General features: G+C 64.5%; 38 protein-coding genes and 6 pseudogenes. 23 read left to right on the top strand and 21 right to left on the bottom strand.

What is annotated here, in order from left to right:
* A pseudogene (locus FS320_RS10320) lies at nucleotides 1–142 on the top strand (ATP-binding protein); the annotation flags it as partial.
* Between the two features lie 85 nt (nucleotides 143–227).
* On the opposite strand, the pseudogene FS320_RS47730 reads toward FS320_RS10320, so the two are convergent.
* Nucleotides 228–347, bottom strand: a pseudogene (locus FS320_RS47730) (cation transporter); the annotation flags it as partial.
* A gap of 262 nt (nucleotides 348–609) precedes the next feature.
* On the opposite strand from FS320_RS47730, the gene ilvD reads away from it, so the two are divergent.
* The 4 genes from ilvD to FS320_RS10295 all read left to right on the top strand — a co-directional run bounded on the left by ilvD (nucleotide 610) and on the right by FS320_RS10295 (nucleotide 4,926).
* Complete coding sequence (gene ilvD, locus FS320_RS10310; protein ID WP_152711383.1) at nucleotides 610–2,439, top strand: dihydroxy-acid dehydratase; 1,830 nt, start codon at nucleotides 610–612, stop codon at nucleotides 2,437–2,439.
* A 210-nt stretch (nucleotides 2,440–2,649) separates the two neighbouring features.
* Nucleotides 2,650–2,952: a hypothetical protein gene (locus tag FS320_RS10305; protein WP_152711382.1), complete on the top strand. Its 303-nt coding sequence runs from the start codon at nucleotides 2,650–2,652 to the stop codon at nucleotides 2,950–2,952.
* A 138-nt stretch (nucleotides 2,953–3,090) separates the two neighbouring features.
* Entirely contained in the window at nucleotides 3,091–3,408 is a 318-nt protein-coding gene (gene sugE / locus FS320_RS10300) for a quaternary ammonium compound efflux SMR transporter SugE (protein ID WP_152711381.1), read from the top strand.
* A gap of 24 nt (nucleotides 3,409–3,432) precedes the next feature.
* Nucleotides 3,433–4,926: a sensor domain-containing diguanylate cyclase gene (locus FS320_RS10295; protein WP_152711380.1), complete on the top strand. Its 1,494-nt coding sequence runs from the start codon at nucleotides 3,433–3,435 to the stop codon at nucleotides 4,924–4,926.
* 2 nt (nucleotides 4,927–4,928) lie between these two features.
* Here the strand turns inward: FS320_RS10295 and FS320_RS10290 are convergent, their stop codons facing one another.
* From FS320_RS10290 to FS320_RS10275, 4 genes are all read right to left on the bottom strand, one after another.
* Nucleotides 4,929–7,364 (bottom strand): M10 family metallopeptidase C-terminal domain-containing protein, encoded by a 2,436-nt coding sequence (locus FS320_RS10290; protein ID WP_152711379.1) that lies wholly within the window; start codon nucleotides 7,362–7,364, stop codon nucleotides 4,929–4,931.
* A 217-nt stretch (nucleotides 7,365–7,581) separates the two neighbouring features.
* The gene (locus FS320_RS10285) at nucleotides 7,582–8,952 is read right to left on the bottom strand and encodes a glutamate--cysteine ligase (protein ID WP_152711378.1); all 1,371 of its coding nucleotides are present in this window, start codon (nucleotides 8,950–8,952) and stop codon (nucleotides 7,582–7,584) included.
* Nucleotides 8,953–9,210: 258 nt separating this feature from the next.
* On the bottom strand, nucleotides 9,211–10,350 hold the full coding sequence (locus FS320_RS10280; protein ID WP_152711377.1) for a carboxylate-amine ligase: 1,140 nt from the start codon (nucleotides 10,348–10,350) through the stop codon (nucleotides 9,211–9,213).
* 174 nt (nucleotides 10,351–10,524) lie between these two features.
* Nucleotides 10,525–11,271 carry a 16S rRNA (uracil(1498)-N(3))-methyltransferase gene (locus FS320_RS10275; protein WP_152711376.1) on the bottom strand — a complete coding sequence of 249 codons (747 nt, stop codon included), beginning with the start codon at nucleotides 11,269–11,271 and terminating at the stop codon, nucleotides 10,525–10,527.
* Between the two features lie 218 nt (nucleotides 11,272–11,489).
* On the opposite strand from FS320_RS10275, the gene FS320_RS10270 reads away from it, so the two are divergent.
* The 7 genes from FS320_RS10270 to lpxK all read left to right on the top strand — a co-directional run bounded on the left by FS320_RS10270 (nucleotide 11,490) and on the right by lpxK (nucleotide 17,131).
* A complete protein-coding gene (locus FS320_RS10270; RefSeq protein ID WP_152711375.1) occupies nucleotides 11,490–11,960 on the top strand; it encodes a hypothetical protein in 471 nt (156 codons plus the stop codon).
* 17 nt (nucleotides 11,961–11,977) lie between these two features.
* Nucleotides 11,978–12,907, top strand: a complete 930-nt coding sequence (ubiA, locus tag FS320_RS10265) for a 4-hydroxybenzoate octaprenyltransferase (protein ID WP_152711374.1) — start codon at nucleotides 11,978–11,980, stop codon at nucleotides 12,905–12,907.
* A 67-nt stretch (nucleotides 12,908–12,974) separates the two neighbouring features.
* On the top strand, nucleotides 12,975–13,790 hold the full coding sequence (locus FS320_RS10260; protein ID WP_162866274.1) for an inositol monophosphatase family protein: 816 nt from the start codon (nucleotides 12,975–12,977) through the stop codon (nucleotides 13,788–13,790).
* Nucleotides 13,791–13,849: 59 nt separating this feature from the next.
* The gene (locus FS320_RS10255; RefSeq protein WP_152711373.1) at nucleotides 13,850–14,083 is read left to right on the top strand and encodes a DUF4170 domain-containing protein; all 234 of its coding nucleotides are present in this window, start codon (nucleotides 13,850–13,852) and stop codon (nucleotides 14,081–14,083) included.
* 14 nt (nucleotides 14,084–14,097) lie between these two features.
* Nucleotides 14,098–14,832 carry a lysophospholipid acyltransferase family protein gene (locus tag FS320_RS10250; protein ID WP_152711372.1) on the top strand — a complete coding sequence of 245 codons (735 nt, stop codon included), beginning with the start codon at nucleotides 14,098–14,100 and terminating at the stop codon, nucleotides 14,830–14,832.
* Nucleotides 14,829–16,118 (top strand): 3-deoxy-D-manno-octulosonic acid transferase, encoded by a 1,290-nt coding sequence (locus FS320_RS10245; protein WP_152711371.1) that lies wholly within the window; start codon nucleotides 14,829–14,831, stop codon nucleotides 16,116–16,118. The genes FS320_RS10250 and FS320_RS10245 overlap by 4 nt, the downstream gene beginning before the upstream one ends.
* The gene (gene lpxK / locus FS320_RS10240; protein WP_152711370.1) at nucleotides 16,118–17,131 is read left to right on the top strand and encodes a tetraacyldisaccharide 4'-kinase; all 1,014 of its coding nucleotides are present in this window, start codon (nucleotides 16,118–16,120) and stop codon (nucleotides 17,129–17,131) included. Before FS320_RS10245 ends, lpxK begins: the two co-directional genes overlap by 1 nt.
* A 36-nt stretch (nucleotides 17,132–17,167) precedes the next feature.
* Here lpxK and FS320_RS10235 read toward each other — a convergent pair whose 3' ends face one another.
* Nucleotides 17,168–17,389 carry a DUF2093 domain-containing protein gene (locus tag FS320_RS10235; RefSeq protein WP_152711385.1) on the bottom strand — a complete coding sequence of 74 codons (222 nt, stop codon included), beginning with the start codon at nucleotides 17,387–17,389 and terminating at the stop codon, nucleotides 17,168–17,170.
* A 70-nt stretch (nucleotides 17,390–17,459) separates the two neighbouring features.
* Nucleotides 17,460–19,034: an exodeoxyribonuclease VII large subunit gene (gene xseA / locus FS320_RS10230; protein ID WP_152711369.1), complete on the bottom strand. Its 1,575-nt coding sequence runs from the start codon at nucleotides 19,032–19,034 to the stop codon at nucleotides 17,460–17,462.
* A gap of 186 nt (nucleotides 19,035–19,220) precedes the next feature.
* Between xseA and purD the strand changes: the two genes are divergently transcribed.
* The 4 genes from purD to FS320_RS10210 all read left to right on the top strand — a co-directional run bounded on the left by purD (nucleotide 19,221) and on the right by FS320_RS10210 (nucleotide 23,236).
* Nucleotides 19,221–20,498: a phosphoribosylamine--glycine ligase gene (purD, locus tag FS320_RS10225; RefSeq protein ID WP_152711368.1), complete on the top strand. Its 1,278-nt coding sequence runs from the start codon at nucleotides 19,221–19,223 to the stop codon at nucleotides 20,496–20,498.
* A 144-nt stretch (nucleotides 20,499–20,642) separates the two neighbouring features.
* Nucleotides 20,643–21,551: an alpha/beta fold hydrolase gene (locus FS320_RS10220; protein WP_152711367.1), complete on the top strand. Its 909-nt coding sequence runs from the start codon at nucleotides 20,643–20,645 to the stop codon at nucleotides 21,549–21,551.
* A gap of 75 nt (nucleotides 21,552–21,626) precedes the next feature.
* Complete coding sequence (locus FS320_RS10215) at nucleotides 21,627–22,064, top strand: YsnF/AvaK domain-containing protein (RefSeq protein WP_152711366.1); 438 nt, start codon at nucleotides 21,627–21,629, stop codon at nucleotides 22,062–22,064.
* Between the two features lie 170 nt (nucleotides 22,065–22,234).
* Nucleotides 22,235–23,236, top strand: coding sequence for a YsnF/AvaK domain-containing protein (locus tag FS320_RS10210; protein WP_152711365.1), 1,002 nt, complete (start codon nucleotides 22,235–22,237; stop codon nucleotides 23,234–23,236).
* A gap of 63 nt (nucleotides 23,237–23,299) precedes the next feature.
* On the opposite strand, the gene FS320_RS10205 is transcribed toward FS320_RS10210, so the two are convergent.
* On the bottom strand, nucleotides 23,300–23,776 hold the full coding sequence (locus FS320_RS10205; RefSeq protein WP_152711364.1) for a nucleoside deaminase: 477 nt from the start codon (nucleotides 23,774–23,776) through the stop codon (nucleotides 23,300–23,302).
* A gap of 57 nt (nucleotides 23,777–23,833) precedes the next feature.
* Here FS320_RS10205 and FS320_RS10200 point away from each other — a divergent pair, with 57 nt between their 5' ends.
* The 5 genes and pseudogenes from FS320_RS10200 to FS320_RS10180 form a co-directional block, all read left to right on the top strand.
* The gene (locus FS320_RS10200; RefSeq protein WP_152711363.1) at nucleotides 23,834–25,942 is read left to right on the top strand and encodes a pseudouridine synthase; all 2,109 of its coding nucleotides are present in this window, start codon (nucleotides 23,834–23,836) and stop codon (nucleotides 25,940–25,942) included.
* 164 nt (nucleotides 25,943–26,106) lie between these two features.
* Nucleotides 26,107–26,664: a 16S rRNA (guanine(966)-N(2))-methyltransferase RsmD gene (gene rsmD / locus FS320_RS10195; protein WP_152711362.1), complete on the top strand. Its 558-nt coding sequence runs from the start codon at nucleotides 26,107–26,109 to the stop codon at nucleotides 26,662–26,664.
* A gap of 94 nt (nucleotides 26,665–26,758) precedes the next feature.
* Entirely contained in the window at nucleotides 26,759–27,799 is a 1,041-nt protein-coding gene (locus FS320_RS10190; protein WP_152711361.1) for a zinc-dependent alcohol dehydrogenase family protein, read from the top strand.
* A gap of 275 nt (nucleotides 27,800–28,074) precedes the next feature.
* Nucleotides 28,075–28,581 (top strand): annotated as a pseudogene (locus FS320_RS10185) (aldo/keto reductase); the annotation flags it as partial.
* A gap of 113 nt (nucleotides 28,582–28,694) precedes the next feature.
* Nucleotides 28,695–29,675 (top strand): annotated as a pseudogene (locus tag FS320_RS10180) (IS481 family transposase); the annotation flags it as partial.
* A gap of 91 nt (nucleotides 29,676–29,766) precedes the next feature.
* On the opposite strand, the gene FS320_RS10175 reads toward FS320_RS10180, so the two are convergent.
* The 8 genes from FS320_RS10175 to ileS all read right to left on the bottom strand — a co-directional run bounded on the left by FS320_RS10175 (nucleotide 29,767) and on the right by ileS (nucleotide 41,290).
* The gene (locus tag FS320_RS10175) at nucleotides 29,767–30,345 is read right to left on the bottom strand and encodes a transporter substrate-binding domain-containing protein (RefSeq protein ID WP_274597161.1); all 579 of its coding nucleotides are present in this window, start codon (nucleotides 30,343–30,345) and stop codon (nucleotides 29,767–29,769) included.
* Between the two features lie 199 nt (nucleotides 30,346–30,544).
* The gene (gene mutL, locus FS320_RS10170; protein WP_152711360.1) at nucleotides 30,545–32,395 is read right to left on the bottom strand and encodes a DNA mismatch repair endonuclease MutL; all 1,851 of its coding nucleotides are present in this window, start codon (nucleotides 32,393–32,395) and stop codon (nucleotides 30,545–30,547) included.
* A 289-nt stretch (nucleotides 32,396–32,684) separates the two neighbouring features.
* Nucleotides 32,685–34,001, bottom strand: a complete 1,317-nt coding sequence (locus tag FS320_RS10165; protein ID WP_152711359.1) for a glucose-6-phosphate isomerase — start codon at nucleotides 33,999–34,001, stop codon at nucleotides 32,685–32,687.
* 152 nt (nucleotides 34,002–34,153) lie between these two features.
* The gene (locus tag FS320_RS10160) at nucleotides 34,154–35,431 is read right to left on the bottom strand and encodes a M16 family metallopeptidase (protein ID WP_152711358.1); all 1,278 of its coding nucleotides are present in this window, start codon (nucleotides 35,429–35,431) and stop codon (nucleotides 34,154–34,156) included.
* 26 nt (nucleotides 35,432–35,457) lie between these two features.
* Nucleotides 35,458–36,789, bottom strand: coding sequence for a M16 family metallopeptidase (locus FS320_RS10155; RefSeq protein WP_152711357.1), 1,332 nt, complete (start codon nucleotides 36,787–36,789; stop codon nucleotides 35,458–35,460).
* A 215-nt stretch (nucleotides 36,790–37,004) separates the two neighbouring features.
* Entirely contained in the window at nucleotides 37,005–37,643 is a 639-nt protein-coding gene (locus FS320_RS10150) for a hypothetical protein (RefSeq protein ID WP_152711356.1), read from the bottom strand.
* A gap of 87 nt (nucleotides 37,644–37,730) precedes the next feature.
* A complete protein-coding gene (gene lspA, locus FS320_RS10145) occupies nucleotides 37,731–38,198 on the bottom strand; it encodes a signal peptidase II (RefSeq protein WP_338105315.1) in 468 nt (155 codons plus the stop codon).
* Between the two features lie 149 nt (nucleotides 38,199–38,347).
* Nucleotides 38,348–41,290 carry an isoleucine--tRNA ligase gene (ileS, locus tag FS320_RS10140; RefSeq protein ID WP_152711355.1) on the bottom strand — a complete coding sequence of 981 codons (2,943 nt, stop codon included), beginning with the start codon at nucleotides 41,288–41,290 and terminating at the stop codon, nucleotides 38,348–38,350.
* Between the two features lie 293 nt (nucleotides 41,291–41,583).
* Between ileS and msrB the strand changes: the two genes are divergently transcribed.
* Nucleotides 41,584–42,087: a peptide-methionine (R)-S-oxide reductase MsrB gene (gene msrB / locus FS320_RS10135; RefSeq protein ID WP_152711354.1), complete on the top strand. Its 504-nt coding sequence runs from the start codon at nucleotides 41,584–41,586 to the stop codon at nucleotides 42,085–42,087.
* Nucleotides 42,088–42,096: 9 nt separating this feature from the next.
* Complete coding sequence (locus FS320_RS10130; RefSeq protein WP_152711353.1) at nucleotides 42,097–43,266, top strand: DUF3095 domain-containing protein; 1,170 nt, start codon at nucleotides 42,097–42,099, stop codon at nucleotides 43,264–43,266.
* 157 nt (nucleotides 43,267–43,423) lie between these two features.
* On the opposite strand, the gene FS320_RS10125 is transcribed toward FS320_RS10130, so the two are convergent.
* The 5 genes and pseudogenes from FS320_RS10125 to FS320_RS50685 form a co-directional block, all read right to left on the bottom strand.
* A complete protein-coding gene (locus FS320_RS10125; protein ID WP_152711352.1) occupies nucleotides 43,424–44,368 on the bottom strand; it encodes a bifunctional riboflavin kinase/FAD synthetase in 945 nt (314 codons plus the stop codon).
* A gap of 246 nt (nucleotides 44,369–44,614) precedes the next feature.
* Entirely contained in the window at nucleotides 44,615–45,490 is an 876-nt protein-coding gene (locus tag FS320_RS10120) for a TIGR01459 family HAD-type hydrolase (RefSeq protein ID WP_152711351.1), read from the bottom strand.
* Nucleotides 45,491–45,655: 165 nt separating this feature from the next.
* Complete coding sequence (locus FS320_RS49705) at nucleotides 45,656–46,105, bottom strand: EAL domain-containing protein (RefSeq protein WP_274597160.1); 450 nt, start codon at nucleotides 46,103–46,105, stop codon at nucleotides 45,656–45,658.
* A gap of 74 nt (nucleotides 46,106–46,179) precedes the next feature.
* Nucleotides 46,180–46,497: pseudogene (locus tag FS320_RS49700) on the bottom strand (EAL domain-containing protein); the annotation flags it as partial.
* 634 nt (nucleotides 46,498–47,131) lie between these two features.
* Nucleotides 47,132–47,263 (bottom strand): annotated as a pseudogene (locus FS320_RS50685) (IS481 family transposase); the annotation flags it as partial.

Below are 47,263 nucleotides of genomic sequence, written 5' to 3'. Positions count from 1 at the left end.
GAACAAGAGCATCCGGGAGTGGACCGAGCTGCTGGCCGGCGACGAGGTGCTGGCCACGGCCATCCTCGACCGCCTGCTGCACCGAGCGCATGTTCTCAACATCAAGGGGCGCAGCTATCGCCTGCGGGATCTGGAGGAGGCTCTCCAGCGGGCTCACGCTTGAGCCGTCGTAAAACTGGATGTCGCCTTATCTCGTAAATCTCGGTGTCGCTTGACACGTGTCGGCGAAGCGACACCGAGCCGATGGCGAGCGCGACCGCGAACTCGATCCCGAAATAGCCCAGGTTCAGGGCCGCCACGATGGCAACAACCCGGCGCAGGCCTGGGCTGGAACTTGGATCATCCATGGTATTCGCACTCCTATGGCCGCTTCGTCTGCTTCCGGACCGTCGGCAATTCCATTGCGGCAAAGCAGGCGCGACCACAAGGAATGGCAAATTTTCTTGCAAACCGCGCAATTTCAGTCGAACAAGGCGGCAAAGTTCAGCGCATCGTGCGGAAAGGTGGACCCGGTTTTCCGCGAAGAACGATGCGCCACTCAAGGGATCGAGCATCGGATCGATCCCAAAAGTAGAATCCACTTTTGGGTCCGATGCTCTAGGGGAAACCATGCCAGCCTATCGCTCTCGTACCACCACCCACGGCCGCAACATGGCGGGGGCTCGCGGCCTCTGGCGGGCCACGGGCATGAAGGATTCCGATTTCGGCAAGCCGATCATTGCCGTGGTCAACTCCTTCACCCAGTTCGTTCCGGGCCACGTCCACCTCAAGGACCTTGGCCAGTTGGTAGCGCGGGAGATCGAGAAGGCGGGCGGCGTCGCCAAGGAGTTCAACACCATCGCGGTGGATGACGGCATCGCCATGGGCCACGACGGCATGCTCTATTCCCTGCCCTCGCGTGAGCTGATCGCGGATTCCGTGGAATACATGGTCAATGCCCATTGCGCGGACGCCATGGTCTGCATCTCCAATTGCGACAAGATTACCCCCGGCATGCTGATGGCATCCCTTCGCCTCAACATTCCGACGGTCTTCGTCTCCGGCGGACCGATGGAAGCGGGCAAGGTCGTGCTCAACGGCGTGACCAAGAAGCTCGACCTCGTGGACGCGATGGTCGCCGCCGCCGACGACAAGATTGCGGACGAGGACATCAAGGTCATCGAGCGCTCCGCCTGCCCCACCTGCGGCTCGTGCTCCGGCATGTTCACGGCCAATTCCATGAACTGCCTCACCGAGGCGCTGGGCCTCTCGCTCCCCGGCAACGGCTCGACGCTCGCCACCCATGCCGACCGCCGCCGCCTCTTCGTGGAAGCCGGCCACCTGATCGTCGACCTCGCCCGCCGCCATTACGAGCAGGACGACGCGAGCGTGCTGCCGCGCTCCATCGCCTCGTTCGCGGCCTTCGAGAACGCCATGACGCTCGACATCGCCATGGGCGGCTCGAGCAACACGGTGCTGCACCTTCTGGCCGCCGCCCATGAGGCGGAGGTCAATTTCACCATGGACGACATCGACCGCCTGTCGCGCCGCGTGCCGGTGCTCTGCAAGGTCGCGCCTGCCATCGCCAACGTGCACATGGAAGACGTGCATCGCGCCGGCGGCATCATGGGCATCCTGGGCGAGCTCGACCGTGCGGGCTTGCTCGACACCTGCGTGCCGACGGTCCACTCGGAGAGCATGAAAGCCGCCCTCGACCGCTGGGACGTATGCCGCACCAACAGCCATGCTGTGCATGAATTCTTCAGCGCCGCCCCCGGTGGCGTGCCGACGCAGACCGCCTTCAGCCAGGAAAGCCGCTACGACAGCGTGGACATGGACCGGGCGGGCGGCGTCATCCGCGACAAGGACCACGCCTTCTCGAAGGACGGCGGTCTCGCCGTTCTCTCCGGCAATCTCGCCCTCGACGGCTGCATCGTGAAGACGGCGGGTGTCGACGAGAGCATCCTGAAGTTCTCCGGCCCGGCGATCGTCTTCGAGAGCCAGGACGATGCCGTCAGCGGCATCCTCAATGGCAAGGTCGCCGCGGGCGACGTGGTCGTCATCCGCTACGAGGGCCCACGCGGCGGACCCGGCATGCAGGAGATGCTCTATCCCACGAGCTACCTGAAGTCGAAGGGCCTCGGAAAGGCTTGCGCCCTCATCACCGACGGGCGTTTCTCCGGCGGCACCTCGGGCCTCTCCATCGGCCACGCCTCGCCGGAAGCCGCCGAAGGCGGCACCATTGGCCTCGTGCAGGACGGTGATCGGATCGAGATCGACATCCCGAACCGCCGCATTCATCTGGCCGTGGCCGATACCGAGCTGGAGCGGCGGCGCGCCGAGCAGCAGGCCAGGGGCTGGCAGCCGGCTCAGCCGCGCAAGCGCAAGGTCTCGGCGGCCCTCAAGGCCTACGCGATGCTCGCCACCAGCGCCGCCAAGGGCGCCGTACGGCAGATCTGACCCTCATCGGCTGGGTGGGTGACGAATAAGCGCCGCGCCGAACGATGCGCAGGTGAAGAGAATAGGCATCGGACCAAAAAGTGCGCTCCACTTTGGGGTCCGATGTTCTGGCGCTGCCAAAGGTCTCAGTCAGACCTCGAACCTTGACGAGACACTGTCTCCTGGGGTCCAGTTGGTAAAAGCCCAAATCAGCTCGCTGCAGGATCCTGAATGACCCGCTTCGCCTTGACCGTCAGCTTCCTTCTCCTTGCCGGCCCCGGATTCGCCCAGGGAACTCCGGAGAGCGAGGCCCTCCAGCTGACCGTCCGCCCATCCGGCTATGAGGCCGAGGCCAACGAAGCGACGGAGCGACAGCAGAAGCTGCTCAGGCGGCTCGAGCAGAGCAACCACATGATCCGTTCGATCTGCGTCAATTGCGGCGACGGGTGGAAGCACCAGATCTACACTCCCTTCAATCCTCTCGCTTCGCTGGGCCGCTCCAACCCGCCCTCTGAAGAAGAAGGCGGTAACTAAGCCAGCAATCCGATTATTGGCCGCGCTTGCAGCGTATTGAGAACCTTTTCCGATCCCCCTATATTCGAAGGGGTGAGGACGACCTCGCGCCTTCATGACACCGGTAGGGACGGCCCTGCCAATGACGGAGGTCCTGTCATGGCATGGACTTGGCTCGGTCTTGCCGGCCTGTTCGAGATCGGCTGGGCCATCGGCCTGAAATACACCGACGGCTTCACCCGCCCCATTCCTTCCATTCTGACCGCCGTGAGTATGGTCATCAGCGTCGTACTGCTCGGCGTGGCGCTGAAAACCCTTCCCGTGGGAACGGGTTATGCGGTCTGGACCGGGATCGGAACGGTCGGCACGGCGCTGCTGGGAATTTATCTCTTCAGCGAGCCCGCGACAGTGATGCGCCTGGTCTGCATCGGCCTGATCGTGTCCGGAATCCTTGGCCTGAAGTTAGCCTCAGGCTAGCCACGGCAGTTATGGTTAGGGGTCATGACTGCATTTGCTCACATTAGGCCGAGATCTGCGGCACGAGGGCTGAAGGCCTTCGTCGTCGTGGTATGCCTCGTCATTGTCGGCCTTGAGGGCTGGCGCGACTGGAACGAGCGGGAGCAGGAGATCGCCCGGATCAGCGCGGAAACCCTGAACCTCGCGAAATCGCTGGTCCAGCACGCGGAGGACACCTTCGAGGTGGCTGACGCCCTCCTGGTGGACGTGGTGGACCGGGTCGAGGCCGGCGGCCTGCTTCCCAACGCGGTCAAGAGACTGGATACCTTCCTTGTCGAGCGGGTTCAGTCCCTGCAGCGTATCAAGTCCCTGTCGGTCTATGAGGACGATGGATTTCTCCTGACCAGTTCCCTGCCCGGCCATCGGGGCAAGGTGAACGCCAAAGACCAAGTTTTCTTCCAGCATCACAAGGCATCCTCCAGCAGCGACTGGTTTTTCGGCCCCCTGATCCGCGACCCGCTCGGCGGCGACTGGGTTCTCACCCTCTCCCGCCGCTTCGATAGGCCGGACGGCAGCTTCGGCGGCGTCGTTCAGGCCAGCATCCCGCCCCGCTATTTCGCCAATTTCTTCGGCCGCTTCGATATCGGAACGCAGGGCAGCATCACGCTCATTCACAGGGACGGTACGCTCCTCTCGCGCTACCCCTATACCGAACGTGCCATCGGGACCGACCTGTCGAACGAACCTCGCTTCCGGGAAGGAAAAGGTTCGGGTTCCTATGAATATGTCTCCCCGGTCGACGGGGTGACCCGCATGGGCGGCTATTACCGCAACCACATCTTTCCCATCGGCGTTCTCTCATCCGTCGGCCGGGACGAGGCGCTGGCGAGTTGGAATCGTGAATTCGTCTTCCGCACCATCGTCATCAGCCTGCTCGTCACGACGATCGCCACCCTCGGCTGGATCCTGTCTGCGGAATTGCGCCGCCGGGAGGAGGCAGAGGCCGAGCTCTCCGTCCTTGCCGTCACCGATGGCCTGACGGGTCTTGCCAACCGACGCATGTTCGACAAGCAGCTCGAGACGGAGTGGATTCGGGCCTCGCGAGAGAAATCACCGGTTTCCCTGCTTCTCGTCGATGTGGATCAGTTCAAGGCCTACAACGACATCTATGGGCACCAGGCTGGCGACGAATGCCTGCGCATCATCGCCAAGGCGATCGCGGGCGCAGCCCGCAGACCGGGCGACCTGGTGGCGCGCTATGGCGGCGAGGAGCTCGTGGTTCTTCTGCCGGACCTCGACGAGGCCGGCGCGGCGGCCGTGGCCGAGGACATCCGCGCGAAAGTCGAGGCGCTTCACGTGCGGCACGAGGCTAATATCCCGTCGCGCACCCTGACCGTCAGCATCGGCAGCGCGACCCGCGTTCCAAGCCTGGACCGGTCCCGCAACGGCCCAGAGGACCTGATCACGCTCGCCGACGCAGCCCTCTACCGGGCCAAGCAGGATGGCCGCAACCGCGTCGCGACCGCGAAAGCCGCCTGAGATCAGATAATGAGGAAGTCGTTCGAGGCGATGGACTTGTCCTTGCCGATATTGGCGAAGACCAGATGCCCGCCGGCCTTGCTGCCGTTGTGGTCGTACCACAGATTGCCCGTCCTCCCGTCGTACCCGATGTAGTCGTTGCCATCGAGCGCTTTGGCCGCTTTGACGAAATGAGACTTGCTGAGCCCGCCGGTCTTCTTCAGTGCCTTGAAGACAGCGTTCTCAAGCTGGATCGTGTCGTATTTAGCGCTCCAGTCAGTAATCGTGTCCTTGTTGCCGGACTTCGCCGGAGCGGTGTCGAACACGAACATGTCCTTGCCCTTGCCGCCGGTGAGCCTGTCGTTGCCCGCACCGCCGGCGAGCGTGTCGTCGCCGTTGCCCCCGTTGATCTTGTTGGCGGCAGAATTCCCCTTGATCCTGTTGGATAGGGCGTTGCCGGTCAGGCTGATCGCCGCGGAGCCGCTGGCCGTGAGATGCTCGACATAGGCCGCCAAGGTGTAGCTGATGGTGGTGCAGACCTCATCGGCCACTCCGCCCGTGGCAGTCTCGATCACCCGATCGTTGGCATCGTCGACATAGTAGGTATCATTCCCGCCGCCGCCCACCAGAACGTCTGCCCCTGCCATGCCGTTCAGGATGTCGTCCCCCGATCCGCCGACAAGCGAGTCACTTCCGGCAGACCCGTTGGCCATCTCGGGATTGACGTCGCCGACGGTCACGGCGAATTCCTTCTCGTAGCTGAGACCGCCGCCATCGGTAACCTTGATCTTGATCGTATGGGATTTGGCCTGCTCGTAATCGAGCAGGAGGCTATTCGCCACCTTCAGCTGATTGCCTTCAATCGTGAAACGCCCGTCCGTCGTCCCCCAAGTCCCGTCCGCCTTGAGGATCTGAAACGTGAAGCTGCTGCCTGCCGCATCCGTGGCCGAGAAGTCGCCGATCCTGGTGCCGTTCGCCGCCAGTTCGAGAACAGATGAGCCCTTAAGCGCGATATCCGTCGGCGGCATGTTCGGCTCAGGAGGCATAAGGTCGACGGCGATCTCAAGGACCGTTTCGCGCTCACCGGCATCCGCCACTTCAAGATGGAGCGTCCGTGTTTCAGTCCCACCCTGGCTATCGTTGCGATACGTGAGGGACTGAATGACCTTCTGGACGCGTGCAGGCGTCGCATTCCCGTTGAAATAAATCTCCAACGACTGGCCACTTCCGTACACATCGCCGATTTGGGTGCCATCGATGTAGATTTTCCGTCCGGATGCATCGTCATCCACAAGCGATACGCCGTTGGACGCATCGATGCCAAGCTCCTCCTGCGGGTCGAAATCTTCATCGACATAAATATAGAGGGACTTCAGAAGCCCCTCGTCGGAGCTGAGCCCGGCGTTTCGTCCGATATCGAGAAACGCCAGCTGCCCCCGTTCCGCGCTGACGGGACCCTCGGCAAAGGCCGTCAGCTCGGGGGCACCGTGTGTTGTCGTATGGCCATCGGCGAGCGTGACGATCGTCTCGATTCCGCGCCGATGGATCAGAAGACGTTCGTCGTCGCTGATCGTTCCTGCTGTCAGGATCAGCGTGTCATTGTCCGAATCGTATCCATAAATGCGCTTCGCCAGATCGACCTGACCGACCGTAATCTCGGCATCGTCGGACTTGAGGTAGATCTCGAAGCCGGAAATCGTCTTGCCGGTCAGATCGATATCCGTGCCAAAGATGGAAAGCCTGTCCCCTGCAGCTCCGCCCCCCTTTCCGTCGATCTGCCGAAGATCCTCCAACTGCTCGCTTTTGATCCAGATGAAATCGCTCTCCGATGAACCCTCGAGGGTTTCGACACCCGTGAGTTTGCTCATGGAATCAAGATGGAACCACCCGCCGCCGGTCAGGCTGAGGGTGTCATTCCCCGTTCCTCCGTCCAGTTCGTCCGCCTCGCCGATCACATCCTCATTCGCCGTGAAGATGTTGTCCGTAGCCGTGCCTTGGATGCTGTCGCCCACTGGGAGGTAGGCTTGAACATCAGCTCCATTGCTGTCTGTCAGGGCTACAGAAATGTACCGGGGCTCCGTGAAACCGGATTCGGTCGATTCGTCCTTGTATGTCAGCGAACGGATCAGCTTTTGGATCGAGGCGTCCGTTACACCGGGATCGAACTCGAACGAGAGGATATCCCGATCTACGTAGGCAACGTGCCCGATGACGGTGTTTGCAACGCGGATCTCCTTGCCCACCACAAGACCGTCCGGAAATTCCACCTCTCCTGGCGCAGTGCGGACACCGAGAAGATCGGTACTTTCGGCGCCATCGATATAAAAATCGAGGTATTGGATGGGAGAATCCCCCGCCTCGACGATTGCGTCGCTACCCTGGTCAATGAAGACAGCTTCCCCGGGCTTCCTCGAAACGGGATCAGGATATTCAAGATTGTGGATCTGCGGACCGGCCATCGTTCAACTCCCCTGCAGGGCTTCGGTCCTGGATGAGGAGACCTGCCTTGGAACCAAGGCAGCGTCGTTTGGACCGACTAATTACTCGAACGTTATTATGTTATAAAGAATGATAAGAAAAGTCCCCTCCTCAAGAAAGGATATTGCGCCTCGATTGCGGAGAATTTCGGCGCCTGAAGAGGGTCGGAGCGACGGAAACCCCGCCGCCCTTCCCGCGCTAGAACACGTATTCCCTAAAGGCAGGCAGAACCGATCCACCCCACGACCCGTGATACAGCTCCAGCAGGCGCTCGGCCTGCGTACGGCCGGAGGCGACGATCTCTTCCGCGTACGTGAGATGGTGGGTCTCGTCGCGGCCCGCTTCGTCAAGATGCGCGCGGCGCTGGAGACCGGCGCGGGATAACGCCAGCGCGTCCCGGGCGACATCCTGCGCGGAGCGGCCCGCGATGCGGGCCTTGAGGGCCTGTTTCGGGACGTCGGCGCGCAGTTGCTCGCGTTCGTCCGCATTCCAATGCTTCACCAGTTCCCACGCACCGTCGAGAGCGGCCTCATCGTAGAGAAGGCCGGTCCAGAACGCGGAGAGGGCGACGATGTGTTCGAGGTTGCCCACATCCGCGCCGCGCATTTCGAGATAGCGCTTGAGACGCACTTCCGGAAAGACAGTGGAAATGTGGTTCGCCCAATCCGAGCGCGTCGCGTGTTCGCCCGGCAATTGCGGGTGCCTGCCGGCAAAGAGGTCGCGGAAGGAAGAGCCCGCCACGTCGTGATAGGTCGAGTCGCGCTTGACGAAATACATCGGCACGTCGAGCACCCAATCCACATAACGCTCGTAGCCGAACCCGTCCTCGAACACGAAGGGAATCATGCCTGCGCGATTGTTGTCCGTGTCGCGCCAGATCTGCGAACGCATGGACAGATAGCCGTTGGGCCTGCCGTCGGTGAAGGGCGAGTTGGCGAAGATCGCGGTCGCAATCGGCTGAAGCGCGATTGAGACGCGCAGCTTCTTCACCATGTCGGCTTCGGACGCATAGTCCATATTCACCTGCACGGTGGACGTCCGGTACATCATGTCGAGGCCGAGCGAGCCGACCTTCGGCATGTAGTCCGTCATGATGCGGTAACGGGCTTTCGGCATCACAGGGGTCTCGGCGCGCGTCCAGAGTGGGCTCATGCCGAGCGTGAGAAAGCCGATGCCGTGTTCCTCCCCGACAGCCTTCGCATCGGCGATATGCTGCGCCGTCTCGCGGGCGGTCTCGTGCAGCGTCTCGAGCGGCGCACCCGACAGCTCGAACTGCCCGCCGGGTTCGAGCGAAATCGCTCCGCCGCCGACCTCGTCGGCGAGACCGATGGGGTGGTCGCCCTCCATGATCGGCGCCCAGCCGGTGCGCTCCTGCAAGCCCTCCAGGAGCGCGCGAATGCCCCGGCCCCCGTCATAGGGCACGGGCGTGGTATCGGCCGTGTAGAACGGAATCTTCTCGTGTTCGGTGCCGAGCCGCCAAGCCTCGCGCGGCTTCTCGCCGGAGGCGATCCAATCCACGAGCTCCGACCGTGCACCAATGGGGGTCGTATCGGATACGTCCCGCGCCATGCATCACCTCATCAAAAAGCGCGTTCAAGGCGCGCCGACTCAGGGTCGGGACTCCATAAGGGGCTTAAGGCCAAGGCGCAATGAGGGACGAAGACATAAAAGCGACGAGGGCGGGTCCGCTCTCATCAAAGCATCGGCCCAAAAGTGGATACCGCTTTCGAGGTTGGTCCGATGCTTCTCCTCTTCGCTGGCGCACCGTTGATGCGGAAAACCGGCTCCACTTTTCGCTGGCGCAGACCTTCGGCTCCGCACGATGCGCTAGTGCCGGATCGTCGTTTCTCCCATCGTCTCCGCACTGAGCCAGTCGACAACGCCGGCAAGCGCGTCCCGGTTCGACAGGCCGCGGCCAACCGCTTCCGTATAGAGCGTCAGCTGCTGGTCGGCACTGGTGCCGCGGGCCACGATCCAGCGGGCGAGATCGAGCTCGCGCTGGCAGCCGAGGGCCTTGGCATCCTCGGCCACGAGATCGAGCGTCTCGTCCAGGAGCTCCCGCACTGGCTTTGCAGTGCGCGTCTTCTCGTCGACGAAGCTGCCGTGGATGCCGTAGCGCTGTGCCCGCCAGCCGTTCTCGTCGTTGATGGCGCGGGAGGCGCCGGTCTGTCCGGCGTTCAGCGTGGTGTCCAGGCTCAGGCGGCGGACAAGGCAGCGATAGAGCGCGGCAATCGCGATGGTGTCGTCGAGCCGGGTGCAGCTGTCGGCCACCCGCAGCTCGAGGGTCGGATGCTTCAGGGACGGCCGGATCACCCACCAGACATAGCTGGAATTCTCGATGGCGCGGGCGGCCACGAGGGTGTCGATATAACGCTGATAGTCCTGCGCGCTTTCGAAGAGGTCGGGGAATCCCGTGCGCGGCAGCTCGCGATAGGCCGCAAGCCGGTAGCCGAGCAGCCCCGTGCGCTGCGCCTGCCAGAACGGCGAGGAGGTCGAGAGCGCGAGCAGCAGCGGCAGGTAGGGCTGGATCCGGTTCATGATGTCCACGCGCATGCTCAAGTCGGGCACTTCCACATGGACATGCATGCCGCACAGCACGTTGCGGCTGCCGAGCATCTGCAGGTCGTGCATGACCTTGCCATAGCGTGGCTGCGCCGTGGGACGCACCCGGGACCAGATGGCGAGCGGATGGGTGCCGGAGGCCATGATGGACAGGCCGAAATCGCGGGCGACGGATCCCACCGACGAGCGCAGCTCGGCAAGCTGCGCGCGGGCCTCGGAGAATTCCACGGCCGGCTTGCTCGCGACCTCGATCTGCGGCTCCAGCATCTCGGGCTGGATGTCGCCGGAGATGTTGTCACGGCAGGCGGCGAAGAATTCCTTGATCCTCCCCCGGGCGATATCCCGTCTCGGCGCATCGTTGACGAAGTACTCTTCCTCGATACCGAACTTGAAGTCCCAGCTCATTTCCCTGTGTCCTCTGTTCTTATTTAGAAATGACCTTTCGCGCATGCGGACCGGCCTGCGGCGACCGAGCCCAAACTCCGGCTTAATGGGGCCAGAATGGGGCGAGTCGACGCGAAACTGCTAAGCTTTTGAAGCTAGAGGCTGATCGGCTTTATTCGTTGTCGGACGATGAGGTCAGTTCCAATCGCCAAGCACGGCCTGAACGATCGCCAGCGCGGCCACAGCGGCTGTGTCAGCTCGCAGGATTCGCGGACCCAACGATACGCAAACACATCTTTCGTGGGCGGCGACAAGCGCTCTCTCCTGATCGGTGAACCCTCCTTCGGGGCCCACTATAACGACCAGACCAGCTTGATTGTTCCCAAGCTTGGCCAGAGCCTCGACCGGGTTCGAAACGGGCGCATTCTCGTCGCAGAAAACGACCAGGCGATCTTTCTCCAACCCCTTGAGAAAACGCTCCAAATTCACTTCTTCGCGCACCTCCGGAATCGACAGGATCCCGCACTGCTCGGCCGCCTCTACGGCGTTGCTGCGCATGCGCTCGAGGTTCACCCGGGAGGCCTGGGTCCTGCGCGTCAGGATGGGCTGGAGAACGCCCGCTCCCATCTCCACCGCCTTCTGGACCATATAGTCGAGGCGGGCGTGCTTGAGCGGCGCAAAGGCATAGATGATGTCGGGGGCACCCCCCTGCTTCCGGGTCAACTCCACGCAGACGAGACCGGCGGCCTTGCGCCCCTCGACCTCGACTTCGGCGCGCCATTCCCCATCCTGCCCGTTGAAGATCAGCACGCTTTCCCCGGCCTTCAGGCGCAGGACGTTGAGCAGGTAATTGGCCTGTCCCCGGTCGAGGGCGATCCTGGCCCCGGCCTGGAGGGGCGCATCGATGAAGAGACGGGGAGCGTTGAAATCGTATTCGGCCATTGGGGGATCTGGGGAGCCTTGTGCTGAACCGCTCTCCCTGTATCAAGTTCCCCCGCCCCGAGGGAGAGGGTCGGCCCTGTTGGTCACGTGAAATTCAGGTGCGGGATGGCACAGCTTAAGCTTAAGGCGACCATTCGCCTCTTGGCCTCAAGGCCCTGAACCTGTTAACAGAACGCAGGCGTGCGAGACGTCGCGCGCTTTTTGAGGGAATTTTGGGCATGATGCATATCCGTTCGCATCTTCTGGCTGCGTTGGCCGTCGCCGGCAGTTTCGTGACAGCTCCTGCCTTCGCGCAGTCGAGCGCCTGCCAGGAAGGGCAGAAGATCCTGCAGGAGCGGCAGAGCCTGATCCAGCAGGTCAACAAGCTCACAAATGGTGGCAAGAACAAGCAGATCGACCCGCGCGCGGCCTGCACCATCTTCTCGAAGCTCGTGACCAATGGCTCCGCCGGTCAGAAGTGGATGACCGACAACAAGGATTGGTGCCAGGTTCCCGATCAGCTGGTCCAGAGCTTCGCCGAAGATCACAAGCGCTCCCAGCAGTTCAAGGGTCAGGCCTGCGGCGCTGTCGCGAAGATGGCCGAGATGGAAAAGCGCGCCAAGCAGCAGCAGACTCAGCAAGGTGGTCCTGCCAGCAAGATGGGCGGCGGTCTGACCGGCACCCTGAGCGTCCCGAAGGGCGCGCTCTAAGCCAGGTCCTTTAAGTTATGGAGCGTCCCGCGGACCCGTCCCTGCCCGATGCCGTCAAGGGCCATTGGGCCGAACGATCGGCGCCGGCGGGCCTCAAGCCTTACCTGCGCCTCGCCCGCATCGAGCGGCCCATCGGCTGGTGGCTGCTTCTCCTGCCCTGCTGGTGGTCGGCGGCGCTCGCCGCCATCGCGGCGGGACAGCCCTGGCCGAACCCGGTCCATTGCCTCCTCTTCCTGATCGGCGCCGTGGCCATGCGCGGAGCGGGCTGCACCTATAACGACATCGTCGACCGGGATCTCGACACCCGCGTCGAGCGCACCCGTCAGCGCCCCCTTCCCTCGGACCAGGTCACCCTGAAAGGGGCTCTGGCCTTTCTCGCGCTTCAGGGCATCCTCGGCCTTCTGGTCCTGCTCCAGTTCAATGCCTTCGCGATCGCGACCGGCTTCGCCTCGCTAGGCATCGTCGCGCTCTACCCCTTCATGAAGCGCTTCTTCTGGATGCCGCAGATCGTGCTGGGCCTCGCCTTCGCCTGGGGGGCCCTGATGGGCTGGACGGCCGCCTTCGGATCTTTGGGCTGGGCCGCTATCTTGCTCTATCTCGGCAGCATCGCCTGGGTGGTGGGCTACGACACGATCTATGCCCTGCAGGACATCGAGGACGACGAGATTGCCGGGATCAAATCCTCGGCCCGGTTCTTCGGCGAGAACGTGAAGCTCGGCGTCGGCATCTGCTATGCGCTGACCATCGTTTCCATCACCGCATCGCTGGTTCTGGCAGGCGCAGGCGTGCCATCCTTTGCCGGCTTGAGCCTCTTTGCCGTTCACCTGGGCTGGCAGGTCGCCCGCATCGACCGGGCGGACGGCACCGGCGCACTGCGTCTCTTCCGCTCGAATCGGGATGCGGGCCTGATCCTGTTCGCGGCCATGACCCTCGACTGCCTCGTCTAGAAAGGCCGACCTTTCGAAAAGGAAGGTTTGGGCTCGAGGGATATGGTATCTCCTCCCGATGGCCCCCATGTCAGGTTCGATGCTGTCTCCTTCATCTCATCCAGGCCCCTCCCTCGCACCCGCCGTGCGGGATGCCGCCCGCCGGGCAGGAGATCTGGCCCTGGCCTATTTCCGCGCCGGCGCGCAGACGGCGGCCAAGCTCTGGTACAAGGGGCACAGCTCCCCGGTGACGGAAGCGGACATCGCCCTCGACGTTTTCCTGAAGGAGCATCTCTCCGCGCTGTTTCCCCAAGCCGGCTGGCTTTCGGAGGAGACGGCCGACGACCCGGCGCGCCTTGAGCAGAGCTATGTCTGGATCGTCGACCCCATCGATGGCACCCGGGCCTTTGCCTCGGGCCATCCCGATTGGGCCATCTCCATCGCCCTGGTCAGAGACGCAAGGCCGGTTCTCGGCATCCTCTATGCGCCGATCCATGATCGTCTTTACGAAGCAAGGATCGGCGAAGGAGCCTGGTGCAACGGCGAGAGGCTGCAGGTGTCCGAGGCGGAGGATGTCGCGCATGCCCGGGTTGCGGGCCCCAAGTCTCTCGTGGACCAGCTCGAGCGCCACATGGGCCCGGTCGAGCGCCTGCCCAAGGTGCCGTCCCTGGCGCTCAGACTGGCGCGGGTGGCGGAAGGCTCCATCGATATCGGCCTCGTCTCGGCCAATGCCCAGGATTGGGACATCGCGGCCGCGGACCTCATCCTGCAGGAAGCCGGCGCATGCCTGACCGGACTCGACGGTTCGACCCCGATCTACAACAAGCCTTATCCCTCCCACGATGAGATGATTGCCGTTGCGTCACGGTTGCATCCTCGTGCTATTGGAGCCATGAGAGCCTGAACAAAGTTGGCTCACATCAACACCGACCCTCCAACCCTCTTCAGAAGAGCCCTATCATCATGACCGACACGCCTGGCAAGCAACTCCTGCATCTGGTTTTCGGCGGCGAGCTCAGCAGCCTCGAATCCGTCGACTTCAAGGATCTTTCCAAGCTCGAAATCGTCGGAATCTTCCCGAACTATGCCAGCGCCCACGCGGCCTGGAAGGCCAAGGCGCAGGCGACCGTGGACAATGCGCAGATGCGCTACTTCATCGTCCACCTTCACCGCCTGCTGGATCCGCAGATCGGCTGATTCCTCAGGTCGCAATGGGTCTCATGAAGCGCATCACCCGGTCGCGAGCGGTCCAGGAAACCCTGGGCTTTCTTGTCGCGGGCTATCTCAAGTTCGTGCAGCGCACGAACCGGTTCGTCATGGAGCCGGCCGATGCTTATGACCGAGTCGAGATGCCCGTGATCGCCGCCATGTGGCACGGGCAGCATTTCATGATCCATTTCGCCAAGAGGCCGCAGGACCGCGCCGCGAGCCTCGTCTCACGCTCGGGCGACGGTGAGTTCAATGCCGTCGCGCTGCGCCATCTGGGGGTGCGGGCCATCCGCGGCTCCGGTGCCCGCGGCCGCGACATCCGCAAGAAGGGCGGTGCCCAGGCCATGCGGGCCATGCTGCGGGCCTTGAGCGATGGAGAGATGGTGGCGATGACCGCCGACGTCCCGAAGATTTCGCGGATCTGCGGCCAAGGTATCGTCACTCTGTCCCAGCTGTCCGGTCGTCCCATCGTGCCGGTCGCCGTGGTCACGAGCCGCCGCATCGACTTCGACAGCTGGGACAGGGCCAGCATCGGGCTGCCGTTCGGCCGCGGAGCCATGGTGCTCGGAGATCCGATCCATATCCCGCGGGAAGCGGACGAGCAGACGCTGGAATCCTTAAGAAAGACCGTCGAGAGGGAACTCGACCGAGTGCACGAGCGGGCCTATGCTCTGATCGGATCGAGGGATCCGGGCGCCAAGCCCAGTCCCGTGCTCATGGGAGGCTCCCGGGCATGAGCTTCCCGATCATCTTCAAGGCCTACCGCACGGCGGTGTCCATGCTGGAGCCGGCCGTGCTCGGTCTCCTGTATTGGCGCCGGCACAAGGGTCGCGAGGATCGCACGCGGCTCAGCGAGCGGCAGGGCTATCCCAGCCGGGAACGGCCCAAGGGCCACCTGATGTGGGTTCACGGTGCCAGCATCGGCGAGACCCTGTCCCTGCTGCCGATCGTGGAACGGATGACCCAGCGCGGCCTTTCGGTCCTGGTGACATCAGGCACGAAGACATCGGCCTCTCTGATCGCCCGGCGGCTTCCGCCCGGCGCCATTCATCAGTTTGTCCCGCTGGACGTGCCACGTTATATAAAACGCTTCCTGGAGCACTGGCATCCCGATCTGGCCCTGATCGCGGAATCCGAGATCTGGCCGAACACGATCATGGCGCTGGCCGAGCGTGACATCCCACTCGTCATGGTCAACGGCCGCATGTCGGATCGGTCGTACCAGCGCTGGCAGAAAATGCCGGGCATCATCAGAGGCCTTCTCGAACGGTTCGCCCTATGCCTTGCCCAAACGTCCGACGACGCCGAACGGCTGGCCCGGCTCGGTGCTCCCCGGGTGATCGTGACGGGCAACATCAAATTCGATGCGGCTCCCCCGCCAGCCGACCCGCGGGTGGTGGCACATCTCTCGGGGCTGATTGCAGGGCGCCCGGTCTGGCTTGCAGCCAGCACGCATCCCGGCGAGGAAAGTGCGATCATCGCCGTGCACCGCGCCTTGGCGAATCGCCATCCTCACCTGCTCACCATCATCGCCCCACGGCATCCCCATCGGGGGCCGGACGTTGCCTCCCTTGCCAGACAGGCGGGACTACGCGCCAGCCGGCGCTCCGAGGGCATTCACCCCGATCGGGCGACGGATATCTACGTGGTCGACACGGTCGGCGAGATGGGCCTGTTCTACCGACTCTCCCCCATCGTCCTCATGGGCGGCACTCTGGTTCCCATCGGCGGGCATAACCCGATCGAGCCGGCCAAGCTGGGTGCGGCCATCCTGCACGGACCACATGTCCATACCGCCACCGAGATCTATGAGGCCCTCGATCGGTCGCGGGGCGCAGTAATGGTGAAGGACAGCGCCACCCTGGCGCGGGCCGTCAACGAATTGCTGAGCAACGCGGCCCTTACGCGCGATATGGCTCGCAAGTCAGGGGAGGCCGTGCAGGCGCTCGGCGGCGCCGTGGACCGGACGATGCAATCGGTCGAGTCCTTCATCGTGCAGGCGAAACTGGGAGCGCGCCGCTGATGCGCGCACCACGCTTCTGGTGGCAGCCCTCCCCCTCGCTGCAGGCCAGTCTGCTGCGCCCAGCCGGCATCATCTACACCTCCATCGCCGCGCAACGGATGCGGCGACAGGGCGAGAAGGCGGATCTTCCCATCATCTGCATCGGGAATTTCACCGTGGGCGGCGCCGGCAAGACACCGACGGCACTTGCCGTCGCAAGGATTCTCGATGCGGCGGGTGAAAGCCCCGCCTTCCTGTCACGGGGCTATGGCGGTCGTCTGCGCGGCCCGGTGCAGGTCCGGATGAAGCACACGGCGTTCGATGTGGGCGACGAACCCATCCTGCTCTCGGGCGCGGCGCGAACCATCGTCTCCCGCGACCGCCCGGCCGGGGCCCGGCTGTCCTACGAGATAGGATCGACCGTCGTCATCATGGATGACGGGCTCCAGAATCCGTCGCTGATCAAGGATTGCGCCATTGCGGTCGTGGATGGAGCAACGGGAATCGGCAATGGTTTGCCTTTGCCTGCCGGGCCGCTGCGCGCGCCAATGAAAGTGCAATGGCCTGCCATCGATGCGGTTCTCATCATCGGCAATGGAGAGCCGGGACGACAGATTGCCGAGGAAGCTGAACGGCTCGGCAAGCGCGTATTCCGAGCAAGGCTCGAACCGGCAATGGATGTCGCCAAATCGCTTGAAGGCAAGAAGGTGCTGGCCTTTGCGGGCATCGGACGGCCCGAAAAGTTCTTCGACACCCTGCGCGCCTGCGGCGCCACCGTCGAAGCCGTCCATCCGTTTCCCGACCACCATCGTTACAAGGCGGCCGAACTCACGGCTCTGCGCCAGGAAGCGGAGGCACGCGGGCTTCAGGCCGTGACCACGGAGAAGGATTTTGCACGGATCGCGGCGGTGAAGGAAGCCGAGCCTTGGCCGGATCTGATGGTGCTGCGGGTGCGGCTTCGAATCGAGAACGAGGCGGGCCTGCGCAACCTGCTCCTGCGCCGCATCAACGAAAGGCGGCTGCATGTCGCATGAACGACGGCGAACCGGATCCACCTCGCCGGAAGCACTCTATTTTTGAGGCCCGCCCCCGCCGGTGATGCGCATCATCACCGCCTCGGGCGAGGCATAGGCCTCCTGCCTCTCGACGCTCCAGTACTTCAGCTCGTCGAGGGGGATCTCAACACCCGTCACCGCGCAACGCACATACGCCCCGGGCTTCAAGACCCGGAGGTTGCTGTCGAGATATTGCACCACGGCTTCGCCGCCGCTGCGTTCGATCTTGTTCAACATCGATGACATCAAGAAATGCGTTGCGCTGTCTTCCACATAAGCAGGCTGAACGAGGATTTCCAATCCTCAATCAAAACAAGGCGCCCTGCTCTTCCGCTACCACGAGCTTCGGCTTGGCTACCCTTGGCCTCGTCCCGATCCGCCCACCGGTGGCATCCGCCTTGCCGTCGGCGAATTCGAGCACGAGGGCCTGGCCGTCCAGCACCGCATCCGCCGAGTTGAGCGGCTGCCCGTCCGCATCGCGGACGAGGGCGAAGCCGCGCTTGAGCACGGATTTGTAGCTCAGGCTTTCGAAGAGCTTGGACACTGCGTCCAGCTTGTCGGCCTTGCGGGCGATCTGGCCCTGCAGCGCCGGCCCGAGGCGCTCGGCGACCCGCTGGGTGAGTTCATGCCCTTGAGCAAGGCGCACCCGCTCGGCGCGCAACAGCGCCTCCCGGGACACCACCAGACGGCGGCCGACCTGCTTCAGGCTCTCCTCGCGCAGCAGGATGGAGCGGCAGGCTGCATTGTAAGGGCGCGGCCCCACCGCATCGAGCCTGGCGCGCATGCGGGCGACGTTGGCCACCGGCGAGACGTGGGCAAGCTGGCGCACAACCTTGAGCAGCCGCTCCTCGTGGCCGCGCGCGTTGCGGGCGAGCGCCGGATAGAGCTTGGTGGCCGCAAGATCGAGCCGCTGCCGCTTGGGCGAGAACAGGGCCTCGGGGGTCGGCAGGGCACGGGCGGTGGCGCGCAGATCCGACCGACGGCGATCCACAAGACGAAGGGCTGCTTCCACATGGCGCCGGGAGAGATCGTTCACGGCGGCCATGAGCTCGACCCGGACCGGCACCACCATCTCGGCGGCGCCCGTGGGCGTCGGCGCACGCATGTCGGCCGCATGGTCGATCAGGGTCCAGTCGGTCTCGTGGCCGACCGCCGAGACCAGCGGGATGCCACTCTCGGCCACGGCCCGCACGACGATCTCCTCGTTGAAGCCCCACAGGTCCTCGATGGATCCGCCGCCGCGGGCCACGATGAGTACATCAGGGCGCGGGATCCGCCCGCCGGATTCCAACGCATTGAAGCCGCGGATGGCGGCGGCGACCTCCGCCGCGCAGGTCTCGCCCTGCACGCGCACGGGCCACACCAGCACCCGGCGCGGGAATCGATCCTCCAGCCGGTGGAGAATGTCGCGGATCACCGCGCCGGTCGGCGAGGTGACGACGCCGATCACCTGCGGCAGGAAAGGCAGCCGGCGCTTGCGCTCCTGAGCGAACAGCCCCTCCGCATTCAGCTTGCGGCGGCGCTCTTCGAGCAGCGCCATGAGCGCGCCGATGCCGGCGGGCTCGAGCGTATCGATGACGATCTGGTACTTGGACGAGCCCGGAAAGGTGGTGATGCGCCCGGTGGCGATGACCTCCATTCCCTCCTCGGGGCGGATCTTGAGCTTGGCGAAGGCCCCTTTCCAGATCACCGCGTCGATGCGGGCATTCTGGTCCTTCAGGGAAAAATACGCATGCCCCGACGAGTGAGGCCCGCGATAGCCCGAGACCTCGCCACGCAAGCGCACATGGCCGAACGCATCCTCCAAGGTGCGTTTGAGGGCGCCCGCCAGATCGGACACCGACCATTCGGAAGCATTCGAGGGAGCTTTTTCTGCGAACATGAGGTGAACCTAATCCGCCCACCCGGGGGCTGCCAAGGGCGCGGCCGCAACAGACGTTCACAATGGCAACCTATCCCCTGTGCATTTCGCCGCGCCCGCAAAACAGGTCTTGGCCTCGCACTTTCAAGACTAGGCGCAAAAGCCCATAGCCGCTAAGAGCGCAGGCAGCACAGGGAGGCGAAAGTCATGAACATTCTTCTCATCGGGTCCGGCGGGCGGGAGCATGCTCTGGCCAGGAGTCTCTCGGCGAGCGCCCTGTGCGACAGGCTTCTCGTCGCCCCCGGCAATCCCGGCACGGCGCAGCACGGCACCAACGTGGTGCTCGATGTAATGGACCATCGGGCGGTGATCGATCTCTGCCGGGTGATGAAGGTCGATTTCGTCGTGGTCGGGCCGGAGGCGCCACTGGTGGCAGGACTCGTGGACGATCTCACGGCTGCGGGAATCAAGGCGTTCGGACCGAGCAAGGCCGCCGCCCAGCTCGAAGGCTCGAAGGCCTTCACCAAGGATCTGTGCGCAGAGTTCAACATCCCGACCGCTGCCTATCGGCACTTCACCGATGCGGAAGCGGCCAAGGCTTACGTCCGCAACTACGGCGTGCCGACCGTAGTGAAGGCGGACGGCCTTGCCGCCGGCAAGGGCGTGGTCGTCGCCACCTCCTTCGAGGAGGCTGAAGAGGCCATCGACATGATGATCGGCGGCGGTCTCGGAGCGGCCGGAGCCGAGGTTGTGATCGAGGCGTTTCTCGAAGGCGAAGAGGCGAGTTTCTTTGCCCTCTGCGACGGCACGCATGCGATCCCCTTCGGCACGGCGCAGGACCACAAGCGCGTCTTCGACGGCGACCAGGGACCCAACACCGGCGGGATGGGGGCCTATTCGCCGGCCGCCGTGATGACGCCGGAACTCCAGGCCCGCGCCATGCGGGACATCATCGAGCCGACGCTCGCGGGCATGAAGGCGCGCGGTACGCCCTATACGGGCATCCTCTATGCCGGGCTGATGCTCACCAAGGACGGGCCTCAGCTCATCGAATACAATGCCCGCCTCGGCGATCCCGAAACCCAGGTTCTGCTGCCGCGCCTGAAATCCGATCTCGTGACGGCGCTGCTTGCCGCCTGCGACGGCGTTCTGAACAGCATCTCCCTGCAGTGGACCAACGAAGCTGCGCTCACCGTCGTCATGGCCGCGCAGGGCTATCCGGGATCAGTCGAGAAGGGCTCGGAGATCAGGGGCATCGACAAGGCTGAAGAGTTGAACGATGTCATCGTCTTTCATGCCGGCACGAAACAGGACGGCGACAGGATCGTTGCCAATGGTGGACGCGTGCTCAATGTCACGGCGTTAGGACACACGATCTCCGAGGCGCAAAGGAAAGCCTATGAGGCTGTTGCCAGGATCGAGTGGCCGGAGGGCTTCTGCCGGAAGGACATCGGCTGGCGTGCTGTGGAGCGTGAGCTGAACTGAGCATACTTCAATCGAGGGATGACGCAACGGAACATAGTCCACTTTAAGTTGTAACTCTCTTTTTTCCTAAGCAGCCTCATCCAATTCGCATGGGAATGCTCTAGCTTCTGGAAGCGATCTTCTTACAACAGCGAGCGGCCATCCATGAGCGACGAACTCTTTCCCGATTTCGAAAGCCACTGGATCGACACGGAGGTCGGGCGCATCTTCGCCCGCTCCAAAGGCACGGGAAAGCCGCTCGTTCTGCTGCATGGCTTTCCTGAAACGCATGCCATGTGGCACCACCTCGCGCCGACTCTGGCCGAGACCCACAAGGTCGTCTGCATGGACCTGCGCGGCTATGGCTGGTCCTCTGCGCCGGAAGGCGACCCGAAGCACGAGACCTATTCCAAGCGCGCCATGGGCCGGGATGTCGTGCGGGTCATGGAGGCTTTGGGCTATGTGCATTTCGCCGTCGTCGGACACGACCGCGGAGCGCGTGTCGCGTACCGGCTCGCCCTCGACCATCCGGGCCGGGTGGAGCGGCTCGCCCTTCTCGACATTCTGCCGACCTACCATGTGTGGGAGCAGATGGGAGCAGGCAGAATTCCGGAAGTTCACTGGGGCTATCTTTCACAGCCCCGACCGAAACCCGAGGAAGAGATCGGGCGCGATCCGATCCCATATTTCGAAGGCCTGATGCGGGAATGGTCGGCCGCGGGCGATCTCAGTGCCTTCGATCATCGCGCGCTCCACTCCTACTGGCAGAGTTGCAACGAACCCAGCCGCATCCACGCCTTCTGCGAGGATTACCGGGCCGGCGCCACCCGAGACATCGAGGCCGACGAAGCCGATCTCGCCGCAGGCAAGACCATCCAGTGCCCGACCTATGTGATCTGGAGCGACTATTATCTCGTCAGCGGCCCTGTCGGCGACCGGAAGCAACCACTCGACATCTGGCACCAGAGCTTCGCCCCCAAAGCGACCGGCATCGGTGTCACGTCAGGGCATTTCGTAGCAGAGGAAAACCCGAGTGCGACCCTGGAGGCGCTGCAGGCTTTCCTGCAGAGCTGAAGCTTCGGTTGTCGCTTCTGGCTGAGGAACCCGTCTGATCAGCGCACGTTCACCGGTGCAGACGGGACCTTTTCAATGACAAAGCGCATTCCAGACCAGCCGGTCTCACAGGACACCTCCTCCGAGGTGGAAGTCATTGCTCTTGCTGAAGAGGAAGTGCGGCTCGACAAGCGCATGGTGACAACGGGCAAGGTTCGTGTTCGTACAATCGTCGACGTCGAGACTGAGCTGGCAAAAGCGACACTCGACGGCGAGACAGTCGAAGTCACGCGCATTCCCATCGACCGCATCGTGGATCAGGCTCCTGACATCCGCGTCGAAGACAATGTGACCATCATCCCCGTTCTGGAAGAAGTTCTCATCGTCGAAAAGCGCCTCGTCCTGAAAGAGGAAGTGCATATTCGCAAGCTTGCGACGACGGAGGACGTCGAGATCCCGGTCGAGCTTCGCAAGCAGCATGCCGTCATCGAAGGGCTTCCCGCAGATGAGGACGACACGAACACCAGTTCGTGAGATTGCAAGCAACGACAAATCGATTTTGGGAACGAAGTTGCCCAGCAGCAATTGGTAGATCAGTGCGCCTGAAGCCGTGCTGTTTTGAGTAATGCGGCAGCAGTAATTGAGCATGGGCTAGACTTCTCAAAATTCCATTTGTTTATCGGTCACCTCTGGAGATCTTCGCAATGGCCAAGACTGTAACCTGCCTCTATGGCAGCGACTCTCAAGCTTCTGCAATCGTTCGTGAGCTGGAGCAATCCGGCATCTCGCAGGGCAAGATCTGCATGTTCACCAATTCAGGCAGCAACCGCTTCTGGGATGACACCGGCAGCTTCGACGAAAGCTCAGGTGGATCACACCATGATCGCGTTGAAAATTACCTCACCACCAACGGCGTGCCACGTGACGATGCTCGTGCTTACGCAGAAGGCGTGCGCCGCGGCCACGCTCTCATCGCCGTACGCTGCGATGACGGCGAGGCGGATCGGGTCGTGGATATCCTCGACAATGACGATGTTCTCGACCTCGACGAGCGGCAGGACGCTTGGCGTTCGGAAGGCTGGAACGATTACGGTTCGGGTGTTTCCGATCTCGGCTCCGGCTCTACCACCACATCGTCCGGCATGCTGGGTGGCGCAGGGCTGACGAGCGGCAGCGACATGCGCGACAGTGACATCGCGCAAGATCGCACCTATGCGGCGTCGGATGACCGCACGACCCTTGGTACGGATCTCGGGAGTGATCGTACCCAGCTTCACGGCAGTGACGTAAGCCGCGGCGACGAAGTGATCCCCGTGGCGGAGGAAGAGCTGCATGTGGGCAAGCGCGAGGTCAGCCACGGCCGCGTACGCATTCGCTCTCATGTGATCGAGCGTCCCGTGCAGGAGCAGGTTACCCTCTCCGAGGAGCGCGTCGCCGTCGAGCGCCGCCCGGTCGAAGGCTCCCTGCATGCCGGATCCATCAACGATGGCGATCTCTTCCAGGAGCGTACCATAGAGATGGAGGAACGTGCCGAGGAAGCGGTGGTCTCCAAGGAGGCTCGCGTCGTCGAGGAGGTTGTCGTGCGCAAGGAAGCAGACCAGCGGACCGAGACGATCTCCGATACGGTTCGCAAGACCGAGGTCGAGGTGGAGGACGAGCGGGGCAACACCGTCTCCCGCACCGGCACCACGGATAACAGCCGTTAATCCTCACACCGGAAGAAGCGCAGGCCCGGAGTGCGTCGCTCCGGGCCTGTTTCATGCAACCCTTTATCGCCGGCCCTCGAAAAACTCCTTCAGCAGCGCCGCCGCCTCCCTCTCCCGGATGCCGCCATAAACCTCCGGGGCGTGGTGGCAGGTGGGCTGGTCGAAGAAGCGCACGCCGTTATCGACCGCGCCGCCCTTCGGATCGTAAGCCGCGTAATAGACCCGCCGGATACGGGCGAACGAGATCGCGGTCGCGCACATGGTGCAGGGCTCCAACGTCACGTAGAGATCGCAGCCGGAAAGCCGCTCGTCGTCCAGAGCCTCGCAGGCGCGGCGGATGGTGAGCATTTCCGCGTGGGCTGAGGGGTCCCGCAGCTCGCGCGGGCGGTTGCCCGCCGAGGCGACGACCCGGCCGTCCTTCACGATGGCGGCCCCCACCGGCACCTCCCCGCGCGCCGCAGCGGCGCGGGCCTCGTCGAAGGCCACGCTCATGGGATCCGGTCTTCCCGGATCAAGCGGCTCGTGATCGGCGTTATCCATCAATCGGTTCGTTCCTTAATCCTCGCTTCTCTGCCACTCCTCTGCTATCAGGCTCCCATGACCGACAGCAACGACGATAATCGCAGGGGCCGCTCCTCGGGACGCTCCGACCGCGGCCGCACCTCCGGTGACAGGCCCTTCCGCAAACCCCGCGAGGGCGGCGAGCGCCCCTTCCGCGCCCGAGGCGACGATGACCGCCCGCGCAAGCCGCGTGACGCAGGCGACCGGCCTGTCCGCAGCCGCGATGGCGACCGGCCTGTCCGCAGCCGCGATGGCGATAAGCCGTTCCGCCCGCGCGGAGAAGGTGGCGACAAGCCGTTCCGCAGCCGGGACAACGATGATCGTCCTCGCCGCTTCGAGAGCGGCGACAAGAAACCCTTCCGGCCCCGCGGCGAGGGCGGCGACAAGCCGTTCCGCGCCCGCAGCGCCGGTGACAAGCCGTTCCGCGGCCGGTCCGGCGACGAACGTCCGCGCCGCTTCGACCGCTCCGCCGAGGATCGTCCGCGTCGCGCCCGCGAAGAGCGCCCCGAGGTCCAGGCCGAACCGCAGGAGCCCACCGAGGATCGTATCGCCAAGGTCATCGCCCGTGCCGGCATCGCGTCCCGCCGCGACGCCGAGGTGCTAATTGCGGAGGGTCGCGTCACCCTCAACGGCAAGGTGCTGGAATCCCCCGCAATCAACGTGACGGCGGCCGACAAGATCACCGTGGACGGCGAGCCCCTGCCGGCCAAGGAGCGCACGCGCCTGTGGCTCTTCCACAAGCCGCGCGGCCTCGTGACCACGGCCCGCGATCCGGAAGGCCGGCCGACCGTGTTCGACAACCTGCCCGAGGACCTGCCCCGCGTGGTGGCGGTCGGTCGGCTCGACATCAACACGGAAGGGCTTCTGCTGCTCACCAACGACGGCGGTCTTGCCCGCATGATCGCCCATCCCGATACCGGCTGGCTGCGGCGCTATAAGGTGCGCGCCCACGGCGAGATCAACCAGGCGGACCTCGACCGCTTACGCGACGGCATCAGCATCGACGGCATCGATTACGGCCCCATCGAGGCGCGTCTCGACCGGGTGCAGGGCGACAATGCCTGGATCACCATGGGCCTGCGCGAGGGCAAGAACCGCGAGATCAAGCGCATCCTCGAGCATCTGGGCGTCCGGGTGAACCGCCTGATCCGCATGTCCTTCGGCCCGTTCCAGCTCGGCGACCTCGAGGTCGGCCTCGTGGAAGAGGTGCGCACCAAGGTGCTGAAGGATCAGCTTGGCGAAGCGCTCGCCCTCGAGGCGGGTGTCGATTTCGAAAGCCCGGTGCGCGAGCCGATCGCGCCCTTCGGCTCTCCCAAGGGGCAGGATCGTGATGAGCGCGGCGAGCGCCCCTCGCGCTTTGGCAGAGACCGGGATGACGAGCGCCCGCGCCGTCACCGCGACGGGGATGAGCGGCCATCACGCTCCCGCGATGGCGACCGTTTCAGCCGCGACGAGGAGGAACCCAGGAAGCGCCCGTCGCGCCTCGATGTGAAGACGAGCGTGTGGCGTGCCGGTGAAACCGACGAGGACGCCCCGCGCCGGAAGACCCCGCGCCGCGGTGCCGATCCGAAGGAGGCTCGCACAGCCAGCGCGGAGCGTCAGCGCGAGCGTGTCGGCGCCATTTCGTCGAGCGAAGGCCGCAAGGTCGTGGTGGAGCGCCTCGTGCGGCAGCCGCAGGAAGAGGAGGCGCCCGCTCCCCGCAGGGGCCGCAGCGCTGCCGGTGGCGAGGATCGTCCGCGCCGCCGTGACGACCGCGATGCGGCTCCGGCCCGCCGCGGTCGCGAGGGTGGAGAACATCCTTCGCGCCGCGATGACGAGCGCCCGCGGCGTCCCGCCGGCGACAGGCCCTTCCGGGCACGCTCGGAGGGAGCGGAGGATCGTCCGCGCTCTCATCAAGGCGAGCGCCCCTTCCGGTCGCGCGAGGGCGGGGACGACCGCCCGCGCAAGCCACAGGGGGACCGTCCGTTCCGCGCCCGTGGCGATGACGACCGTCCCCGCCGTGGCCCCCCGCGAGGGGATGCCCCTTCCCGTGGCGGCCCGAGAGGCGGCGGCTTCAAGAGCGGTCCTCGAGGCGCGTCCAAGGGCGGACCTTCGAAGGGCGGCTTCAAAGGCGGCTCCAAGGGCGGCCCGCGCGGTCGCCGTTGACCAGCGCCTGACACCATCCTGGTCCTCATCCTGAGGAGGTTGCGAAGCGACTGTCTCGAAGGAGGGTCTGGAAAGCATTGGAGACGCCCTCGTCCTTCGAGACGGCCTTTCAGGCCTCCTCAGGTCGAAGGCTTCTGGAGAGTTTCTGAATTAGGAATCATGCCATGAGAATTGTGGGCGGGCGCTGGCGCGGCCGCTCGCTCAAGGGGCCGAGCTCGGACGCGATCCGCCCGACCTCGGACCGCCTGCGCGAGACGCTTTTCAACATCCTGCAGCACAGCTATGACGATCCCGTCGAGGGCGCGCGCGTGCTCGACCTCTTCGCCGGCACCGGCGCCCTGGGGCTGGAGGCGCTCTCACGAGGCGCCGCCTTCGCGCTCTTCGTCGACGACGGGGCGCAGTCCCGCAGCATCATCCGCGAGAACGTCGAAGCCCTCGGGGCCGGCGGCGCCACCCGCCTCTTCCGCCGCGACGCCACCCGCATGGGCGAGGCCGCGCCCAATGCGCCCTTCTCCATCGTGTTCTGCGATCCCCCCTACGGCCGGGACCTCGCGCCGAAAGCCCTGCGCTCCTGCGCCGAGGGCGGCTGGCTGGTACCCGACGCACTCGTGATCGTGGAAGAGGCGCAAGGCGTCGCGGTCACGCTGCCGGAAGGTTTCGAGGCGATCGAGCGGCGTGATTACGGAGAGACGAAGGTGGTGTTCGGGCGGTATCGCGCTTAACCCTCCTCAGCCGGCAGATGTCCGTGCGATTGTCCCATCATCATCTGCCCGCTATACCGCCCCTTCCCTGTTGGTCGCGTAGGAAAGGCTCATCATGAAAGCAGTTCTCTTCGAGCAGTTCGGGCAGCCGCCGCGCGTGCAGAACGTGCCGGACCCGACACCCTCCGCGGAAGGCGTCGTGATCAAGGTCGAGGCGACCGGCCTATGCCGGAGCGACTGGCACGGCTGGATGGGACACGATCCCGACGTGGTGCTGCCGCACGTGCCGGGGCACGAGCTCGCCGGCACGGTGCTTGCCACCGGCAAGCAGGTCACGCGCTGGAAGACGGGTGATCGCGTCACGGTGCCGTTCGTCGGCGGCTGCGGCCATTGCCATGAATGCCATTCCGGCAACCATCAGGTCTGCGAGCAGCAATTCCAACCGGGTTTCACGGCCTGGGGCTCGTTTGCGGAATATGTGGCGGTCGATTACGCGGATACGAACCTCGTCGCGCTGCCGGAGGAACTGGATTTCGCCACTGCCGCGAGCCTCGGCTGCCGCTTTGTCACGTCGTTCCGCGCCATCGTCGACCAAGGACGCGTAAAGCCCGGGGAATGGGTGGCGGTGCATGGATGCGGCGGTGTGGGGCTCTCCGCAATCATGATCGCGAGCGCCATGGGGGCGAACGTGATCGCCATCGATCTCACGGACGAGAAGCTCGCATTCGCGAAAGCCATGGGCGCCGTGGCGACGGTGAATGCGCGAGACAGCAAGGATGTGGTCGGTGCTGTCAAGGACATCACCAAGGGCGGCGCGCATGTGTCCATCGATGCCCTGGGCCACCCAGCCACCTGCTTCAATTCCATCGCCAATCTGCGCCGCCGCGGGCGTCACGTGCAGGTCGGGTTGATGGTGGGCGAGCATGCCCGCGCGCAGGTGCCGATGGCGCAGATCATCGCGCATGAGCTGGAGGTCTACGGCAGCCACGGCATGCAGGCCTTCCGCTACCAGGACATGATGGCCATGATCCGCACCGACAAGCTCGCACCGCAGAAACTCGTCGGCAAGCACATCAGCCTCGACGAGGCGCCCGACGCCCTCATGGCCATGGACCGCTTCGAAGGCCTTGGCATCAGCGTCATTACGCGTTTCTAAGAATGGCAAGCGTTCCATACCCCTCGCTCGTCATCACCAGCCTTGTGCCAGTGATCCCGATTAATTGAGGGGCGACGCTCTTCCTGATCGGGAAGGCCGGACCGATCCCCGGATCAAGTCCGGGGACGGCCATGACGGGAAGGACTCACCCAGCTGCACCACTCCACCCTGCCTCCCCGCAAGGGGAACACGCGCCACATCGTGCGTTCATGTTGTTGAACAAGCACGAGACGCGCTATGTAACTCTTCTGCCCAATTGCCCGCTGGAGAGTTCGATGGCTTACCTGCCCGCTGAAAATCGCTACGACGAGATGATCTACAATCGGTGCGGCCGCAGCGGGCTTTTGCTGCCGGCGATCTCGCTCGGGCTCTGGCATAATTTCGGCGAGGACAAGTCGGCCGCGACCGCGCGGGAGATCTGCCGGACGGCCTTCGACCTCGGCATCACGCATTTCGATCTCGCCAACAATTACGGTCCTCCTCCCGGTTCGGCAGAAACATTGTTCGGCGAGATTCTGCGCAACGATTTCCATGGCCTGCGCGACGAGCTGGTGATCTCCACGAAGGCGGGCTACCGCATGTGGCCCGGCCCGTACGGCGAGTGGGGCAGCCGCAAATATCTCCTCTCCAGCCTCGACCAGAGCCTCAAGCGGATGGGGCTCGACTATGTCGACATCTTCTATTCCCACCGCTTCGATCCGGACACACCGCTGGAAGAAACCATGCTGGCCCTGGACTCGGCCGTGCGGCAGGGCAAGGCGCTCTATGTCGGGCTCTCGTCCTAAATTTGTTTGGTAGCGGAACGTTGTTGGGATCAGGTGCGTTACGCCATTGAGGAGTATACTTGGCGCTTTGACGGCCTGCGACGCCGAGCTTCTCACCGCAGGAGGACGTGATGCACTCCCTTCATCCGCAAGCCCGCACCACCCCCGCCGTCCGCCAAGAGATCGCCCGCTCGAGAGAGCCCACCGGCGTGCTGGCCCAGCGCTTCAGCGTGAGCACCGAGACCATCCGCAAGTGGCGCAAGCGCGGAGCACAGGACTGCCAGGACCATAGCAGCCGGCCGCACAAGCTGCCCTGGAAGGCCACCGAGGAAGAGCGCGCCATCGTCTGTGCCCTGCGCCAGGCCACCGGCTTTCCGCTCGACGATCTGACCTTCATCGTCACGCATTTCCTGCCGCATCTCAACCGCGATGCCGTCTACCGCATCCTCAAGGCGGAAGGCTTGGGACGATTGCCCCCGGCGCAGCAGCGCCAGCGCCGGAGCGGCACGTTCAAGGATTACGATCTTGGCTTCATCCACATGGACATCAAGCACCTGCCCAAGCTGCAGACCGCCAACGGGGAGCGCCGCAAGCGCTATTTGTATGTGGCCATCGACCGCTGCTCACGGTGGGTGCATCTGGCCGTCAAGGACGATGAGCTGGCCACCAGCGCGGTCGCCTTCCTGAAAGAGGCGGTCCGCGCGTTTCCCTTCAAGGTCACGCACGTGCTCACCGACAGAGGATCCTGCTTTACCGCCGATGGCTTTGAAGAGGCCTGCCGCCAGCTGAAGCTGGAGCACCGCAGGACCAAGCCGTATACACCGCAGACCAATGGTCTCGTGGAGCGCTTCAACGGGCGGGTGCAGCGCGAGGTGCTCGGCATCACGATCTATAGCCATCGGGATCTCGAGACGCTGCTCAAGGGCTTCAATCAGGCTTACAACAGGAGACGTCAGCGCGTGCTGAAGGGGCGAGCACCGGATGAGGTGGTGCGCAGCCGCCTGGCCGCCGAGCCGAAGCTGGCCAACCGCCGCTACAAGCCGCCCGATTCAGACGCGTTGCCGCCCGCCCTCCAGGTCATCGCTGCCGCCAAGGAGGTCTCGCATCCAGACAAACTCGGGCTTGCGCAGGGTTCCGCTCAAAGCCGTCGCATCCGCCAGAACCGCATCGATGCGCCCCGCCGCAAGGTCGAGATCATGCTGTTCAGTGGTCTTGTACTCGCGGATCTCGGCGACATCCTTCAGATACTTGTCGGCAAAGTTCGAGTGGATGGTCGAGGTCTGGACGCCGATGGTCTTGCCTTTCAGGAGCGGCTTCAGATCGGCGATGGCTTTTTCGGCAGCCGCCTGCTGGGTCGACAGATTGAAGGATTGCCCCGTCCCCGGCATCTTGGCGAGCGGCGAGCGGCGAGTCCTTGGAAACGAGGAAGCCGTTGGGTCCGGCGGCGTAGGGATTCGAGAAGTCGATGGTCTTCTTGCGCTCCTCGGTGATGCTCATGCCGGCCATGATGGCGTCGTACTTCTTCGCCTGAAGCGCCGGGATGATGCCGTCCCAATCCTGGGCTACGATCTCGCACTTCACCTTCATGCGCCCGCAGAGCTCGTTGGCGAGGTCGATCTCGAAGCCCTCGAGCTTGCCTCCAGGGCCGGTGAAGTTCCACGGCTCGTAGGCGCCTTCCGTGGCGATCTTGACGGTTTCCCACTTCTTGCCCTGCGCGAAGGCGCCACCAACCGCCAGCGTGGCGGCAAGGACAGAGACACTCACGATTTTCGAGACCTTCATCGCCATTCTCCTGCTTCAAAGGGCTGGCCTAAAGTTAAATCGCGCTGCTCGCAATTGTTCGAAGCACGTCGCATCGATGTGATGACATAAGGCGCACGAAGGCGCCGGCAGCTTGGGTTAAATACCTGTCTCAGCTCCGGCCACTTTAGCGCATTTTCACGCCTGTGCGTAGAACGCCCGCCCTCTGCGGCAGTGCTCCCTATCGCCGCCCGAACAGCCGCTCGATATCCGTCAGCTTGAGCTCCACGTAAGTCGGCCGCCCGTGATTGCACTGGCCGGAGAGCGGCGTCGCTTCCATCTCGCGCAACAGGGCGTTCATCTCCTCGGGCCGCATGCGGCGCCCGGCCCGGATGGAACCGTGGCAGGACATGCGCGAGAGCACGGCATCGAGCCGCTCCTCCAGCGGGCTCGCGGCCCCCTGCCCCCACTCCGCGAGGGCATCGGCCACGTCCTGCACCAGCGCCTTGATGCGCCCACCCGCGAGCGCGGAGGGCACCTCACGCACCAGCAGCGCCCCGTGACCGAAAGGCTCGACCACGAGGCCGAGGCTCTCGAGGGACGAGGCCTCCGCCAGCACGCGGTCGGCATCGACGGGATCGAGATCCACCACGTCGGGGATCAGTAGCAATTGCCGCGCAATGCCCGACGAAGCGCGCTCACGCTTCAGGCGCTCGTAGACGAGGCGCTCATGCGCCGCGTGCTGATCGACGATGACGATGCCGTCCTGCGTCTGCGCGACGATGTAGGTGCCGTGCAATTGCGCGCGGGCGGCGCCGAGAGGCGCCTCTTCCGTTTCCGCCTGGACCTCATGAAGCGTCGCGCGGCTATCCGCAGAGGGGCTTGCGAGATCGGAGAGGCTCGCCTGTCGTTCGGCAAGCCCGGACGCCGGAGCGTACGATCTCTCCGATCCATCGAGCGGAGCCTGCCAATTGGCAAAGGCGCTGGTCGGGCGGATCGCATGCGTGCGATGCGGATAGGCCCGAGGCGACGGCAGCGCCCCTTGAGGACGCAGGCTTTCCAGCGTACGCGTGCCGCCGGTCGACGAGGCACGGAAGGCATAGCGGGTGATGGCCTCCTTCAGCGCACCCACCACGAAGCCGCGCACGAAAGCGGGATCGCGGAAGCGCACCTCGGTCTTGGCCGGATGCACGTTGACGTCCACCGCGCGGGGATCGAGATCGATCATGATGGCAAGCACCGGATGCCGGTCGGACGCCATCACATCGGCATAGGCGCCGCGCACGGCGCCGAGCAGCAGCTTGTCGCGCACAGGCCGCCCATTGACCACGAAATGGATCGCGGTGCCGGTGCCGCGATGATAGGTCGGCAGGCTCGCAAAGCCGGTGAGCCGAACGCCCTCGCGCTCGACGCCGATGGACATGGCGTTCTCGTGGAACTCCGCCCCCAGCACGCGCGAGAGACGGCGCAGGAAACCATGCTCGCCGGGCTCCTCCGGCGGGTAGGTGAAGGCGGTGATGTGCTCGCCCGACAGGGTGAAGCGGATCGTCGGATGCGCGATGGCCAAGCGCTTGACGATCTCCGCCACCGCCTGAGCCTCGGAGCGGTCGCTCTTGAGAAATTTCAAACGTGCGGGCGTAGCGGCAAACAGATCCGTCACCTCGACGCGCGTGCCTTTGGGCGCGGGTGCCGGTCGCACCGGACCCTTGACGCCGGCCTCCACCACGATGGACGAGCCGGTCTCGGCCTCGGCCGTCCGGGTGACGATGGCGAGGCGCGCGACCGCGCCGATGGAGGGCAATGCTTCGCCGCGGAAACCCAGCGTGTTGATCGAAAACAGATCGCCGTCCGGCAGCTTGGAGGTGGCGTGGCGCTCGACCGCCAGCTCCACATCCTCCGGGGTCATGCCCCGGCCGTCGTCGATGATGCGGATCAGGCGCCGCCCGCCGGCCTCGACGGCAATCTCGATGGAGGAGGCGCCCGCATCGACGGCGTTCTCCACGAGCTCCTTCACCGCTGCCGCCGGGCGCTCGACGACCTCGCCCGCAGCGATGCGGTCGACGAGGATGGGATCGAGGCGGCGGACATGCATGCGAGGCGTCTAACCTTCAGATTCGTAAGAAGAGAACATAGGGGCTGAAGGCGGCGGAAACCAGAACGCGCGACGTTATTCCCCTGCTGACTTCACGTGTCATCCCGGACGGCGCAGCCGATCCGGGATCGGCACCCAGGATGGACATATCGCTTGCCGTCATCACCGGCCTCGTGCCGGTGATCCCGATTGCATGAAGCGGCGCGCCTCTCCTTATCGAGATGGCCGGCACAAGGCCGGCCATGACATGGAGGCATGATGTGGAGGCATGACGTGGAATGATGATCCCTCACCCCTGCGTCAGATACTCCTTCGCCAGGATCTTGGCTTCTTCCACGGCCGGCTGATCGAACGGGTCGACACCCGTGGCGTAGCCAGCCAGGATCGTCTCCAGCATGAAATGCATAAGAAGCTCGCCCAGAGCACGCTCGTTCAGGGTCTCGATATGAATCTGACGGGTCGGGCGGCTGTTCTTGGCGAAGGTGTCCGCCATGGCACGGCCTTGGGCAGCCACAAGGTCGCCGATGGTCCTGCCGGCGAAGCCCGTTTGGCCCGCGCGCTTGGCCAGCGCCTCATTCATGACGGGGCCCTTGCCGGCAACGCCGGTGGTCAGCACCGTGAAGAGCTTGTCGTTGGGGCCGGCCAAATAGAGCTGCTGCTGACTGTGCTGGTCCACGGGCCCGATGGCGGCGACGGGCTGCGTGCCTTTGCCGTCCTTGCCCACGCTCTCGGCCCAGAGCTGGACCCACCAGCGGGTGAAGCGCTCGAGGCGATCCGCATAGGCCATGGTGACCGCAATGCCCTTCCCGGCCTTCGCGGCCGCGACGTTCAGCGCAGCCCCCAGAGCGGCCGGCGCGTCCTTGGCCGCCGCACCGTTGCGGAAGGGCTCATACGCGTCCGCCGCGCCCTGCCGGATGGCTTCGATGTCGAGACCGAGCACGGCGGCCGGCAAGAGGCCCACATTGGTCAGCACCGAATAGCGCCCGCCGATACCCGTGTGGTGGTCCAGGAAGCGCACCCCCTCAGGCTCCAGGAGATCGCGAAGAGCGTTCTTGCCGCCATCCTTGCGAGGCTCGGACAGACCGAGGAACAGATCATTGGGATGGGAGCGCAGGCCCGCCTTCTCCAGGGCCGTGAGCACGGCAATGGTCTGCATCAGCGTCTCGCCCGTGCCGCCGGATTTCGAGATCGCCACGAACTTTGTCGAGGAGAGCGGCAGCTTGTGCAGGACGCGGTCGAAGGTGATGGGATCGAGATTGTCGAGGAAGTGGATGCGCGGGCTCTCGGTGAACCGCCCGGTGCCCGGCACCGCATAATCCTTCAGCTGAGCCAGGGTCTGCCCGCCGAGGCTCGATCCGCCCACGCCGAGAATGACCACATCCGTCGCATCGTCGCGCAGAAAGGCCGCCGCCTCGCGAATGCTTGCCAGATCGTCGGTGGTGCGAGGCATGTGGAGCAGCGGCAGCCGGCCCGAAGAGTCATCCTCGGCCAGCCGCTTCATGGCTTCCCCGACAAGCCCCAGCGCGTCGTCGAGCGCCGCCTGCGGCAGACCGCCTCCCCCGATATTGGCGTCAAGGGCAAGATCGATCGATTGCTGCAGGGCCATGAGCGTACTCCGACTCGTTCAAAGTGGGAGCGAAAGATTAGGGCAGAGCGGGGCCCGAGGCTAGGGTCGAGGATTTCGGCCTCACCGATCGCACCTGTGCCCGATGGCTATTCCGTGCGATCGCCGGGAAATCTCCGACCATCATGGCAGCCTCACACCCCTGTCGGCCGTCCAGCAATCACCGTGAGCATCTTTCCGTCGCCGAAGATGCGTTCGGCGGCCTTGCGGATGTCGGCCTGCGTCACCGCACCGACGAGGCCGTTGCGGCGGCCGATATAGTCGATGCCGAGGCCCTCGAAGGCGATCTGCGCCAGGGTATGGGCGATCTTGGTCGACGTGTCGAAGCCGAGTGCATAGGAACCGATGAGATAATCCTTGGCCTTCTGCAACTCGTCGTCGGACGGGCCTTCGCTCGTCAGCTTCGCCATCTCGTCGGCGATGACGTCGAGCGCTTCGACCACGCGCTCGTTCTTGGTGGCGGTGTAGCCCCAGGTCATGCTCGCCGAGCGGTAGCTCACGAGGGATGTGCCGACGCTGTAGGCGAGGCCGCGCTTCTCGCGCACCTCCTGGAACAGGCGCGAGGTGAAGGCGCCGCCGCCGAGGATGTGGTTGAGCACATAGGCCGGGATGAAGCCCGGATCACGCCAGGCAATGCCGTTCATGCCGAAGCGGATGACCGATTGCGGCACGTCGAGATCGACCACGATGCGCGACCCCAGCATCTGCAGCGACGCTGGCTCGATGATGCTGAGCGCCTCGGCCTCGGGCAAGGAGCCGAACACCTTGTCGAGCAGAACGGAGAGATTGTCGCTGCCGATGGCGCCGACGACGGCGACCTTCACGCGACCGCGGGCGATGATCGCCTTATGCATGTCGATGAGATCGTCCCGCGTGATTGCCGCGACGCTCTCGGGCGTGCCGGAGGTCGGGCGGCCATAGGGGTGGCCGGCAAAGCCTTCCTCGAAGAACCGGCGCGTTGCCATGACGCCCGGATCGTTCTGCTGGTACTTCAGGCCCGCGATGGTCTGGGCCCGGACGCGCTCGATGGAATCCTGATCGAAGCGCGGCTCGGCGAGCGCGAGGCGCAGCAGCTCGAAGGCTTCGTCCGCATGCTTGACCAGCGTCTTCAGGGAGCCTCCGAGCGCATCGTTGCCGGCATTGAAGGACAGCTCGATGGCGTGCGCCGCCAGACGCTCCTGAAACGCATCGGAATCGTATTCACCCGCACCTTCGTCGAGCAGACGCGCGAGCATCTGCGCCACGCCCGGCTTGTCCGCAGGATCATGTGCCGAGCCGCCCTCGAAAATGAAGGAAACGGCAATCAGCGGCACCACGTCGGATTCGACGTGCCAAGCCTCGACGCCGCGGGCTGAGGTCAGGGCCTTCACCGTGGTCGGAGACGAGGACATGGTTTCGACAGAAGCTGTCATAGTTACCTCGGTTCTTGTGCAGGCGGTCAGGAAGCCGACTTCTGCAGATAACCCGTCACGGAACGGCGGGGGGTGAGATAGCGCTCGGCGACGGAGGCCAGATCGTCCTTCAGAACGGTCTCGATCTCGACCGGCCAGCGACGCACCTCCTCGATGGTCTCGCCGATGGCGAGCGCCGAGCCGTAGATGCGGGCGAGCGAGGATTGGCTGTCGGTGGAATAGATCGTCTCGGCAACGAGGCGCGTTTTGGCGCGCTCGATGGAATCCGCATCCAGCGCCTCGGCGGGAATCGTCTTGAGCACCTGATCGACGGCCTCTTCCAGCGCCTGCAGCGATACGCCTTCGGCCGGCACCGCATAGACACAGAAACGCGTGTCCTCCATGGCGGAGGACATGTACCAGGCGCCGGCATTCACGGCGATGCCGCGCTCCATCACGAGCTTGCGGTAGAGATAAGATGTCGGGCCGCCGCCGATCACTTCGGCGAGAAGCTCGAGCGCATAGCAATCGCGCTGCGATGCCGTGCGGCAGGACGGCACGAGATAGAGCCGCTGCATGGTCGGCTGCTCGACCTTGGGATCGGCTACGGTGACGTGACGCGCGGCCACGGGCTCCGGCTCGCGCGGGCGCAGCCGCACCGGACGCTTGCCCTGCGGCGCGATGCGGCCATAGGTGGCATCGGCCAAGCGGCGTACCTCGTCCTCGCTCACGTCGCCTGCAACGACCAGGATGCCGTTCTCGGGCGTGTAGAAACGACGATAGTAATCGAGCGCGTTGTCGCGATTGAGCGTCTCGATCTCGTGCATCCAGCCGATGATCGGAATGCCGTAAGGGTGATGCACGAAGAGCGAAGCCGCCATGGCTTCCGAGAGCTGAGCGGAAGGGTCGGTCTCGACGCGCATGCGGCGCTCTTCCAGCACCACGTCGCGCTCGGGGGCGATGACGGATTCTTCCAGAAGGAGGTTCGTCATGCGATCCGCCTCGAACTCCATCATGGTCTTGAGGTTCTCGCGGGCGACGCGCTGGAAGTAGGCCGTGTAGTCGAACGAGGTGAACGCATTCTCCTGACCGCCGAGACCGGAGACCACCTTCGAGAACTCGCCTGCCGGATGCTTCTCGGTGCCCTTGAACATCAGGTGCTCGAGGAAGTGCGCGATGCCCGATTGTCCGAGCGGATCGTCCGCCGAACCGTTGCGGTACCAGATCATGTGCGTAACGACGGGAACGCGGCGATCCGGAATGACGACGACATCGAGGCCGTTATCGAGCGTGAAGGAGGACAGGTTCGGACCACTGCCTTCCGTCCGCCCGAAGGAGGCGGCGTCAGCGCGAAGAAGGGGCTTTGAGGCAGTGTCCATGACGTTTCAACCTTAGCGACATCAAATCGTTTCGCAGGATGGTTCCTACGGGATAGTCAAATTAGGGGGCTATGCAAGCGAAGCCGCTGATCTTTCCTGTGCGGCACTCTTTGTCTGGAGTCGCTGGGACAGACTTGGCTTTTCATAGTCCCCATAACGTTTTCAGGCGAAGCGGGTGAACCCGTTCGCCTGAAGAAAGAAGGGAGAGACAATGCTTACTGCCTGCTCTGCTGCTGGCGGAGATAGGCCGACGGGCTGTCGGGATCACCCGACGGGATCGGATCGGCAGAAGCCTTGAGCCGGCCGCCGCCCTGGGCCTTGAGCAGTGTGCCCGGAGGATCGCTCAGGTAGCGGCGGTCGAGGCCATTGCCTTGCAGCTCCGGCTTATCGTCCTTCGCGAAGGCGCGCAGCTCGTCGGGGCTCATGCGGCCAATATCGGTCTGGCGGCCGACGGGGCCCTGCGGGCCGTTCGAATAATTGTTCGGGTTACGTCCGGCACGCATCTCCTCGATGGAGAGGGGCTTGCCTTCGGAGTGCTTGTAAAGCTCGGAGCTGGTATAGGGCGTGCGGGCCTCGGCGGCGGCCTTACGGCGAGCGGCTACGTCCGGATCCTTGGGCCAACTGCCGTTGCGCGCCTCGGCACCGCCGCCTGCGGCCGGAGCCGGCAGGTCCATCTTGGGCGGCAGCACGAGCGGAGCACGCTCGTTGTAGGTGATGGGTGCCTTTTCCTTGGGAAGGATGCCGATGCTGCCGAGAAGGCTCTTCACGGCCTCGCCTTCCTGGGCCGAAGCGCCGGTGGCGACGATCAGAAGCGCCAAGGCCCCCGCCCGGCCGATGATTTTCATTCCCTTCATGGCACCCACCATTAGTTTCTCATTGTGGCCGGAAGGCCTGATCGCTCATTCTGGCGAACATATGGCAGACGGCGCGATAAAATATCGTTATTTCGCCCGCCGCCCCTCCAGGACGAAGGAGTCATAAAGCAAACCGACCACCCCCGCAACGATGGCGGCGTCCGCCACGTTGAACACGTACCAGGACCACGAGCCGATGTGGATCTGGATGAAATCGAACACGGCCCCGTAGGCGAGCCGGTCGATGACATTGCCGATCGCTCCGCCCACGATCAGCCCGAGAGAGACGGCGAGCAGCTTGGCCGTGGTCCGGCGGATCCAGAAGGACAGGCCGATGGCGGCCAGGATGGAAATAACGATCAGCCCCCAGCGGCCGATCTCCGAGTTCTGCTGGAACAGTCCGTAAGAAATGCCCCGGTTCCAGACCACGATCAGGTTGATGAAGGGAGCGAACTCGACCGGCTCCTTCACCGGCAAGTCGTAGACGAACAGGCTGTAGAGCTTGGTGACCTGATCGAGAATGAGGGTGATCAGGGCAGCCGAGAAGCCGAGGATCGCAGCGACGGACAGGCCTCGTTGAGCCGTACGGCCCCTGCCCGATCCCTTCGAGGCGCGCGGCCGGTTCGCCGCACGCGGACGCGGCGAGCCGGGTCGAGACGTCATCCCCGCATCGGTGAGCGGCGCGCCAGTATCCTCGGACTTGCTCATTCCGCCGCCGCCTTCAGCTGATCCCACTCGCGCAAGGCCGCCGCGTCGCGGGGCGTCACGTCCGGGCAATCGGGATCGGTACCAACATCGGGCGTGACCTTCCAGGAGCGGGCGCATTTACGGCCCTGAGCGAGTGCCGGCACGACGGCGATGCCCTTCACGTCCTCAAGACGGAAGGCCTCGGCCGGGCCATCACCCTGCGCTACCTGGATGCCGGACGTGATGCAGATCTCGGCAAGGTCGAGACCCTGCACGGCCTTGAACAGGCTCTCATCGGCGATATGGACGACGGGCGCCGCCTCGAGGCTCGCGCCGATGCGCTTCTGCGCACGCTCGATCTCCAGCGCGCCGGTGACCACGCGGCGCACGCGGCGGATCTTCGCCCAGCGCTCGGCAAGCGCATCGTCGCGCCATTCCGCCGGGACCTGCGGGAAGGTTTCGAGATGCACCGACTCGGCGTGAGGATAGCGCGCGAGCCAGGCCTCCTCCGCCGTGAACGCGAGGATCGGCGCGATCCAGGTCGCCACGCACCGGAAGACCTGATCGATCACGGTGAGCGCGCTCTTGCGAACAGGGCTCGAGATCGGATCGCAATAGAGCGCGTCCTTGCGGATGTCGAAATAGAAGGCCGACAGATCCGTGGTCATGAACGAGTTGAGAAGCGCGATCACCCGCTTGTAGTCGAAGGTGCTGTAGGCCTCGCGCATCTCGCCATCGAGCTCGGAAAGGCGATGCAGCACGAAACGCTCCAGCTCCGGCATCTCAGTGAACGCAACCTTGTCGACCTCGCGGAAATGCGCCAGCGAACCCAGCATCCACCGGACCGTGTTGCGCAGCTTGCGATAGGTCTCGACGAAGGTCTTCAGGATCTCCGGGCCGATGCGCAGATCGTCCGAATAGTCGGACGCCGCCACCCAGAGGCGCAGGATGTCGGCGCCGGAATCCTGGATCACCTTCTGCGGGGCCACCACGTTGCCGAGCGACTTCGACATCTTCTGCCCCTTCTCGTCGAGGACGAAGCCGTGGGTCAGAACGATGTCGTAGGGCGCGCGGCCGCGCGTGCCGCAGCTCTCGAGCAGCGATGAGTGGAACCAGCCGCGATGCTGGTCGGAGCCTTCCAGGTACATGACCTGATCGGGCCCGCCATCCACCTTGCGCGTGACCTTCAGATCGTCGCGCTTTTCGAGCGCGAAGGCGTGGGTGCAGCCGGAATCGAACCACACGTCGAGGATGTCGTTGATCTTGTCGAAATCGTCGAGATCGTAGCCACCCGCCTTCAGGAAGCGCGAGCCGTCATCCGCGTACCACGCATCGGCGCCCTCCTTCTCGAAGGCCTGTGCGATGGCGTTGTTGACACGGTCATCCTTGAGGATCTCGTTGGTGCCCTTCTTCACGAAGACCGCGATCGGCACGCCCCAGGCGCGCTGACGCGAGACCACCCAGTCGGGCCGGTTCTCGATCATGCCGTTGATGCGGTTCTCGCCCGTCTCGGGCACCCACTCGACGGTCTTGATGCCATGGAGCGCGCGCTGACGCAGGGTGTCGCCCTTGTCGTCGAGCGGCTTGTCCATGGAGATGAACCATTGCGGCGTGTTGCGGAAGATCAGCGGGCCCTTCGAGCGCCACGAATGCGGATATTGGTGCTTGAGACGCCCGCGCGCGATGAGCGCGCCGACGAGCTTCCTGATCACCGCCTCGTTGGCGCCCGCGTCCTTGCCCTTGTCGTCATAGATGCGCTCGCCCGCGAAGAACGGCACGTCGGGGAAGTAGGACGAATCCGGTGAGACCGTGTGCGGCACCTCTTTCGTGCCGCAGGCGGCGAACACGTCGCGGTGCTTCACGTACGTATTGTAGTCGTCCGCGCCGTGACCGGGAGCCGTGTGCACGAAGCCCGTACCCGCATCGTCGGTCACGTAATCGGCCGGCAGCACCGGAACGCCGAAGTCCCAGTAGCCGTTCGCGCCGTCGAGCCCACGGAACGGATGCGCGCAGCGCTCGATCATCACCGGCAGCACGTCCTTCACGCGCCTGTATTCGGCAACGCGGGCGGATGCGAACACGTCGGCGGCAAGTTTGTCGGCAATGACGAGGCGGTCGCCCACCTTCGCCCAATTGTCTTCCGCCGCTTCCGTGATCTCGTAGAGGCCGTAGGCAATGTTTTCGCCGTAGGCGATGGCGCGGTTGGCCGGGATCGTCCAGGGAGTCGTCGTCCAGATGACCACGGACGCGCCGTCGAGATCGCCGTCCAGCGTGTTGGTGATCTTGAACTTCACCCAGATCGTGGTGGAGGTCTTCTCGTGATACTCGACCTCGGCCTCGGCGAGCGCGGTCTTTTCGACGGAGGACCACATGACGGGCTTGGAGCCGCGATAGAGCTGGTCGCTCACCGCGAACTTCATGATCTCGCGGGCGATCTGCGCTTCCGCATCATACGACATGGTCTGGTAGGGGTTCGTCCAGTCGCCCTCGACGCCGAGGCGCTTGAATTCCTCGCGCTGCACGTTGATCCATTTTTCGGCGAAGGCCCGGCATTCGCGGCGGAACTCGACGATGTCCACATCGTCCTTGTTCTTGCCCTTGGCGCGATACTCCTCCTCGATCTTCCACTCGATCGGCAGGCCGTGGCAGTCCCAACCCGGCACGTAATTGGAATCGAAACCCAGCATGCCCTGCGAGCGGACCACCATGTCCTTCAGGATCTTGTTGAGCGCATGGCCGATATGGATGTTCCCGTTGGCATAGGGCGGGCCATCGTGCAGCACGAAGCGCGGACGGCCCTTCTGGACCTCGCGCAAGCGCTCGTAGAGATTGTTCTCGTTCCAGCGCTGCAGGAGCTGCGGCTCGCGCTGCGGCAGTCCGGCCCGCATGGGGAACTCAGTCTGAGGCAGGAACAGGGTCTCGGAATAGTCTCGGGCGGCGCTTTCAGGCTTATCGGTCATGACGGTCAATCGGTCTTGTGAGGCCCGTAAATCAGGCGGGCTCATCAGGCTTCTGTCAGGGGCGAGCGGCTAGGATCCCGGACCTTCGCAGGTCATGCGAAAGCCGGGCCGATAATTCGCGCAGCGCCTATGCGGGCCACCAGCTGAGCCTGAGAAACCAAGGACATGACGACCTTTTAGCAGCGCCGGGCCGGATAATAAAGCGTGGTGATTGCCCAGGCGGCTCCCTATTTAAGGGCAGCAATCAGCCCTATAGTCTCCCAAGCAACGGGACGGGCAGGAAGGATTGAACCATGGCAGACTCAACCACCACGGCCGGACAGCGCTCCCGCGCGGGCTTCGACCTGACCCCCCCGTATCCTGAGGAACTCCGCAGGCTCACCGACAATCTCGACGACGAGGAGCGCCGCGTCATCCTGGAGCACGGAACGGAACGGCCGTTCTGCGGGATCTTCAACGAGGCCAAGGAGAAAGGCACCTATTGCTGCCGCCTCTGCGGGCTGCCCCTGTTCAATGCCGGCACCAAGTTCGAATCCGGCACCGGCTGGCCGAGCTTCTTCGACCCGATCGACCGCGATCATGTCGCCTTCGTGCGCGACACCAGCTACGGCATGGTCCGCATCGAGATCCGCTGTGCCCGCTGCGAGGGTCACCTCGGCCACGTGTTCAACGACGGCCCGCCTCCCACGGGCGAGCGCTACTGCATGAACTCGGTCTCCCTGCGCTTCGTGGCCGAAGGCGATCCGCTGCCGGATGAGCTGGGCCGAGGGGCGCCGGAGGGCGAAGTGGTGGGCTAAGGCCACCCCATGGACGCCACCAGTCCCCAGACGGGCAGCAAGGCGGAAGCGGACTTCTACGCCCGCCTGCCCGTCTTCGATCATTTCTCCCAATTGACCGATCCCGGGCTCTACATGCCGGTACCGGACGATTGGGTGCTCGGCCTCAGCGACATCGTGCGCTCGACCTCCGCCATCGGGGCTGGGCGCTACAAGGAGGTCAACACGGCCGCCGCCTCCGTCATCGCGGCGGTCTCCAACAGGCTCGGCACGAGCGAGTTTCCCTTCGTGTTCGGCGGGGACGGGGCAAGCTTCGCCCTGCCCGCGTCGCAATCCGATCTGGCGCGGGAAGTGCTTTCCGCCGTGGCGGCGTGGGTGCGGGACTCGTTCGATTTCGAACTGCGCATCGCCGTCGTTCCGGTGTCGGAGATCCGCGCCAAAGGCCATGACGTGCGTATCGCCCGCTTCGCGGCTTGTCCCGACGTCTCCTATGCCATGTTCTCCGGAGGCGGCCTCGCCTATGCCGAACAGCGGATGAAGGACGGCGTCTTCACCATTCCTCCCGCACGACCCGGCACCCTACCCGACCTTACCGGGCTCACCTGCCGCTTCGACGAGATCGCCCCCCAGCGCGGCGTCATTCTCTCCCTGATCCTTCTTACCGATCCCAAGGCGAGCACGGATACCTTCAACGCTCTCGTCGGGCAGGTTCTGTCCCTGGTCGACGGCCATGAGGCCGGGCGGCCTCTTCCCGAAGGCGGACCTGCCCTGACCACGCCCTTCAAGGGCTTCGGCATGGAGGCGAAAACCGTCAAGAAGGGTGGAGCGGGCCTCGGAGCCTTGGCGAAGCTGGCGGGACGTCGCCTGATCTCCTTCCTGGTCTTCCGATTCGGACTGAAGGTCGGCGGATTCGATCCCGCCCGCTATCGGCGCCAGCTCATCGAGAACACGGACTTCCGCAAATTCGACGCCGGCCTGCGCATGACGCTCGACTGCACCCCTGCCCTCGCCGACCGATTGGAGGCCCTGCTCATGGAGGCGCAGCAGAAAGGGACGGCTCATTACGGCCCGCACCGGCAGGACGCCGCCCTCATGACCTGCTTCGTGCCCTCGGCCACCCGCAGCGATCACATCCATTTCGTCGACGGCGCCATGGGCGGCTATGCCATGGCCGCGCGGACGCTGAAGCCGGTCGGATAGGCTTACCATTTGCGTCGTCACCGGCCTTGTGCCGGTGATCCCGTTGTGAAAAGCGCTGCATTCCGCTTTATCGAGATGGCCGGCACAAGGCCGGCCATGACGTGGAAGCTTCGGGGCCGATCCCGCGTTCCGCGGCGCAGCCCCGGGATGAGCGCAGCTAGGCGATCATCGAGACCGTCTTGTCCGCGGCGAGCATCCGCTTCGCTTCGGCCGAATCCCGATCCATCTGGGCAATCAGCGCCTCGATGCCGTCGAAGCGTTCCTCGCCACGGATCCAGCCGAGGAATTCCACATCAAGGATTTGCCCGTAGAGATCGCCGGCGAAATCGAAGAGATGCACCTCGAGCAGCGGAGCGCCGTTGTCGAAGGTGGGGCGGCGGCCGAAGCTGGCGACGCCGTCCACCGGCTTGCCCGCCACCGAGGCCCTGACCGCGTAAATGCCTTGCCGGAGGCGGCAATCGTCAGGCAGGCGCATATTGGCCGTGGGATAGCCGAGGACCCGGCCGCGCTTGTCGCCGTGGCGCACCTCGGCCCGGACGAACCAGCGATAGCCGAGAAGCCGGTTGGCCGTGGCGATGTCGCCCGCCTCCAGAGCGGCGCGAATGGCGCTGGAGGAAACGGGCTCCGTTCCTTCGACGATGGCCGGAGCGATCAGGCATTCGAGCCCCCGCTCGCGGCAAAGCTCGGCCATGCGCGCCGGATTGCCCTCGCGTCCGCGGCCGAAATGGAAATCGTGGCCGATCACCACCCCTGAGAGCTGCAGCTCCTGCGCCAGCAGATCCACGAAGCCCGGAGCCGTCAGCGCCGCGAGGCTTCCGCTGAACCTTCTCTGGAATACACCGTCGAGGCCGAGACGCGCGAAGATCTTGAGCTTCACGACCTCGGGCGTCAGCCGGAACAGCGGCCTGTCGGGCTGGAAGAAGGTGCGCGGATGCGGCTCGAAGGTGACGACCGCCGCCGGTTTTCCGGAGGTCAGGACCATCGTCAGGAGATGCTGGTGTCCCCGATGCACGCCGTCGAAATTGCCGATGGCCGCCATGGCTCCCTTGAGGCTCTCGGGCACGGGCTCGCCATCGCGGCAGATCGCGAACATGGGGGGCATCGGGAGAGAAACCTCGGAACTCATCTGTGCAGGGATCGGTGCGGGCGCGACCCTGTCGAAAACCGGCTCTCGGGTCAAGGGAGGCGGCGTTAGCGATCCAGTCCGACGTGATTCTCGGACGACGATAACCCCCTCGGACGTGTTGGCCAGCCCGTCCCGGCCATCCCGTTTCTTTGAAGCGCAGCGCCTCTCGCATCGGGATCACCGGCACAAGGCCGGTGATGACGCGAGGGGTCCTGGGCGGCTCTACCAGGACAGCACTTCCGTAAAAGCTGTGGGCCGGACCGGCTGCCGGTCCACCCAGTCCTGCACGTGACCCGAGACCAAGCCCCCGTTGTGAAGGCCCAGTTCCTCCGCGTGAATGCCGCGAGCGACCATCAGCGAGTCGATGCCGAAGCCCACGGCGCCCGCGATGTCGGTGCGGATCGCATCGCCGACCGCGAGCACCCTCTCCTTCGGAATGGCCCGGCCGCTCAACTCGGCCGCGACGTCAAGAGCCCGATCATAGACGGGGCCGTGGGGCTTTCCGGCATAGAAGACCTTGCCGCCCATTTCCTCGTAAGCCAGGGCAATCGTTCCCGCGCAGGGCAGAATCATGTTCCCGCGCTCGACGATGAGATCGGGATTGGCGCAGACCATGAGCAGGTCGCGCCGGCGCATGGCTTCGAGCGGGGCCCGGTAATCCTCGACCGTCTCCTCCTCGTCGTTGTCGAAACCGGAGCAGACCACGTAGTCGGCCTCGTCGATGGAGCCGAAACGGACATCGAGCCCGTTGTAGATCGGCATGTCGCGTGGCGGGCCGACATGGTGAACGATCCTGTCGATGCGCTCCTCGATGGCGAGCCGCGTCAGATCGCCGGAGGTGACGATGGCGTCATAGGCCGCGCGGGGCACGCCGAAGCCGTCGAGCTGCGTCCCGACCGACGCACCGGGACGCGGCGCATTGGAGACGAGGACGACCCGTCCGCCCTTGGCGCGAAAGCGCGTGAGCGCATCGCTGGCCGACTCATAGGCTTTGACCCCGTTGTGCAGCACGCCCCAGACATCGCACAGGACGAGATCGTAGCGGTCGGCGAGAGATTGCAGGCCCTCGACGTGAACAGGACGGGACAAGGCGGTCATGGGGTCTCACTAGCGCATCGTGCTTCAAAACGGGCCCGGTTTTCCGCGCCAAACGATGCGTGAGTCAAGATGACGAGCGTCGGATTGATCCTAAAAGTGGGTTCCACGTTCAGGTCCGGCGCTCTTGTGATGAACTCGGGCGGATAGGCCCTTGCGTCGTTCCGGTCAACCGGCGCGGCGCAGAAGGGTCGGCGCATCCTCCAGGCCGAAGGGTTGCGGAGCCGTCGGCTCACCGGCAACCTCCGGTTTGACCGGGCGAGGTCCCGCGAAGACGAAGCCCTGCGCCAGCGGCACCCCGAGATCGCAGAGCACGGGCACCATGTCTCCCTCGTCCACCCGCTCGGCGATGAGCCGGATGCCCTGGCGGCGCAGGGCCGAGGCGAAATCGCGCACGTCGAGCTCCGGCCCGGCATAGCGGCCATCCGCCTGCTCGGCCGCCTCGATCATGAGATCGGCCGGCAGCTTCATGAACCGGATGCCGAGATCCGCCAGCGCCACGGGATCGAACCGGAGATCGGTGGCGCGATCCAGGGAAAACGGCACGCCACGCTCGCGCAATATTGCGAGCGCCGCCCTGTGATCCGCGTCGAGATGGCGCCAGCTGTGCTGGGGCATCTCGAGAACGATCTTGGCTGGGGCATCTCGAGAACGATCTTGCCGAGAAGATCGGGGCTGGTGTCGAGCAGGCCCGCAAGCGACCACAGGAAGCCGGGCTCGGCGATGGAATGAGCCGTGAGATTAACGCCCACGATGGCCTCGCTGCCGCGGGCGACGAGATGGCGGGCGATAGCCATGGAGCGGATCAGGACCCGCCGGTCGAAATCCGACGCGCGGCCGGAAGCCTCGAGCAGAGGCAGGAATTCTCCCGGTCCCAGCAGGGTTCCGTCCGCCAGGCGCAGCCGGGCCAGCGCCTCGTAGAAGCGAATCTTGGTGTGCGGCAGCGAAACCACGGGCTGCAGGTGCAGCTCGATCCGGTCGGCCTCGAAGGCCTGGGTCACCAGCCTCATGCGGCTGACCTCCTCGGCCGAGGGCCTGCGCATGGAGGGCAGCAGGGACGGCTCGGGGAAGCGCGCGGCCTGCACCCGCTCGGGCAGCATCGGGCTCGTCTTCGCGCTGGTTTCCTGCAAGCTGACGGACTGCGCCAGCTCGCGCAGGACAGTCACCGGGCTGTCCGCAAGCACCGGCGGGCGCAGGACCAGCGGAGCGGCCGGAATCCGCTCTTCCTGCTCGAGGCCCGCAAGCTGGATGGCCAATGTCTGCCGCTCCGTTTCGGCCTGCCACCACAGAACGACAAGACCGAAGAAGACGGCCATGATCACGAAGCCGAGAAGCGGCAGGACGAGGCTCGCCTCCATCGGCACATAGGCCGAAGCGGCGGCCGTCAGAAAGGCCGGCGTGAAGGCGAGCAGCGCCGTCTTCCTGTCCCCTCGCGCATCGTGCGGAAAAGTGGACCCGTCTTTTCGCGGACGCCCACCTTCGGTTCGCACCGACCGATGCGCCTGGAAAGGAAAGGAGCGTCGGATGGATCCCAAAAGCGGAATCCACTTTTGAGTCCAGTGCTCTCGGCCCGGAATCTTATTGTTCTTCGTCACCATGGGTGCCCCCGCTCCCCTGGCTCGGCGAAAGTGCGCGAATCAGTTGTTAACTGTCTGGATGCGAGACCTCCTTGGCATGAGCGATGACCTGGAGGGCTGGCGGCAACGCGTCTGCATCGGGTGGCTTGTAGCGGCGGTTGGCGAGCTTCGGCTCGGCAGCCAGGCGGCTTCGCACAAC

The sequence above is a fragment of the Microvirga tunisiensis genome, from assembly GCF_009296175.1.
Classification (GTDB): Bacteria; Pseudomonadota; Alphaproteobacteria; order Rhizobiales; family Beijerinckiaceae; genus Microvirga; species Microvirga tunisiensis.
The sequence above is the reverse complement of the archived record's forward strand: the minus strand, read 5'-3'. Positions and strand labels throughout refer to the sequence as shown.

Bases quoted from the DNA above. Each gene is read 5' to 3' on its own strand.
- FS320_RS10130 (WP_152711353.1), top strand. From the start codon at position 42,097: ATGGACGCCACCAGTCCCCAGACGGGCAGCAAGGCGGAAGCGGACTTC.
- msrB (WP_152711354.1), top strand. From the start codon at position 41,584: ATGGCAGACTCAACCACCACGGCCGGACAGCGCTCCCGCGCGGGCTTC.
- FS320_RS10190 (WP_152711361.1), top strand. From the start codon at position 26,759: ATGAAAGCAGTTCTCTTCGAGCAGTTCGGGCAGCCGCCGCGCGTGCAG.
- mutL (WP_152711360.1), bottom strand. From the start codon at position 32,395: ATGCATGTCCGCCGCCTCGATCCCATCCTCGTCGACCGCATCGCTGCG.
- FS320_RS10275 (WP_152711376.1), bottom strand. From the start codon at position 11,271: ATGGCCGAATACGATTTCAACGCTCCCCGTCTCTTCATCGATGCGCCC.
- rsmD (WP_152711362.1), top strand. From the start codon at position 26,107: ATGAGAATTGTGGGCGGGCGCTGGCGCGGCCGCTCGCTCAAGGGGCCG.
- FS320_RS10215 (WP_152711366.1), top strand. From the start codon at position 21,627: ATGACAAAGCGCATTCCAGACCAGCCGGTCTCACAGGACACCTCCTCC.
- FS320_RS10205 (WP_152711364.1), bottom strand. From the start codon at position 23,776: ATGGATAACGCCGATCACGAGCCGCTTGATCCGGGAAGACCGGATCCC.
- sugE (WP_152711381.1), top strand. From the start codon at position 3,091: ATGGCATGGACTTGGCTCGGTCTTGCCGGCCTGTTCGAGATCGGCTGG.
- FS320_RS10220 (WP_152711367.1), top strand. From the start codon at position 20,643: ATGAGCGACGAACTCTTTCCCGATTTCGAAAGCCACTGGATCGACACG.
- FS320_RS10285 (WP_152711378.1), bottom strand. From the start codon at position 8,952: ATGGCGCGGGACGTATCCGATACGACCCCCATTGGTGCACGGTCGGAG.
- FS320_RS10160 (WP_152711358.1), bottom strand. From the start codon at position 35,431: ATGACAGCTTCTGTCGAAACCATGTCCTCGTCTCCGACCACGGTGAAG.
- FS320_RS10245 (WP_152711371.1), top strand. From the start codon at position 14,829: ATGAGCTTCCCGATCATCTTCAAGGCCTACCGCACGGCGGTGTCCATG.
- FS320_RS10290 (WP_152711379.1), bottom strand. From the start codon at position 7,364: ATGGCCGGTCCGCAGATCCACAATCTTGAATATCCTGATCCCGTTTCG.
- FS320_RS10280 (WP_152711377.1), bottom strand. From the start codon at position 10,350: ATGAGCTGGGACTTCAAGTTCGGTATCGAGGAAGAGTACTTCGTCAAC.
- FS320_RS10235 (WP_152711385.1), bottom strand. From the start codon at position 17,389: ATGTTGAACAAGATCGAACGCAGCGGCGGCGAAGCCGTGGTGCAATAT.
- FS320_RS49705 (WP_274597160.1), bottom strand. From the start codon at position 46,105: ATGCCCCAGCACAGCTGGCGCCATCTCGACGCGGATCACAGGGCGGCG.
- xseA (WP_152711369.1), bottom strand. From the start codon at position 19,034: ATGTTCGCAGAAAAAGCTCCCTCGAATGCTTCCGAATGGTCGGTGTCC.
- FS320_RS10125 (WP_152711352.1), bottom strand. From the start codon at position 44,368: ATGCCCCCCATGTTCGCGATCTGCCGCGATGGCGAGCCCGTGCCCGAG.
- purD (WP_152711368.1), top strand. From the start codon at position 19,221: ATGAACATTCTTCTCATCGGGTCCGGCGGGCGGGAGCATGCTCTGGCC.
- FS320_RS10305 (WP_152711382.1), top strand. From the start codon at position 2,650: ATGACCCGCTTCGCCTTGACCGTCAGCTTCCTTCTCCTTGCCGGCCCC.
- FS320_RS10255 (WP_152711373.1), top strand. From the start codon at position 13,850: ATGACCGACACGCCTGGCAAGCAACTCCTGCATCTGGTTTTCGGCGGC.
- FS320_RS10200 (WP_152711363.1), top strand. From the start codon at position 23,834: ATGACCGACAGCAACGACGATAATCGCAGGGGCCGCTCCTCGGGACGC.
- ilvD (WP_152711383.1), top strand. From the start codon at position 610: ATGCCAGCCTATCGCTCTCGTACCACCACCCACGGCCGCAACATGGCG.
- FS320_RS10260 (WP_162866274.1), top strand. From the start codon at position 12,975: ATGTCAGGTTCGATGCTGTCTCCTTCATCTCATCCAGGCCCCTCCCTC.
- ileS (WP_152711355.1), bottom strand. From the start codon at position 41,290: ATGACCGATAAGCCTGAAAGCGCCGCCCGAGACTATTCCGAGACCCTG.
- ubiA (WP_152711374.1), top strand. From the start codon at position 11,978: ATGGAGCGTCCCGCGGACCCGTCCCTGCCCGATGCCGTCAAGGGCCAT.
- FS320_RS10295 (WP_152711380.1), top strand. From the start codon at position 3,433: ATGACTGCATTTGCTCACATTAGGCCGAGATCTGCGGCACGAGGGCTG.
- FS320_RS10155 (WP_152711357.1), bottom strand. From the start codon at position 36,789: ATGGACACTGCCTCAAAGCCCCTTCTTCGCGCTGACGCCGCCTCCTTC.
- FS320_RS10250 (WP_152711372.1), top strand. From the start codon at position 14,098: ATGGGTCTCATGAAGCGCATCACCCGGTCGCGAGCGGTCCAGGAAACC.
- FS320_RS10120 (WP_152711351.1), bottom strand. From the start codon at position 45,490: ATGACCGCCTTGTCCCGTCCTGTTCACGTCGAGGGCCTGCAATCTCTC.
- FS320_RS10210 (WP_152711365.1), top strand. From the start codon at position 22,235: ATGGCCAAGACTGTAACCTGCCTCTATGGCAGCGACTCTCAAGCTTCT.
- FS320_RS10165 (WP_152711359.1), bottom strand. From the start codon at position 34,001: ATGGCCCTGCAGCAATCGATCGATCTTGCCCTTGACGCCAATATCGGG.
- FS320_RS10150 (WP_152711356.1), bottom strand. From the start codon at position 37,643: ATGAAGGGAATGAAAATCATCGGCCGGGCGGGGGCCTTGGCGCTTCTG.
- FS320_RS10175 (WP_274597161.1), bottom strand. From the start codon at position 30,345: ATGAAGGTCTCGAAAATCGTGAGTGTCTCTGTCCTTGCCGCCACGCTG.
- FS320_RS10270 (WP_152711375.1), top strand. From the start codon at position 11,490: ATGATGCATATCCGTTCGCATCTTCTGGCTGCGTTGGCCGTCGCCGGC.
- lpxK (WP_152711370.1), top strand. From the start codon at position 16,118: ATGCGCGCACCACGCTTCTGGTGGCAGCCCTCCCCCTCGCTGCAGGCC.